The organism is Deltaproteobacteria bacterium (assembly GCA_020848745.1).
Taxonomy (GTDB): Bacteria; Desulfobacterota; Binatia; order UTPRO1; family UTPRO1; genus UTPRO1.
Genome location: JADLHM010000055.1, coordinates 1 through 57,671 on the forward strand (window position 1 = coordinate 1; position 57,671 = coordinate 57,671).

The window sequence follows — 57,671 nt, forward strand, 5'->3', positions numbered from 1 at the left end:
CCTTGGTGACGGCGCGGGTGATGAGGGCGGTGCGCTTCTCCTGGAGCAGCTCGATCAGCCGCTCCTTCTTCGCCACCAGCCCATCGATCCGCGCCGTCTCCCGGTCGAGGAACGCGGCGATGGCGCGTTGCTCGGGTTCGGGGGGAAGCGGGTGCTTCAGGTTCTCTGCGAACGCTTCCGGGACTCGCTTCTGCCCTCCTGCGCCATACATCTCGGCCTCCCCCAGCCGTCGAAAGGCGTCGGACAGAGTGACGTAGAACAGATACTGGCCGTCTACAGCGTCGAGCGCTCGCAGTACATGCAGCTCGGTAGTTCCGAAGGCGATGCCATTTGTCAGGCCGGCTGCCAATGCCCCTTTGCCGTTCTCGAAGCACGGCGTGATCTTGGCGACGACAACATCCCCGTTCGCGAAGTACGTGTATCCTGAGCCAACGTCAGCCAATGGTTTGATTCTGGAGAGATCCAGTCCGCCATACTCGCCGACAGCTTCCATTGGCACGAATGAGACCTCAGCGTCATGTGCGAGTCTGCGCGCTGCGAGCGGCGACGGATTCAGCTCAACGCCGAACTTCAGCCGCTTCACCTCCCAGTGCGCCGGAATTTCCCGCAGCCACTCGACGCCGGAGTCCTTGTAGGTCGGGTATGGCTTGAGGCGTCGCAGCGCGCTCATTGCCACGGACCTCCCGGCGGCCACGCGCCTGCGCTGGTTCCCTTGCCGCGCAGGTCGTTGAGCACCGGCGAGAGGAAGGCATGCAGCACGCGCGCGCACTCGTCGGCGAAGTCGGCCGGAACGTCGATCCGTGCGCGGCGGACGAACGCGCGCACTTGTGCCGGACGCGAGGGGTTGTCCCAGTAGTCCCGCGTGAGCGCGAGCGGCGCATCCTGCGGAATCGACGTATGGCGGCGCTCGAACGTGCGCCGCACTGCCTCAGTGAGCGTCGCGCGGTCGAACGCAAATCGCGATGCAAGGTAGTGCAGGTCGAAGAAATCCTTGATCCGGCTGTTGCGATCACCGAGCACCACCATCGCCTCGAACTTCTCTGCCACCACCGTCTCGCGGGGATAGGCGAACAGCTCGGGCGCGGGAAAGTCGAGGAGCGTCGGGAAGATGCAGGGCTGCGGCGGTGGCCAGACCTCGTCGGCCACGCCCATATCGATCTGCAGCATCAGGCGCGCTTGCCCGCAGCGCGCGCGCAGCGTGGCGCGGGTGCCGGCGTACTCGTCCTCGGCGCGAATCGCTTCGAGGCGAAGGCGTTCGCCGTCGAAGTCGATGCCGTCGGGTGGTGCCGGTGTGGCGACGATCATCTGCAGGTCGTGACGGATTGCGTCGAACGTGCCGTCGCCCCGGCGCAGCAGGTCGAGGTCGAGCGTCGCCCGGTAGGGCCGCTCCGACCAGAGTCGCAGGAGCATCGCCCTCTTGAGCACGAACCGGTCGCGTCGATCAGAGACGGCGAGCCGGTAGAGGAAGCGCTCGAGGCAGTAGCTGGTGAGCAGCGTCTGGTAGTCGTCACCCGTCTGTCTCGCCCGGTTCAGCAGGCGTGCGGCCACCGAGGCGGCAAGGTTGGCCATGCCAGCGCGCGTCATGCGATCGCGTCCAGGTAGGGCTGCATGACCCGGGCAACCCGGCAGATCCGGGCAAAGCGGGCAAGATCGTTCGCACCGCCGCGGTGCTTCCGACTGAAGTCGCGCAGTGCCTCCACGGCGACGTCGATGCCGATCTTGTTGCGGTACTTGAAGCAGTCGGCCACCGTCTTGGCGGCCGAATAGACCCGCAGGGTGACGCCCTCCGCCCGGCGTTCCTCGATGCCTTCCGTGAGCGCCTCGCCGGAGAAGCGTGCGATCCGCAGGCGCGGGTAGTCGAGCCGCGGGCGGCGCGCCTTCTCGGGAAGCGCGACCCAGACCTCGGCCGGCGATTGCGTGGTGAGACCGTGGAGTCGTAGCGCCGTGAGCAGGCAGAAGATGCCGTCGGGAACGCGGGTGGCGACTTGCGCCAGCGTGTGCTCCGCCGTGATCGAATGGCGAGCAGCGACATAAACGCCCCGAGCCTCTCGCACCACCAGTCCCTGGTCCACGAGGCGAGCAAGCTGCGCGCGGGTAATGTCGTAGGCCGCGAGATCCCTGGGGCGCGTGATTCCCTTCTGCTCGATGAGCCGCAGCGCTCGTTCCTTGATCGGTTTCGCCATGGTTCCCGGATGATACGAAACGTCGGGGGTTGTCGACAAGCCCCGACGTATCAGTACTAGGCAGTACGGCGCAAAATGTCGGCCCTTGCGAGCATTTGCCGACATTCCGCGTAGTCAGCTCACCCGCCCCCCCGTCACCTCCGCCAGCATCCGCACGATGTCGCCCTCGATGGCGCGGATGTCGGCCTCGATCGCCTCGAGCGGGCGGGGCGGGGTGTAGCGATAGAAGTAGCGGTTGAAGTTGATCTCGTAGCCGATGACGCCGACGCGGCCGTCCCGCGGGTCGCGCTTCCGGATGTCGATCCAGGCGTCCGGCACGTGCGGGCGGACCTCGCGGTCGAAGAAGGTCCGCACGCTCGCCGGCACGCCATCCGCTCCGGCGGGATCGTCGCCATCGGGGAGCGGCACGCTCTCGGTGTCGCGCAGCTCGGGATCGGGCTCGGGGTTGCCGTCTTTGTCGCGGCAGATCGCGGCGGTTTCGTCGCGCTCGGAGAGGGCCGACAGGATCGCCTTCCCGGCCGGCGCCGGGAGTTTGAGGCCAGCCTTGCGGGTCGCGGCGCCGAGTGCGCGCTCGAACTCGTCGCGGTCCTTGAAAAGCGTCTCGGGCAGGCCGCGCAGCAGGGCGCGGATGGCATCCTGGAGCTTCCGTCCTTCGGCCTGTTCCTCGGCACCGGCGGCGCCCTTCTTCTTCGACTGGGCGAGATTCTGGAATCCCTTCTCGTCGTCGAGCCGCGCGATGCGCTCGGGCGTCGCCTGGAAATTGAGCCGCAGCGGTCGCTCGACGGTGATCTTGCGGAGGCCGAAGTGCGTGGTCGGGAAGACACGGCTCACGACCAAATCTTCTTCTTCCTTCCCGTCCTTCGTGATCCGGCGCGTGTCGCCGTCCCGGAAGTCGGCGAGGATCCTCAGGATGTCCTGCGCGCGCTCCGGCGGAATCTCGCGGCGTTTGTCGCCGAGGCTCTTGCGCATCGGCACCCAGAAGCCGCTCGCGTCGATGAGCTGGACCTTGCCCTCGCGGGCCGCCGCCTTGCGGTTGGTCACGACCCAGACATAGGTCGCGATCCCGGTGTTGTAGAAGAGCTGCTCCGGCAGCGCGATCAGCGCCTCGAGCAGGTCGTGCTCCAGGATGAAGCGCCGGATTTCGCTCTCGCCGCTGCCGGCGTCGCCCGTGAACAGCGGCGAGCCGTTCATGATGACGGCGATGCGCGAGCCGCCTTCCTTCGGTTCCTTCACGTGCGCCAGCATGTGCAGCAGGAACAGGAGCTGGCCGTCGCTGATCCGCGGCAAGCCCGGGGCGAAGCGACCCGAAGCGCCGCGCTCGTGCTCGGCCCGCACGGCGTCCTCGTCGCGCTTCCAATCCTTGCCGTAGGGCGGGTTGGCGATCAGGTAGTCGAAGCCCCGGCCGGCGTGCCGGTCGTTCGACAGCACGGTGCCGTAGGCGATGTTGTCGGCGTCGCGTCCGGTCGGGTCCTTCATGAAAAAGTCCGACTTCGAGACGGCCCAGGTTTCCGGGTTCACCTCCTGCCCGAAGAGGTGCATCTCCGCGTTCGGGTTGATCGCGGGCCGCAGCAGATCGCCGTTCTTGCGCAAGCCGACGGTGACGTGCTCCTTGGTGATCATCAGCATGCCGCCTGAACCGCAGCAGGGGTCGTATACCGTGCAGACGACGCCCTTACGGCGCATTCGCGCTTCGTCGCCGGCCAGCATCAGGTCCACCATCAGGTGAACCACGTCGCGCGGCGTGAAGTGCTCGCCGGGGTTCTCGTTCAGCGCCTCGTTGAACTTGCGGATCAGCTCTTCGAAGATCGTGCCCATCGTCGGGTTGTCGATTCTGTCCGGGTGCAGGTCGACCTTCTTGAAGCGCTCGAGCACCTGGAACAGCAGCCCCGCTTCGTCGAGCTTGCTGATCGTGTTGTCGAAGTCGAACTTCTCCAGCACCTCGCGCATGTTGGGGCTGAAGCCGGCGATGTAGTTGCGCAGATTGGCGGCGAGGTGCGGCGCGTCGGCGAGGAGCTTCTCGAAGTCGTACCGGGAGGTGTTGTAGAAGGCGAACCCGGATGCACGCCGGAGCTGGGCATCGAGATCCCCGAGCCCCTGGCCCTTGAGCTGCGCTCGACGCTTGAGAACAGCGTCTTTCGTGCCAGCAAGCACGCAATCCAGGCGGCGGAGTACCGTGAGGGGTAGGATCACGTCCTGGTACTTCCCGCGCTTGAAAGTGTCGCGGATGAGGTCCGCGACCCCCCAGAGGAAGCTGACGATCTCGCTATGGTTCACGGGCACACGCTCCGGTCCAGTCTTGGTTCTCGCAACGAGCCCTCGGGCTGTCTAACGTCTGGCGAGTCAGCCGCGCGTCGTCGAGCACGTGGGTCGCGAACGCGTGCCGGACCCCCGCATCATACGGACTTCCGCGGCATCGCGCTTCGCTCGCGTTCATCGCGCGACAGGGCGTCCCACCAGTCGAATCCCGGCTCCTTGGGGCACACGCGGCTGATCTCCCGACTGATGGCGGCGAAGCGTCCGATCTCCGGATAGAGGAGGGGTTTCCCGCTGGTCATCAACGCGACCGTGATCTGCCGTTCGGGATCGGCCCAGCCCAGGACGGTGATGAAGCCGATGTGGCCGAAGGCATGGAACGTGTCCGGCCCCCAGAAGCTCATCCAGCGGCTGCCGAGCATGAATCCCATGCCGTAGCGTACCGGCATGGCGAGCGAGAAATCGAACTCGAGATACGACTGCTCGGAGACGGCACGCCGGATCGTGCGGGGCTCGAAAATACGGACACCGTCGAGCTCGCCGCCGTTCAGCAGCAGCTGGTAGAAGCGGCTGAGCTCGTTGGCGGTCGCGATCACGTTGCCCGAGGGGACGATGGCGGTCAGATACCGAGGATCGTTGCCCAGCTCGGGAACGCGCTCGAACTCGACGCCGAGGAAACGGCGGAAGATCCACGAGACGGGGGGGAGTACGGGAAGGCCGGTGAAGTGATTCGAGGCGACCCGATCGACGTCCTCGGGCGCGACGCCGTAGTTCATCCAGCGAAATCCGAGCCGCTCCAGGATCTCGCACGCGAGCACGGTGCGAATGTCGTCGCCGGTGACGCGACGGACGATCTCGCCCAGGAGAAATCCTCCACTGATGGCATGGTAGGCGAGCCGCCGTCCGGCTCGCGAGACGGGCCGGGCGGCACAGAGCATGCGCAGGATCTCGGCGGGCTCATTCAGCAGGTCGAGGCGCATCGCCTCGGGCGGAATGTTGGGGACGCCCGCGCGGTGGGTGAGGACGTGCCGGATGGTGATCCATCGCTTCCCGTGCATCGCGAACTCCGGAATGTATTCGCACACCGGGTCGTCGAGATGGAGCAGGTGCTGCTGGTCGAGCAGGTGGATCAGCATCGCGGTTACGGCCTTGCTTGCGGAGAAGACGTTGAAGGGCGTATCCGGCGTCGCGAGCGTCCGCTGACCGTCGGCCGGATCGTGCGGACCTCCACCTTTCGCATAACCGATGGCCCGGTCGATCACGACCTTGCCCCGGCGACGGATGCAGAGCTGCATGGCCGGGTGCACCCCGGCCGCGTAGAGCGACTCGACGGCCCTCCAGATCGCGTCGATGCCCGCGCCATCGAGCCCCACGGAGCGCGGATCGACCTCCCGGTCGGTCGCGATCGTCGTCACCGATTCGATGGATCCCGAGACGGGGACGCGGGTGACCAGAGAAAGCATTGCGGATTCTCGCACGAACTCGGCTACCGTGCCAGGAGCCGCACCGCTCTGATCGCCTTCGACCATCACGGCGCACACGTGCGCTTGCCGATCCTGCGTCGCGACCGACTGCTATTCGCACGACGCGAAGGTGCAGAAGCCGTCCATGAACTTGCCGTCGCAGTAGTGGCACCAGTAGAGGGTGTCGTCGTTGCAGTCCGCGTCCGGGCAGACCGACGGTCCGCCCGGACCGCCGCAGAAGGTCGGCGGCAGATTGCCCATGTTGCCGCAGCAGCTGCTCGCGGTCGCGAAGCATTCGGGGTCGGACGCGATCCGCTCGGGCGTGCAGCAGGTCTTGAGCTGGGGATGGCAGCACTCGGTCGGCCCGCAGCCCGCCGGATCGCCGGGCGCGCAACCGCAGGTGCAATCTCCCCGGCAGCCGCCGGGACACGGTGAGTCGTCGGTGAGCTCGCACTCCTCGTTGGGATCGAGCTTGCCGTCGCCGCACTGCCCGCAGCCGCCGCAGTCGGGCTCGCAGTACCCGGGACGGGGTGCGCTCAGCGCGTTGCAGATTTCGCGATCGTTGCCGTCGCAGATCTCGCCGGGCTCCTTCACGCCGTTGCCGCACATCGGGCCCTGCCGGCACGTGCAGTCCGACAGGCACGTGCCGGGGCACGCGCCGTCCGCGGCGCCGTCGCACTCCTCGTCGCCGTTCACCTTGCCGTCGCCGCAACCGCGCACCTCGACCGAGGCGCAGGCCGTGCCGAGATACGGCGCGTCGGGATCGGTGCGGATCGAGACGCTCATGGCGTCCGTGCCGACGTCCTCCTCGTCGGCCTCGTAGGTGACGGTCGGCGCGACGGTCTCGAACACGCCGCCCTCGTTGCCCATGCCGTCCTTCAAGAGGCCGGCCGACGTCGTGCTGGTCCACGCATGGCGGAGCTCGCAGTCGCCGGTGTTCTCGACGTGCGGTGTGAGCACGACGGCCTCTCCGTTCTCGAGCGACGAGGTCGGCGGAGTCACCGTCGGCTTGCCGGCGTAGGCGAGGTGCGAGTCGCCGATCATGTGGAAGGTCGCGGGCGGCAGGTCGACGCGGCGGATCCCCTTCGGGGCGAGCCGCTTGACGGGCGCCGGATCGATCTTCACCGAACGCGCGAACGCGTCGCCGGTCGTCAGCAGGTGCTCCGCAATGTCCGGCACGAGCTGCCCCGTGACGACCCTTGCGAACGTCGTGCTCGTGGAGCCGACGTAGCCGAAGAACGTTCGCGCTCCCTTCTGGCGGAAGACGGCCGCTTCAACCGGGTCCTCGGCGCTGTGGCACTGGCTCGCGTAGACGAAGCCCTTGTCGAACTGCCCGCCGATCCGCCTCAGATACTCGGGCGCAAAGGCCCAGACGTTGAGGCCGCCCCCGTGGAGCTCTTCCGGGATGCCGATCACGAACGTCTCGTAGCGCTTGGTGGGGTCGGCGAAGGTCTGGTCGAACGCCTCCATCTCGGTCGCGGTCTGATCGGTCACGATCTCGACGTGGCCGTGGTCGTCCAGGAATCCGTGGGTCGAGAAGAAGAGCGCCGACGCCGAGGTGACGTCGAGCACGGACGCCAGCGTGAGCTGCTTCACCGTCGTGGTGATCGGCAGGCACGAGTCGTCGAAAGCGGTCTTGGCTTTCGGCCAGTCGTCGGTGACCGGAAAGTATGCCGTCGTGAGGATGATTGCCTTCCGGTTGCCGATCAGGGTGCGGTCGGGCGCGGGAGGGCACGTCGCGGCACGGGCGCCGGCAGGTTGCGCGCGCCCGGCCGGTGGCGCGACGCCGCCTTCGTCGCGAGTGGCCGCGCCCTGCGTGACCGACGCGGTGTCGCTCGGCCGGGCGCTCAACAGGATGCCCCCCTGGAGGCCGGACGCGTAGCGGATCACGATGTCGAGGCCGTTGGCGCCGAGCCGCGCCTCGGCGACGCCGGGGAGCGCGGCGATCGCGCGGAGCGCGGCGAGTCGGGCGTTCAGCGAGTCGTCGAGGAGGGTCCGCTGCTCGGTCCAGATCCGGAGCGCGGCGTCCTGGGCGGCGAAGAGCGTCGTGACGTCGGCTTCGGTGAGCTCCGGCACCACCGGGATGCGGATCGGCGCGGAGGCGACGACCGTCCCGCCGACGGTTGCCTGCGCGACGAACGTCTGCTCGCCGAGCGCCGGCCCCGTCACGGTCGCGGTGCACGCGCGGAGGCCGTCGCCCGCGACGAGGTCGCCGCTCGCGGCGCCGCCGTCGTCGACGAGCAGGCAGACCGGCGGATCGACGGGCACGCCCGCGTCGAGACGGCGCACCGCCGCGCCGCCGCCGTCCGGCACGAGGCCGGCGGCGAGGCTCGCCTGGAAGACGAGGCTCGTCGGCGTGGCCACGGTGACGGCAGGCGGCATCGCGCGGAGCGTTCCCGTCAGCAGGCACGGCGATCCCGGATGCTTCTTCGGGAGGCCGTACTTCACCGCCTTCGGCTTCGTGGGCGGTTTCGTCGGCGGTTTGCCGAGGCGTTCGAGCGGCAGCAGCGCGCACGCGACGTCGTCGTCGGCGCGCAGCCGCGCCGTGAAGGTGGCGGGCAGCGGCGGCACCAGGAGACCCGAGCCCTTCGCTGCGAAGCGGCGCTTCTTGAGGTCGATCACGAGCTGCGAGACGCCGGGCGTGCGACTCGGCCCCTTGAAGGTGAGCTTCGTCTTCGTGCGCTTGAAGTCGGCGGCGCTGAGTCCGAGCGTCACGCCGTCGAGCTCGAAGACGATGCGGGATGCCGCCGCGAGGTCGAGCCCGGCGGGGTCGCGCGCGTCGAGCTCGCCCTTGATGGCGAACGCATCGCCTTTCGCGGGGTGCACGACCACGCCCACGGACTTGATGGTGAGGGCGGGGGCGGCGGCCGGAATCAGCAGGACGAGGAGCACCGCACCGAGGACGGAGGAACGCGAGTCGGGCGGGAGGGGTCGCGGCATGGAGCACCGGACGAAACGTCCTTCCGCTAGCATGGAAGTACGGCGCGAGGCGACCGGAATCTACCCAGCCGCGACCCGGACACCTCGCGAGCACCTCGTCGACGGCTCAGCGGCGCCGCCGCCGAGCCGTCCGGGGCATGAGACCGCTCAGCAGCAGTTCCTCGGCTTGTCGAATCGCATCGCTCGGCGAGAGGCCGACCGCGGCGAGAAACGCGGGATCCATCACGCGCTGGACGGCCGCGAAGAACACCTCGGCGGCCAACCGGCTGTCGAAGCGCCGAAACGCTCCTTGCCGAATGCCGTCCCGGATGAGCGCCTCGGCCTCCTTCCGGCGTACGGCCTGGTGCCGCTGCAAGAGGCGCTTGGCCGCAGGAAAGGCCGCGACGTCGGCGAAGAACGACTGGCTCGCGCCGCGCAGCTCGGTCACTCCGGGCTCGACCAACGCGACGATGCGCTCGCGGATGTCGTGACGCGCCGACGACGCCTCGATGCCCTTGCGGCGAATACGGGCCAGGCAACGGTCCAGCACCCGCAACACCAAAGCGGGCTTGGTCTCGGCCAGCTGATAGAGCGTCTGACGCGAGCAGCGAAGGCGGCGGACCAGATCGCCGATCGTGACCTTGCGGAAGCCCTCGCCGAGGAAGATCTGCTCCAGCCCTTCCAGGATCTGCTCGGCGCGCGGCGATGCTCTCGTTGACTTCACAGCTGCGGCCCGCTACCCCACAGGTAACAGGCGTACCAGAATCGTGCAATTGGTACACCGGAGGCTCGGCTGGAATGCGTGCGATGGCCAGCGAAGGTCGACCGTATTGGAACATGGACGTCGAGCCGTGGCTCGGCGGCGAGCGCATCGCGACGCTGCAGCTCGAGCGGCTCCGCGCCCGCGTCGGGGGACTTCTCGACCACGCACCGTACTTCGCGCGCCGCCTACGCGAACGTGGCGTGACCCGACCTGCCGACATCGGCTCCCTCGCGGATTGGCAGCGGGCGCTGCCGCCGTTCACCAAGGCGGATTACCGCGATCTCTTCGAGGCCTGCGGCGGCGATGTGTACCGCCTGCTCGACGACACGCTGCCGGTTCCGCTCGAAGACCTCGTCTGCATGGCCGCCACCTCGGGAACCACCGGCGATCCTCAGCCCTATCCTTTTACGCGGAGCGATCTCGATGACCTGTGGGGAGAGTTCATGCGCCGGGCGCGCTGGCGAGCCGGGGTGCGACCGGGCGATCGTCTCGTCCACGCCTTCGCGCTCTCGATGTTCGCCGCCGGCGTCCCCCCGCTGCAGTCGAGCCGTGACGACGGCACGATGACGATCCCGGTCGGCGCCGAGGGCGGAGTCGCGCGCATTCTCAAAACGGCAAAGTTCTTCCGCGGCAACGTCCTGTCCTGCACCCCGTCCCTGGCCGAGCACATGATCGAGCGTGCGCCGGAGATCCTCGGCGAAGTGATCGCGTCGCTCGGCATCAAGGTGCTGCTGTGCGGCGGCGAACCAGGAGCCGGCATCCCCGAGGTGCGCAAGCGCATCGAGTCGGCGTACGGCGCACGGCTCTTCGACGCCGGCGCCGGGTTCGGCGTCTCCTGTCGCCATCCGGAGTACCAGGGAATGCACTGGGTCGCCGATGACCTCGCGATCTACGAGCTCATGGATCCGCACAGCCACGAGTCGGTCGCGCTCGCCGACGGCGCCGAAGGCGAGGCGGTCTTCACCACCCTCGTCGGCGGCGGGCTCGGCTGGACGCGCCTCACGCTCGGCGACATTCACCGCATCGAGGTATCGCCGTGTCCCTGCGGCGCGACGGGGCTGCGGTATCGCATCATCGGCCGCGTCGACGACATGCTCAAGGTGAAGGGCGTGATCGTCTACCCGGCCGCCATCGACAGCGTGATCGCGAGCTTCATCCCGCGTGTCACCGGCGAGTTTCGCATCCTCCTCGACGAGCCGCCGCCGCGCGTCGTGCCGCCGCTCACGCTGCGCGTCGAGCGCGGCGAGCATACGGCGGACTCCGATCTCGCCGCGCTCGAGGCGGACGTGCTCCGCGCGATGAAGGAGCGACTGAAGATCACGCCGCACATCCTCTGGGCCGCGCCCTACGAGTACGAGCGAAGCTCCCACAAGACTCGCTTCATCGAGTTGACCGGCAAGGCGCCCGTGCGCCCGAGCTGAAGGAGACGGCCATGGACTACCCGAGTGACAGCCTCATCGACGACCAGCGCGAGCTCGTGGCCGCGGCGCGAAGCTTCGCGGCGCGCGTGCTCAGACCGGCCGGCATCGAGCTGGATCGGATGCCGGCTGCCGAAGTCGCGGCGCGCGACTCGCTGCTGTTTCGCACCGTGCGCGAAGCCGGCATGCTCGGCTACACGCGCATGGGGGGAACCCCCGAAATCGGCGGCATGGGACTCTCGCCGCTCGATCGCTACCTCGTGCTCGAGCAGCTCGGCTGGGGCAGCACGGGCATCACGGCAGTGGTCTTTCTCGCGTCGACCCCCGCGGAGGTCGCGCTTCTCAGCGGCGATCCCGGGGTGATCGCCGAGATCGCATTGCCGTACTATGCCTGCGAGGACGGCTCGCTCATCGGGTGCTGGGCCATCACGGAGCCGGACCATGGCTCCGACACGCTCGGCAGCCTGCGACCCGAGCTCGACGTGCGGGCGAGGGGGCAGGTCATTGCGCGTCGCAGCGGCGACGATTGGATCCTGTCGGGGCAGAAGTCGGCGTGGGTTTCGAACGGGCCGATCGCGACGCACGCGATGCTCAACGTCCAGCTCGACGCCAACGGCAACATGAGCGACAGCGGCGTTTGCCTCCTGGCGCTCGACCTGCCCGGCGTCGGCCGCGGCAAGCCGCTCGAAAAGCACGGCATCCGTTCCCTGCCGCAGGGCGAGCTCTTTTTCGACGACGTGCGAGTCCCGGCGCGAAACATGGTGATCGGACGGGAGGGGTACGCGGGGTACATGCACAGCCACCTGTCGGCATTCAACGCCGGCGTCGGCTGCGTTGCTACCGGCCTTGCGCGAGCCGCCTACGAGTGCGCGCGTGATTACTGCGGCGCGCGCACGCAAGGGGGGCGGCCGATCTTCGAGCACCAATCGGTACGGGCACGCTTGTTTCGCATGCACTCGCTCGTGCAAGCGTCCTTCTCGCTGTCACGCGACGCCTGGGTCACCAACCTCACGCGCATCGAGCGCGGCGAAACGCCCAGGCTCGAGCTGTCCATCACCTCGAAGGTGTTCTGTACGCAAGCGGCCCTCGAGGTCGCGACGCTCGCCGTGCAGCTCCACGGCGGCAACGGTATGACGAAGGAGTACCCGGTCGAAATGTTCTTGCGGGATGCCACGGCCTTGACCGTCGCCGACGGCGAGAACGCGTTCCTGACGCAGATCGCTGCGTCGCTGCTCTGAGCGATCGAGAGGCCCACGATGACCGACGACATCCTCGCACGACTGAGGCGTCTGGAGGACCGCGAGGCCATCCGGGTTCTGCAGGCCACGTACTGCTTCCTCGTCGACGACGGCCGCTTCGTCGAGCTCGTCGAGCAGCACTTCACCGAAGATGCATGCTGCGACTTCCGCGACGTCACCGGCGCCATGGTGCCGATGGTATCGCGGGGACGAGGGGAGATCCTCGAGTTCTTCACGAACGTCGTCGGCGCACTGCTCGACGACATGTCTCACACGGTGCACAACGAGCGGATCCGCATCGACGGCCGCACCGCCGACGCCGAGTGCTACTTCGAGCTGACCGCCGTGGAGCGACTCAGCGGAAAGGCCCTGGTCGGAGCGGGGCGCTATCTCGACCGTTACCGGCGCGACGGCGAGGCGTGGCGCTTCGCTGAGCGCAAGGCGCGCATGTTCCACCTGACCACGCTCGAAGATGGCTGGGCGCGCCGGCGCCTGCTGCCGGCGCTGACCGGTGCAAAGGAGTGACGTGATGGAGTTCACCGAGGTGATCGGCATTCGCCGCTCGATTCGCTTCTTCGACCCGGATCGAGCGGTGGAGCGCGAGAAGATCCAGAAGATCCTGGAGGCGATGCGGCTCGGCTCCTGCGCGATGAACGCCCATTGGCTGCGCGCCGTCGTCGTTCAGCGAGACGAGCTCGACCCGGAGACGTTCGAAAAGCTCAAGATTCCGGTCGCCGGAGTGATCATGGAGCTCGCGCCGGTCCACATCTATTGCTACGGGGACCCGACCGTGATCGCGCGCGACCGCGGCGCCAGCCCGAAGCAGCTGATCGACGTCGGCGCGCTCGCGCCGAGTCACGGCTGGACCTACCGGTTCGTCGACGAGCTCGTGTGGCCGCAAATCCTCGAGCCGATGACCCACAATCCGGCCTATCCGGTCGCCATGGCGTTCGACAACGGCGGCTGCGCCACGCAGGGGCTGCTCATGGCGTACGAGGAAGGGCTCGGCGCCTGTTGGACGGCGTTCAACGTCGACGCGGCAAAGGAGGCGTTCGCGATACCCGACGAGTGGATCCCGCACTACCTGCTCAACGTCGGCTATCCCCTGGAATCGCGCGAGGCGGGTGGGCAGCGCCCGCGCCCCCCGTTCGAGCAGCTCTATTTCGAGGGCCGCGTCGGTCGTCCGTTTCGGCGGGACGAAAAGGTCGTGGCGGAACTCGAGCGGCGAAGGATGATCCAAGCGCCCGCGCCGTTTCCCGATCGCCCGCAGGAGCTGCGCCGACTCGCGCAAAAGCTGGGGCTTCCCGAGTGACGGCGGCTCTCGAGCGGCCCCTCGAGAGCTGCGAGAGCGTCATCGCGTGGGCCGAGGGCTTGCGCGGACAGTGGGGCGGAGACCCTCTCGGCGAGGATCCGCAGAAGCTCGCCACGCTGGCCGCGTTCTGCGAGCTCGTCGGCATGGACGCCGACGCGTTGGTCGCGTTCTGTTTCCTCCGCAAGCGCGCGACCGGTGAGCGGTTCGCGAGCGCGCGCCGCCGCGACGAGATTCTCGCGCGTCTGAAGGAATTCGAGTCTGCCGCCGGCCGCGGTGTGGAGGCGAGGCGACGCCGCAGTCACGTCGTCTCCTTCCTTTCGCACAACGGAGTGCTGATCTATTGAAGCAGGCTGAACCCGGCCTTCAGCGAGACGTCCCCGGCATCCCCGTGCGAGGAGGTCGAGCGTTGGACCGAGCGCGACCCGGCACGTAGGTTGTCGCCATGACAGAGTCCGCGAACCCCTTTGCATTCGACGCGACGCTCGAGGCCGTCGAGGCCATGGTGCGCGACTTCTGCGCGCGCGAGGTGGAGCCCGCGATCGCCGACCTCGAAGCCGGGCGGCAGTCTCCGTACGCGCTGGCGCGGCGCATGGCGGAGGTGTTCCAGATCGAGGCCATGATCGCGGAGCCGCTACGGAGCCGGTCGGCGCGGCGAGCGCGCGGCGAGTCGCCCGCGTCCGGCGGCAGCGCCCCGTTCAACCCGATGGGCGATCCCGGCACGGCCGCCGTCTTCGCCAAGGAACTGGCGCGGGTTTCGCCTGGTTTCGCGCTGTGCGTCGTGGCGAACTTCGGCTGTGGCGCCACCATCGCGGCGCGCGGGGACGCCGAGTTGATCGAGCGCTGCGCGCTGCCGGTGCTGTCGTTTGCCAAGATCGGCTGCTGGGGCCTCACCGAGCCCGGCACGGGCTCTGACGCCTTCGCCATGCGCACGACCGTGCGCATGGATGGCGACCACGTGGTCGTGAACGGGGCGAAGACCTTCGTGTCCAACGCGCCTTGTGCGGACGTGCTGCTGATCTACGCGCGCTTCGACGACGGGCGCCCGCGCGATCCGCACGACAAGGCCGCCGTCTTTCCCGTCGTCGTCGAGCGGGGCGCGGCGGGGCTCACGCAGGGGCCGCCGATGGCCAAGATGGGCATGCACGCGTCGCCCACCGGCGAGATCGCACTCGACGAGGTGCGCGTGCCGCGCGGCTGCCTGCTCGGCGATCCCGAGCGGCCGCAGCGCGCCGCCGCCGAGCAGACGCTGGCCAGCGAACGCCTGACCGTGGTCGCCATGGCGCTCGGGGTCATCGAACGCTGTCTCGACGATGCCCTGCGCTACGCCGTGGAGCGCGAGCAGTTCGGCCGGCCCATCGCGGCCTTTCAGCTGACGCAGCAGAAGCTCGCGCGCATGTACGTCCAACGCGAGAACGTCACGAATCTGCTCCTGAAGTGCATCGCCCTCGATCGGACCGGGGCGGCGCGTCCGCGCGACGTCAGCGCCGCCAAGTGGTACGCCACCGAGTCGGCGCTCGCGGCGGCCGACGACGCCATCCAGATCATGGGGGGCGCCGGCTACGTGCAGGGGCACGCGCCCGAGCGGCTGTACCGTGACATGCGCCTGTGGACCATCGGCGGCGGCACCAGCGAGATCCAGGTGCTCACCATCGCCAAGGACTTGCTGCGCGACCACGGTCTGCGGGCCGAGCTGAACGGCGACTGGCGGCGCGAGTCGTGATCGGCGTCGCGGGGAGCGCCCGCTACGACCGTTTCTGGTGAACCGAGAAGGTGAGGAGCGGGATCTCCCCGTACGCGGCGAGGATGCGGTTGTCGGAGGGATAGCAGTCGTGCCGCAGCACGAGGGAGCACTGCGAAGCGAGCGTCGCGTCGATGTAGTCTTGCGTTACGTCGTAGTTGACGTTCGAGGCTCCCTTCCAGAAGGCGTGATTGACCGGATGCTGCACGTTCGAAAGCGCGATGACGATGCTCCCGCCGATCCGGGTGACGGCGACCATCTCGCGCATGGCCCGCCCCGGATCGCGTGCGACGTGCAGCGTCGCGAAGGAAAACGCCACGTCGTAGGCGTTCTGCCCGAGCGCCCCGAGGTCGTGGATGTCGCGCTCGACGGGCGTCACCGCGGGCGTCGCGAGCGCCGTCGCCTGCAGGACCTCGAGACACCGGGCTTGCGTATCAATCGCCGCGACCGCCAATCCCCTCTGCGCGAGGAAGGAGGACCAGTAGCCGTAGCCGGCGCCGCAATCGACGACCGAGCGGACCGGTCCGGGAAGCCGCGTGAAGATCTCGGCGACGACGCGGTCATAGTAGACCGCGTAGATCATCCTCCAGAAGAACTCGTGGTAGCGGACCTCGTCCGCGGGCACGACGTTCTTCATCCGCGCCAGGAGCGCGTCGCAGTCGGTCATCGCAGGCGATCCGAATCGCGCACGGCCCTCTAGCTACCCCCGCCTCGGCGGAGCCGCAACGGCGCGCGGATCAGCCGCGCGCTTTCGGACGGGCGCTGGGTGCGCGCACGGCCGTGCGCGTCGGCTGCATCCGCTTGTCGGTCCGCATGTCCATCGTCCGCCCGAAGGTCGCGAGCGGCGCGGTCGCCGTGTCGGTGGGGAGACATAGTACCAGTAGCGTAGCCTCGATGTCTCCTGCGCCAATGTGGTGACAGATTCACGACGGGTGACTTCGAGCAACGGCCCTCGCCCGCTGCATCAGCGACGGACATTTCGATCGCCACCTGCACCGCACGCGCGCCCGCAACGGCGAGCGCCGTGGCCTCGGCTACGCCTCGCTCGCGATCGCCCAGATCCGGGGTGTCGTCGAAGCCTTCGCCGATGAGCGACAAGGGGCGCCGGCCCGCGTCCCGCCACGGCCGCGCGGACGATTCGTCCAGAGTACCTTCCGAGCCGCGTGCGCGTACGTCATAAGAGTGGGCGCGCATGTGGATCGTCCGACTCGCGCTCCGCCGGCCGTTTTCCGTGGCGGTCATGGCGCTGCTGATGACGGTGCTGGGCACGCTGTCGTTCGGACTGATGAACGTCGACATCTTCCCCGCGATCGATCTCCCGGTCGTGCTCGTGGTGTGGAACTACCCGGGTCTCTCCGCGACCGACATGGAGCGGCGGGTCGTCCTGCTGAGCGAGCGGGCGTTCTCCACCACCGTGAACGGCATCGAGCACATGGAGTCCTCGTCGTTCGCCGGCATCGGGATGATCAAGGTCTATTTCCATCCCGGCGCCGCGGTGGGCGGCGCGATCGCGCAGATGAGCTCCGTCGCGCAGACGGTGCTGCGGATCATGCCGCCGGGCATCCAGGCGCCGAACGTCATCGACTACAACGCGGCGAACGTCCCCGTCGCGCAGCTGAACGTGAGCAGCGACACGCTCCCGGAATCGGCGCTCTTCGACTACGGTCTGAACTTCATCCGGGTGAAGCTCTTCACGATCGAGGGGCTGTCGTCGCCCGCACCGCTCGGCGGCGTGAGCCGCGCCGTGATGGTGAACCTCGATCCCGAGGCGCTCTACGCGAACAACCTGTCGCCCCAGCAGGTCTCGAACGCGCTCGCCGCCGGCAACGTGATCATTCCCTCGGGGACCGTGAAGATCGGTGATCGCGAGTACAGCGTCCAGCTGAACGGCAGCCCGTCCGACGTCGCGCAATTCAACCGCATGCCGCTGCGCGTCGTCGACGGGACGCCGGTGCTGCTCGGCGACGTGGCGCCGGTCGCCAACGCGCACCAGGTGCAGACGAACGTGGTGCGCGTCGACGGGGCGCGCGCCACGTACCTCATGATCATCAAACACGCCGCCGCCTCGACGCTCGCCGTCGTCGACCGCGTGAAGACGGCGCTGCCCGACATTCTCGCGACGGCGCCGAAAGGCCTCGAGGCCGCGCTCACCTTCGATCAGTCGAAGTTCGTGCGGCAGGCCCTCGCGGATGTCGTGCGTGAGGCGGTCGTGGCGGCGGTGCTGGTGGCGCTCATGGTGCTCGTGTTCCTCGGCTCGGTGCGCAGCATGCTGATCGTGATCGTGTCGATCCCGCTCTCGATCCTGACCTCGATCGTCGCGCTCAAGCTCTCCGGACAGACCATCAACATCATGTCGCTCGGCGGGCTCGCGCTCGCGGTGGGCATGCTGGTCGACGACGCGACCGTCGAGATCGAGAACATCCATCGCAACCACGTGATGGGAAAGCCGCTCCTGATCGCGATTCTCGACGGCGCGGCGCAGATCGCGATGCCGACCTTCGTCGGCACGCTCGCCATCTGCATCGTCTTCTTTCCCGTCGTGCTGCTGTACGGGGTGGCGCGCTTCCTCTTCACGCCGCTCGCGCTCGCGGTCGTGTACGCGATGCTGACGTCGTACCTCTTGTCGCGTACGCTCGTCCCGTCGATGGCGCGCTACCTGCTGCCGGAGTCGCGCGCGGAGCCCGCTGGCCGTTCGGCCTGGCGCGGCTTTCTCGCCGGGTTCGAGGTCCGCTTCGAGCGCTTTCGCGAGGCCTATCGAGGCTGGCTCGGCGTCTTCGTGGCGCGCCGGCGCTTCACGCTCGCGTGCGTCGCGGTCGCGATCGCGGCGTCATGTGCGCTCGCGACGGTCGTCGGACAGGATTTCTTTCCCGCCGTGGACGCGGGGATGATGAGGCTGCACGTTCGCGCCCCGACCGGCACGCGCATCGAGCGCACGGAGCAGATCGTCGACGACGTCGAGCGCATCATCCGGTCGATCGTGCCCGCCGACGAGCTCGTGGCCATCAGCGACAACATCGGGACGCCGGTCTCGTACACCCTCGCGTTCTACCAAACCGACAGCATCGGCCCGATGGACGCCGACATCCTCGTCCAGCTCCACGAGCGGCACGGGCCGACCGCCGAGTATCAGGACCGGATCCGGCGCGCGCTCGCCGAGGCCATCCCGGACGGTGAGTTCTACTTCCAGGCGGCCGACATCGTGAATCAGGTGCTGAACTTCGGCCTCCCGGCCCCGATCGACGCGCAGATCCAGGGCTACGATCTCGACGCGTCGTACGCGCTCGCGACGAGGTTGAAGGAGAAGATGGCGCGCATCCCGGGGCTCACCGACCTCCGGATCGCGGAACCGCTCGACTATCCGACGATCAAGGTGGACGTCGATCGGCAGAAGGCGCTCGAGCTCGGTGTGACCGAAGCGGACGTCGCGTCGAGCCTCCTGACGTCGCTCAGCACGAGCTTCCTCCTGCAGCCGAACCAGTGGCTCGATCCGTCGAACGGCGTCAATTACAGCGTGCTCCTGCAGACGCCGCAGCACAGGGTCGACTCGATCCCGGCGCTCGCGCGGACGCCGCTCGCCGCGTCGACGCGACCCGACGCCGAGCCCCAGCTGCTCGGCAATCTCGCCCGCATCGGTCGGACCGTCTCCCCGGCGGTGATCCAGCACTACTCGGTGCAGCGGGTCATCGACGTGAACGCCGGCGTGCACGGCCGCGACCTCGGGAGCGCCGCCGCCGACGTGCAGCGCGCGATCGACGAGCTCGGCACGCTCGCGCCCGGGACCAAGATCACGGTGCGAGGCCAGAGCCAGGCGATGCGCGAGTCGTTCACGACGCTCGGCGCGGCGCTCGTCCTCGCCGTCGTTCTCGTCTACCTTCTGATGGTGGCGAATTTTCAGTCGTGGCTCGAGCCCTTCATCATCCTCCTTGCGGTGCCGGGCGCGCTCGCGGGCGTGCTCTGGATGCTCGTGCTGACCGGTACGACCATCAACGTCGAGTCGGCGATGGGCGCGATCATGGCGGTCGGGGTCGCCGTGGCGAACGGCAACTTGCTCGTGACCTTCGCCAACGAGCTGCGCGAGGAGGGCTTCGGGCCGGTGGAGGCGGCGATCGAGGCGGGGCGCATCCGCCTGCGGCCGATCGTGATGACGGCGCTCGCGATGATCCTCGGGATGCTGCCCATGGCGATCGGCTTCGGCGGGGCGGATCAGAACGCGCCGCTCGGGCGGGCGGTCATCGGCGGGCTCCTCGCCGCGACGCTGATGACGCTGTTCGTCGTGCCCGCGGCGTACGCGATCTTCGGACGGACCGTGATCGGCAAGCACGAGCGCGACGCCGAGGTCGCCGCCGTGACGGGGGCGGGAGCGCTCGAGACGTGAGCGACGACCCGCGCCGCTACGTGAGTCGGAAGCCGGGACGATGGTTCACCGCGTCCTGGATCGCCGCGGTCCTGGTCGTGTGTGCGGCGACTGCGGCGATCGTGCTCGCGCGCGATCTGAGACTGCGCCGGCAGGGCGAGATCAAACGGGACGAAGCGGCGAAGGGGCGGCGCGTGCTCGTGACGCGCCCGTCGACGGCGCCGGCGACGCGGGCGCTCGAAGTGCCGGCGAGCGTGCGCGGCTTCGAGGAGTCGCTGGTGTACGCGAAGATCGCCGGGTACCTGAAGCGCATCGCCGTCGACAAGGGCGATCACGTCACCGCCGGACAAGTGATCGCCGAGCTCGAGTCGCCCGAGGTCGATCAGCAGGTCGCGAACGCCGAGGCCGCCGTCACGCTGCAGCGGGCGACCGACGCGCGCACGCAGGCGCTCGTCCGCGAGGGCGTGGTCGCGAAGCAGACCGGGGACGAGACGCGCGGCGCGCTCGCGCAGGCCGAGGCGACGCTCGCGCAGCTGCGTGCGACGCAGGCATACGAGCAGATCCGGGCGCCGTTCACCGGCGTCGTGACGGCGCGCGCGGTGGATCCCGGCGCGCTGGTGTCGCAGGCGACCGCGGGGGCCGGCACGCCGATCGTGACCGTCGCCTCGCTCGCCAGGATGCGCGTCTCCGCCAACCTGCCGCAGAGCGCCGCCGTGCGGGTCCAGGTCGGCGACCCCGCCGGCATCACGGTGAAGGAGTACCCGGGGCGCGTCTTCGCCGGCACCGTCAGCCGGCGCGCCGAGGCGCTGCGGACGGCGACCCGTACCATGCTCGTCGAGGTCGACGTGCCGAACGAGGACGGGGCGCTCTACCCGGGCATGTATGCCACGGCGCGGTTCGACGTGACGCAACCGGAGGGTCCGCCCACGGTTCCCGACGACGCGCTCGTGTTCCGCGGGGGTCGGGTCTATGTCCCGCTCGTGCGGGACGGCCACCTGGTCCTCGCCGCGGTCGAGCTCGGCTATGACGACGGCCGGACCGTCGAGATCACGTCCGGCATCAGCGCGGACGACACGATCGCGATGAACGTCGGGCAGGCCGCGCGTGACGGCGAGCCGGTTCATGCGGTGCCGCTGCCGCAGCGCTGAACCGGACGCTCACCCCGCCTGCGGCACGTGATCGAAGTCCGCTTGCGTTGTCGCGTTCGAGGCGCCGGCGGCGGAGCATCTATCGCATGTGCGGCTTTGACCTGCCGTCGAGGTCGGTCGGCGAGGCCGGCGCCGGGAGGCCCGCCGCCTGACAACCGGCGGCCGCCGGGTCGCAGACGCCTTGAAGCCCGCCGTCGGCGGGAGCGCCCTTGGCCCACTTCCATTGGAGCTGGTTCTGTACCGCGTCGCCGCAGCGCTTCATCTCGACCTGACGCTTCGCGGGAAGCTCGGTCCGAGCCTAGGCGGCCGGCATTCCGGGCGGGTCGGGTGGCGCAACGATCCGGGGTCTGCCCGGCTCGGCCAAGCGCGCGAAATCGTCGACGTTGAAAGTGAGGAACAGCTCGGCTGCTTCTCTTTCCGCCGTGACGAGATGAAGCGCGTCGTAGACCGCACCGGAGCGGAGGGCGCGCGCGGTGCAGCGGCTGACGGCGGCCGGGTAGGCTCCGCTTCGCGCCGACACGAAGCCCACCGATCGACGAACCCGCTCCAGCACCGCGGCGGCGACTTCTCCCGAGACGCGCGGCTCGATCGGGAGGGCCGTGAGGACGGCCCATGCTTCGGCGTAGGCGTGCCAGCTCGCGATCAGCTCGACCTTCTTCCGTGGATGCAACCACCAGCTCGCACGCGCATGGTGCGGATGGTCCTCGATCACCGCCGCGACGATCACGGACGTATCGACGGCGACCTTCACTCGCTCATCCGACCGAGGCCGCGGATCCGCTGCGCGCGCTGCTCGCGGTGATCCGGAATCTCGCCCACCAGGCGTCCGCGGATGACGAGGAGCCCGTTGACCTCGACGGGGGCGCTCTCCTCGGCGACGCGTTCGAGCACGAGGCGGTGCCCCGCTTCGGCACGGAGGCGCAGCCGCGTCCCCTCGCGGAGCTGGAGCTTGGTCCGGACGGCCTTCGGAACCACCAGGCGCCCGGCTCGGTCGATGGTGACGATGTCTTCCATGGGGAAACGGTATCTTCCAATGCCATGTGGCGCAAGAGAATACCCATGAGTGGCCTGTGGCAGGACGGGGATCGAGGGAAGCCAACGGCGGGCTACGCGCGCCGTTCGCGGTCGAGCGCGCGGTACTGAATCGCTTCGGCGACGTGCGCGGCGCCGACCCGCTCGCTGCCCGCGAGATCGGCGATCGTGCGTGCCACCTTGAGGATCCGCGTGTAGGCGCGGGCCGAGAGGCCGAGCTGCGCCATCGCGCGCTCGATGAGCGCGGCGCCTGCGGAATCGGGGCGGGCGTAGGCATGGAGTTCACGCGCGTTCATTTCGGCGTTAGCGCGCGCGGCGCCGAGGCGCGCATCCTGGCGCTCGCGTACGGCGGCGATGCGCGCCGCCACGGCCTCGGACGACTCGCCGCTCGGCGTCGCGCCGAGCTCGCGATACTTGACCGGCGCGACCTCGACGTGGAGATCGATGCGGTCGAGCAGCGGTCCGGAGAGGCGGGCGTGGTATTGCGCGAGCTGATGCGGCGTGCAGCGGCAGCCGCGGAGCGGATCGCCGCGGAAGCCGCAGGGGCACGGGTTCATCGCGGCAACCAGCACCAGGCGCGCGGGATAGGTGACGCGCCAGGCGCCGCGCGCGATCGTCACGCGGCGATCCTCGAGGGGCTGGCGCAGACCCTCGAGCACGTCGCGGCGGAACTCGGGCAGCTCGTCGAGGAAGAGCACGCCGTGGTGCGCGAGCGCGAGCTCGCCCGGACGCGGGGCGGCGCCTCCGCCGCCGAAGAGTCCGGCGGTCGACACGGTGTGGTGCGGGGCGCGAAAGGGCCGCTCGGTGACCAGCGCGCGGTCGCCGAGGAGGCCTGCGGCGCTGTGGATGCGCGTCACCTCGAGCGCTTCGGCGAAGGCGAGCGGCGTGAGAAGCGTGGCGAGCCGGCGCGCGAGCATCGTCTTGCCCGCGCCGGGCGGCCCCACCAGGAGGAGGTTGTGGCCGCCCGCGGCGGCGACCTCGAGCGCGCGCTTCGCGTAGACCTGTCCGCGGACGTCGGCGAGATCGAGCGGCGACGTCCGGGCTCCCGGCGCGGCCGGCACGGTCGGCGGTTGGACCTCCGGCTCGCGGCTGCCGATCAGGATCTCGACGGTGGTGCGGAGGTCGTCGCTCGGGAGGACCGCGAGAGCCTCCACGAGCGCCGCTTCGGGCGCGTTGGCGCGCGGCACGACCAGGCGCGCGCAGCCGGCGGTCCGGGCCGCCGCCGCGATCGCGAGCGCGCCGCGGATCGGCCGGACGCTGCCGTCGAGCGCGAGTTCGCCGGCGACCGCCACGCCGGCGAGCCGCTCGCGGAGCGGGTGTCCCGTGGCGGCGAGGATCGCGAGTGCGATCGGGAGATCGTAGGCGGCGCCTTCCTTCCGCAGGTGCGCCGGCGCGAGGTTCACGGTGATCCGCCTGGGCGGGATCTCGAAGCCCGCGTTGCGGAGGGCGGAGCGGACGCGATCCTTGCTCTCGCGGACGCTCGAGTCGGGGAGGCCGACGGTCTGCGTGTGCGGGATGCCGGTCGCGAGGTCGACCTCGACCTGGACGGGGTGCGCCTCGATGCCGACGAGCGCGCACGTCGTGACGGTGGCGAGCACGGGCGCGAGCGTCGCCGCCCGGCGGGGCGGGCGCAACGCTGCGAGTAGCGGGTACGCTCGCGGCGGAGGACGCGGTGCGCGTGGCCGGTCAGGTCGTCGACTTGCCGCCGGCGTCCGCGTCGTCGGGGGTGTCTTCGACGACGACGACGGTCATGCGGTCAGCCGAGCAGGTCGCGTTGCTCGCTCCAGGCGCCCTGGATTCGGTCGGCGAGCGCGTGCTCGTCCTCGGCGCCGAGGCCGAGGAGCGTGGTGCCGACGCTCGGGGGCGCCTCGCTTCCGGTGCCGCAGCCGATCCGGTACGCGAACGCGTCGGCGGCGTTCAGGAGCGTGGCGAGCTCGCGTGCCGCGCCCGCCTCGGTCGGCTCATGGTGCCAGCGGATCGCGTCGCAGAGTTCGAGCGCGAGGCCCCAGTCCTCGGCGAGGATCGCGCCCGCCTCCGCGTGGTCGAAGCCGTACCACTCGCGCTCGAGGTACGACCTCTCGCCCGTACCGTTCACGGCGAGGCTTTCGATCACCTCGGCTGCCGTCCCGTCGGCGAGGAGGAACGCGGCGCGCCCGACGTCGTGGAAGAGCCCCGGCAGGAACGCGCATCCGACCTCCACCCGCCGCGTCGTGCGCGCGAGCTCCTCGCACGCGACGGCGACCGCCAGCGAGTGGTTCCAGAGTTCCTCGGCTCCGGCCGTGGCGCCCTCGTACAGGCGCTTCGCGCACGCGGCGACCAGGATGTCGCAGGTCTTGCGGAGCCCGAGCGTGATCACCGCTTCCTGGAGCTTGCGCGCCGGGTTGCGGCGTCCGAGCGCGGCGGAGTTCGCGATCCGCAGCACACGGGCCGAGAGGCCGACGTCGGTCTGGATCACGCGGCAGAGATCGTCGATGTCGGCTTCGGGGTCGCGCGCCATACCGAGCGCGGCGCTCGCGGCGGCGGGCAGCGTCGGGAGCGCGCCGGTCTGCGACAGGCGGGCGAGGGTACTCCGGACCCGCGCCTGCAGATCCTCGTGCTGCAGCGGCGTCCAGGTACGCTGCTCGAATGCCTGCATGGATTCCATCGGCTCGACTCCTCCGTTCATCGTGGCGCCGATCGCCGTCCCGCGGCCGCCGCGCTCCGTCATGCGAGATCGTCACGCATTTCTCCAAGCGGTCGCGAGCGCCGCGTCGTTGCTGGCGATGGAGGACCGCAAAGCAACGAATGTGCCTGGGCGCACAGGACGAAAACGCCGGAGAATGCACGGGATATGGCCGGGCACGAGCGCCGCCGCTCGGCGGATCGTCAGTTTTCTGCCGACGCGCGCGGCGCGCAGGCGTCAGTCGGGTGTGGGGGCGCGGCGCGCGTGCTTGAGGCGCGCGCGCCGCTGCTTCCCCTCGAGCCGTCGTTCGACGGCGGCGGCCGAGGGCTTCGTCGGACGGCGCGCCCGCGGTCGGGCGACGGCGCCCGCGAGGAGCGCCGCGAGGCGCGCCAGCGCCGCCTCGCGGTTCCGGCCCTGATCGCGTGTCGTGCCGTTGGTCACGATCAGCTCGCCGGCCTGTGTGAGCTTCGATCGCAGGCGCGCGAGCGCGCGCGTCCGCAGGTCGGTCGGGAAGGCGGTCGAGTGGGCGAGATCGAAGCGCACGACGGCCTTCGAGGCGACCTTGTTGACGTTCTGGCCCCCCGGTCCGCCGGCGCGAACGAAGGTGAGATCGAGCTCGACCGCCGGAATCGCGAGGCGGTCGTTCACGCGTAGATCGCCGCGCGCCATCGCGTTTCCCGCGGAATCAGACCCGCGCGCCGACGAGCGCCTGCACGGCGCTCGCCAGGCCGTCGACGCTCAGATGGAACATCGGGAAGAGGCGCCGCACGAGGCGCGTCGTGTAGGTGTGGTCCCAGAGCTTCTGCTCGTCGGGATTGATCCACACCGCGCGCTCGAAGTGGCCCGCGAGACGCTGCAGCCAGGTCATGCCGGGGGTCGGCGACGTGTTGTGCGGATTGATGCCGCCGTGGCCTTCGAGGAGCTCCGACGGGTGCATCGCCGCGTCGCCCACGATGAGGAGCTTCCAGCGCTCGTCGAGGCTGCGCAGGATGTCGCCGGTCGGAACGGCGTCGGCGCGGGTCAGGCGCGCCCGCGAGTACACGTAGTCGTAGACGCAGTTGTGGAAGTAGAACGGGCGGAACTCGCGGAGCCCGCGCTCGTCGTGCAACGCCGTCAGGAGCTGGCTCATCGGCTCGTAGTACGGGTCCATCGTGCCGCCGACGTCCATGAGCAGGAGCAGCCGCACGTCGTTCTTCTTCGGTGCCCGGAAGACCATCTCGATTTCGCCGGCGTTCTTGCAGGTCTCGTCGATGGTTTCGTCGAGGTCGAGCTCGGTCGCGAGGCCAGTGCGGGTGAGCTGGCGGAGGCGCTTGAGCGCGACCCGCATCTGGCGGATGTCGAGCGCGACGTCGGTCCGGTAGTCGCGGAACTTCCGGTCCTCGGCGACCTTCATCGCGGAGCGGCTGCGGCCGGGGCCGCCGACGCGGATGCCCGTCGGATGCTGCCCGCCGTGCCCATAGGGCGACTTGCCGCCGGTGCCGACCCATTTGCCGCCGCCGTCGTGGCGTTCGGTCTGCTCAGCGAGCGTCTCGAGGAAGCGCCGCATGAGCTCGTCCGAGGAAAGCCGCTCGAGCGCGGCGAGCTCCTCGGGCGAGAGATTCGGGAAGTTCTTCGGATCGGCGAGCCAGTTCAGGAGCTCGTCGGTGACGCCGTCGAACCGGCCCTCGACGCCCTGGAAGACGCGTGCGAACACGCGGTCGTAGGCGTCGTAGAACGTCTCGCTCTTCACCAGGCAGGCCCGCGCCAGATGATAGAAGCGGAGCAGGCTCGACCCGTGCATGCCGCGCTTCATGGCTTCGAGGAGCGTCATCCATTCCTGGAGCGCGACCGGGATGCCTTCGTCGCGGAGGCCGTAGAAGAGGTCGAGGAACATGGCGGGCGGCGCGCGTCCTTCTATTGATTGTAGCGCGGCCCGAGCTCCTTCCAGCTGGTCGGATAGCGCCCGCTCTTCTGGTCGAATCGGGTCAGGGCCTCGGCGTCCTGCTCCTTCTTGAGGAGGGCGCCGACGAACGGGATGTGCGCTTCCAGCTGGTCGGGCGTGATGCCGGCGCGGAGCAGCGCGGAGATCCAGTCGATCAGCTCCGACGTCGACGGCTTCTTGCGGAGCTCGCTCTGCTCGCGCAGCCAGTAGAACTTGATCAGGACCTGATCGAGGAGCGTCGCGTCGAGGTTCGGATGGTGGACCGCGACGATCTGCTTCATGAGCGCCGCGTCGGGGAACTCGATGTAGTGGAAGATGCAGCGGCGCAGGAACGCGTCCGGCAGCTCCTTTTCGTTGTTCGAGGTGATGATGACGACCGGGCGCTCCTTGGCGGCGATCTCGTCGCCGGTCTCGATCACCGTGAAGCGCATCTCGTCGAGCTCGCGGAGAAGGTCGTTCGGGAACTCGAGATCGGCCTTGTCGACCTCGTCGATGAGGAGCACGTGGCGCTTCGGCGCCGCGAACGCCTGGCCGAGCGGCCCGAGCTTGATGTAGCGCCGGATGTCGGAGACGTCGCCGCCTCCGAAGCGGCTGTCGTTCAAGCGCTGAACCGTGTCGTACACGTAGAGGCCGTCGGCCGCCTTGGAGGTCGACTTGATGTGCCAGGAGAGCATCGGCATCCCGAGCCCCTCCGACACGTGGCGCGCGAGGAGGGTCTTGCCGGTGCCGGGCTCGCCCTTGATGAGGAGCGGGCGCTCGAGGGCGACGGCGCAGTTGACGGCGTCGACGAGAGGGGCGGAGGCGATGTAGCCCGCGGTTCCGGAGAAGCGGTGAAAGTCGTCCTGCAGCGCTGCCATGGGCAAAAATCCTCCGTCAGAGCGTCGAGTTGCGTGAGCGCGTTCGCTTAGCGGGTGCGCGCGGCGTCCGCAACCGAGGAGCTCAGGAAGGGGCGCGATCGCTTCGGAAGAGACCCGCCACCATCCGCAGGAGCCGGTAGGGGTCGGGCATCTCGCCGTCGGGCGTGAGCCGATCGACGATGGTCGGCATCAATCCCGCCAGCGCCTCCGGCAGCCGGCTCATGGCGATGCCCGCCCGCCGGGAGAGCTCGACGAGCTGCTCCGGGTCGAGGATCTTCGCGAGGTCCTCGGGCGTGATCCGACGGTTCGGGCCGGTCGAGACCCAGGACGCGATGACGTCGCCGAGACCCTGTTCCTGGAAGCGGCGTACCAGGGCGTCGAGGCCGCCGCGCTGCTGCAGCATCTCGAGGATGCCCGATGCGAGCTCCGGGTTGGTGTTCTCGGCGAAAGCCTGAGCCGCTTTCGCGACCTGCTTCGCGAACTCGTCGAAGAGACCCATCGTGCGCTCGTCGCCGTTCCATCGCTACCACGCGGGCGCCCGCTCGGCGAGGTCAACTTGACAGCCTCGGGAATGCCCGGCACACGCCGGGCGTGGAAGGCAGCACCACAGCATAGGAAGGGGGGGAGCAGCTCATGTTGAAGGAGTTCAAGGAATTCGCTCTCAAGGGCAACGCCGTCGACCTCGCGATCGGCGTCATCATCGGTGGCGCGTTCGGCGGCATCGTGACCTCGCTCGTGAACGACGTGATGATGCCGCCGATCGGGAAGCTGCTCGGCGGCGTCGACTTCACGAACTTCTTCGTGGTCCTCGGCGGCGGGGAGTTCCCGAGCCTGAAGGCGGCCAAGGACGCCGGTGCCGCGACGCTCAACTACGGGATTTTCCTGAACACGGTCATCAATTTCCTGATCGTCGCGATGGTGCTCTTCTTCGTCGTGCGCGGCATGAACGCGCTCAAGCGCGAGCAGCCCGCGCCGGCGGCTCAGCCGACCGAGAAGCCGTGCCCCCAGTGCGCCATGAACATCCCGCTCGCCGCCAAGCGATGCCCGCATTGTACGAGCCCGCTCTGATTCCCGCGGCGCCGGATCTCCCCCCGTGCTGACGGTCGGCCTGACGCGCGAGGCGACCATGGTGACGGCGCCGGCGGACTCGGCGACCGTGGTGTCGCCGCTCGTGCCCGACGTGTTCGCGAGCGCGCGCATGATCGCGTTCGCCGAAGCCATCTGCGCCGCCCTCATGGCGGAGCATGCGGGGCCGGGCGAGACGAGCGTCGGCGTCGGGTTCCAGTTCACGCACGAGGCCGCCACCCCGATCGGCATGAGGGTGCGTGTGCGGGTCCGGCTCGCGGAGCTGGACCGCCGCCGTTGCGTCTTCGAGGTCGAGGGCCACGACCAGGCCGATCGCATCACGGTCGGCCGCCACGAGCGCGTCGTCGTCGATCGCGAGAAGTTCATGGCGCGCGTGCGGGCGAAGGCCGCGGCGCACGGCGACGCGGGGACGGGAGGCTGAGCGCGAGCTTCGCATGGAGGAGCGCGACGACTGGAAGCTCGGCGACGACGGCGAGCCCGTGGCGTGCCCGCGCTGCGGCAAGCCGAATCGTGGCGGGCTGAGCTACTGCACGATCTGCGGGAGTCCGCTCGCCGGTGAGGATCTCGCGGCGGACCCGGAGACGTTCCGTACGCTCGGCGAGGCGATGGGTGGCCGCCGTCCGCGCCAGGCACGGCGCGCGCGCTCGCTCCGAGCCTGGACCATCGCGGCGGCAACGCTGCTCGTGACGGTCGTGGTGTTGACGTGGCTGCAGACGCGCGAGCAGCCGTTTCGTCTCGAAGACTGGACGGCTCCGGCCGCCATTCCGACCCCGGTCGCGACGCTGCCGCCCGCGCCGCCGACGATGGTCGCGACGCGCGTCGTTCGGCCGACGGCGGTTCCCGTACCGACGGGCACCGCCACCGCGGCCGCTCCCGAGCCGACCGCCGTTGCGACGCCGGTGCCGACGCCGCGCCGGACGGCGGTGAAGGGGCGTCGCGCCGTCGCGCCGCCCGCGCCGACGCGACGCGCGCCGGCGCGCGCCGAGCCGCCGCCCGTGCGCGAGGATCCCGGCGACGCGCGGCCGCGGCTCCAATCCGACACCGCGCCCGAGGATCTCCGGCCGCGAGTCGAGGCCACCGAGAAGCCGAGCCTCGGATCGGATCTGCAGGAGGCGACCCGCGTCTATCGGCAGGCCGTCGAGGTGCACAACGCGCGCGTCGACGAGTACAACGCGCTCGTCGACGAGATCCAGCGTCGGAACGCCTGGGACGACAGCGAGGGGTCGGTCGAGCTGCGTCGCCGTCTCGATCGCGCCCGCGCCGCCGTCGAGAGCGCACGGGTGCAGGCGGAGATGCTGCGCGCCCGCATGGAGTCCGTGCGCGCCAAGTACCGCTGACCCGCTACTCGGCGCCTTTCGGCCGCCGATCCGCTCTGCGACGGTGGCGGCCGCGATGGGGCGCGGGAGCGACGAAGCCGGAGCCTGGATCGTGCTGCGATCGACGCCCGGGATCGGCGACGTGCGCGGCCGGGCGCTCGCGGCACGCTTCGCCGGCGCGCTCGGGGTGCTTGCCGCGACGGAGGCCGCGCTGGTCGCCGCGGGGTGCCCGGCCGAGGCGGCGCGCCGGATCCTCGGCTCCGCGGCGCGGCGGGACGCGCGCGCCGAGCTCGACCGCGTCGTCGCGGCCGGGGCCCGCCTCGTCGCGTTCGACGATCCCGAGTATCCCGCGCCGCTCCGCCAGGTCCACGATGCGCCCCTGCATCTCGTCGCCAAGGGCAGCCCGCTCGACGCGAGCCCGGCGGTGGCGATCGTCGGCGCCCGGCGGGCGACGAGCTACGGACGCGAGACGGCCCACCGGCTGGCGTCCGGCCTCGCCGATGCCGGCGTGACCGTCGTGAGCGGGCTCGCGCGGGGGATCGACGGGGCCGCGCACGAGGGCGCGCTCGCGGCGCGTGGGCGGACGGTCGCGGTGCTCGGCTCGGGGATCGACGTCGTGTATCCGCGCGAGCACGCCGAGCTCGCGACGCGCATCGTGGCGACCGGGACCCTGCTGAGCGAGCGACCCGTCGGCAGCATGCCCCTTCCGGCCCACTTCCCGGCGCGGAACCGCATCCTCGCCGGCATGACCCAGGGCACGATCGTGATCGAAGCGGCGGAGCGCAGCGGCTCGCTCATCACGGCGCGGCTCGCCAACGAGCAGGGCCGGGAGGTCTTCGCCGTACCGGGGCGCGTCGACTCGCCGCTCTCATCCGGCGCCCATCTATTGATCCGCGAGGGGGCGACGCTCGCCCGCGACCTCGACGACGTCCTCGCGGAGATCGCGCCGGCGCTCCGTGGTCGCGCCGGCGGTGTCGCGTCCGGGCCCGGCGGCTCCGGTGGTGATGAGCACGGGCTGGTCGAGCACCTCGCAAGCGGTCCCCTCTCGGCCGACGATCTGGCGCGCGCGAGCGGTCGGAGCCCGCAAGAAATCATTGCAATACTGCTCGATCTCGAGCTTCGGAGGGTCGTCCGGAGGGCTTCCGGAGGACAATTCCATCTGACGGGCAGATTTGCCGGGGGGGGTGGTTTACAGTAATGGGGTCGATCCCAGGAGCCATGGCCAAGAACCTCGTCATCGTCGAGTCGCCTGCGAAGGCGAAAACATTGGGGAAATACCTCGGTCGGAACTACACCGTGAAGGCCTCGGTCGGTCACGTGGTCGACCTCCCGAAGTCCAAGCTCGGGGTCGACATCGCCAACGACTTCAAGCCCGACTATGCCGTCATCCACGGCAAATCGAAGGTCATAGACGAGCTGAAGAAGGCTGCAAAAGACAAAGAAAACATCTATTTGGCGCCTGACCCCGATCGAGAGGGCGAGGCGATCGCGTGGCACATCGCCGATCGCCTCGGCAACAAGAAGAACATCCACCGGGTGCTCTTCAACGAGATCACCAAGAAGGCGGTACAGGAGGCGATCAAGCATCCGCTGAAGCTCGATCGCCACAAGTTCGACGCCCAGCAGGCGCGTCGCATCCTCGACCGGCTCGTCGGCTACCAGCTGAGCCCGCTCCTCTGGGACAAGGTGCGCCGCGGCTTGTCGGCGGGTCGGGTGCAATCGGTCGCCGTCCGTCTCATCACCGAGCGCGAGCGCGCCATCCGGGCCTTCGTGAAGGAGGAGTACTGGACGATTGGCGCGACGCTCGAAGGCGAGCATCCCCCGCCCATCAACGCCAACCTCTTCGAGCTCGCCGGCAGGCGCCTCGATCACAAGACCTTCCGGCTCGAGAACGAGGCCGCGGCGACCGGCGTCGTCGAGCACCTGAAAGGCGCCGATTGGGTGGTCGCCAAGGTCGAGAAGAGCGACCGGAAGCGCAATCCGTCGCCGCCGTTCATCACCTCGCGGTTGCAGCAGGAGGCTTCGCGCAAGCTCGGCTACCAGCCGCGCCGCACGATGGGCATCGCGCAGAAGCTCTACGAGGGCGTCGAGGTCGGGGAGGAGGGCGCGGTCGGTCTCATCACCTACATGCGCACGGACTCGACCCGGCTCTCGCCCGAGGCGGTCGAGGCCGTCCGCGGCTACATCGGCGAGCGCTACGGCGCCGACTACGTCCCGGAGAAGCCGCCGGTCTTCAAGTCCAAGAAGAACACCCAGGACGCGCACGAGGCGATCCGCCCGACCAGCATCGACTTCCCGCCGGAGCGCGTCGCGCCGTACCTCGAAAAAGACGAGCTCAACCTCTACACGCTCATCTGGAACCGTTTCGTCGCCTGCCAGATGGAGCCGGCGCGCCTGAAGGCCACCACCATCGACATCGCCGCTCGGGACGCGATCTTCCGCGCCACGGGCCAGGTCGTGGTCTTCGACGGCTTCATGCGCGTCTACACGGAGGGCGTCGACGACGCCGCGGGCGACGACGAAGACGGCAAGACGCTCCCCGATCTGAAGGAAGGCGACCGCCTCATCCTCCAGGGCGACTTGAAGCCCGAGCAGCACTTCACCCAGCCGCCGCCGCGCTTCTCCCAGGCGACCCTCATCAAGGAGCTCGAGGAGAACGGCATCGGCCGCCCGTCGACGTACGCCTCGATCATGCAGACGATCCTCGGCAAGGAGTACGTGCAGGAGGATCCCCAGAAGCGCCTCTACCCGACCGAGCTCGGCATGCTCGTGACCGATCTCCTGGTCGAGTCCTTTCCCGACATCCTGAACGTCGAGTTCACCGCCGGCATGGAGGAGACGCTCGACGGCATCGAGGAGGGCACGCAGAACTGGGTCGAGGCGATGCGCCGCTTCTATGAGCCGTTCTCGAAGGACCTCGACAAGGCCGGGGTCGAGATGCGGAACGTGAAGTCGGAGGAGCGGCCGACCGACGTCAAGTGCGATCAGTGCGGTGACACGATGGTCATCAAGTGGGGCCGTCGCGGCGAGTTCCTCGCGTGCCGGCGCTATCCCGAGTGCAAGAGCACCAAGAACTTTACGCGTGACGAGCACGGCGAGATCGTGATCGCCAAGCAGGAGACGACCGACGAGGTCTGCGACAAGTGCGGGAAGCCGATGCTCGTGCGCTTCGGCCGCTTCGGGAAGTTTCTCGGGTGTTCGGGCTATCCCGAGTGCAAGACGATCATGCCGATGATCAAGCCGACGAAGCTCGGCATCGCGTGTCCCGACTGTGGCGGCGCCGCGGCCGCTGGAAAAGGCGTCGAAGGCGGCGGCGAGATCCTCGAGAAGCGCTCGCGCCGCGGCAAGATCTTCTACAGCTGCAACCGCTATCCGGACTGCACGTTCGCGAGCTGGGATCGGCCGATCGCGATGTCGTGCCCGCTCTGCCAGGCGCCGTTCGTGGTCGAGAAGACCACCAAGCGCGCCGGGACGGTGCGGCGCTGCCTCAAGGAGGGATGCGACTTCCAAGAAGCCGTCGGCGACGTCTCCGAGACGGGCACGTAGCCTCGTCGCGCGCCGGTCGGTTCCGGAGGGCATGGGGAGCTCGTCTCGTCGCTCGGCGGGAACTCCCAGCGCGTAGAGCCCGCCGTGCCACGCGCGTGTTGCGCACGACGCGAGCTGAGCTCGCTCCTCAACGACTCCCCACGCCCCGCGGCGCCGCCGCCGCGCGAAGAGCTCCTGCGCGAAGCCGACGCGCCGACCTCACCGCGGTCGTCTCTGTGTCGTCTTCGGGCGTTTTCTCGCGGCGCTGCGCGCCGCGTGGGTGGGGAGTCGGTGACGAGCGAGACAGCTCGCTTGACCGAAGGACAGATGAGGCAGCGGCGGGTCGTAGGCGCCGGAGGGTAGGAGCCCGAGCGAGGAGGCGAGCTCCCCACCCACGCGGCCCTCCGGCCTCGCACAGGACTGCGCCCGACTGGCGCTCCGGGGCGATGCCCAGTACAGAGGACGGCTCATGTCGGATCGCGTCACGGTCGTCGGCGGTGGGCTCGCGGGATCGGAGGCCGCGTGGCAGCTCGCGGAGCTCGGCATCGGCGTCGACCTCTACGAGATGCGTCCGGTGCGCGGCACGGAGGCGCACACCACGGAGCACCTCGCCGAGCTCGTCTGTTCGAACTCGTTCCGGAACGCCTCGCTCGAGACGGCGGTCGGCTGCTTGAAGGAGGAGATGCGGCGGCTCGGCTCGCTCGTCCTCGCGGTCGCCGACCGTACGAGCGTGCCGGCGGGAGCGTGCCTGGCGGTCGATCGCGCGCTCTTCGCCGAGGGGGTCACGCGCGCCGTCACCGAGCATCCGAACGTCCGACTGCACCGCTGCGAGCTCCAGGCGATCCCGGACGGCGTCACGATTCTGGCGACCGGCCCGCTGACCTCGCCCGGGCTGTCGTCGGCGCTCGAGCGCCTCTTCGGGGAAGCGCACCTCTACTTCTACGACGCCATCGCGCCGATCGTGACGAGCGACTCGATCGACATGGGGATCGCCTACAAAGCCTCGCGCTACGGGAAGGGCGGAGACGACTACGTCAACTGTCCGATGACGCGCGACGAGTACTATGCCTTCGTCGATGCCGTGCTCGCCGCCGAGAAGGTGCCGGCGAAGCAATTCGAGCGCACGGTGTATTTCGAGGGCTGTATGCCGATCGAAGAGATGGCGCGCCGCGGCCGCGACACGCTCGCCTTCGGTCCGATGCGTCCGGTCGGCCTGATCGATCCGCAGACGGGGACACGGCCTTTCGCCGTCGTGCAGCTCCGGCAGGACGACGCCGCGGCGCGGCTCTTCAACATGGTGGGCTTCCAGACCAAGATGACCTATCCCGAACAGCGGCGCGTCTTCCGCATGATCCCCGGGCTCGCGGCGGCCGAGTTCGTCCGGCTCGGCAGTCTCCACCGCAACACCTTCGTCGACTCGCCGAACGTGCTGATGCCGACGCTGCGGCTTCGCGCGGCGCGCACGACCTTTCTCGCGGGCCAGATCATCGGCGTCGAGGGCTACGTCGAGTCGGCGGCCGCGGGGTTGCTGGCCGGCATCAACGCGGCGCGGCTCCTCGCCGGGGCGCCGCTCGTGTCGCCGCCCGCGACCACCGCCCTCGGCTCACTCCTCGCGTACGTCACGCAGCGGGGTCGCCGCGACTTCCAGCCGATGAACGCGAACTACGGGCTCTTCCCACCGCTCGCGGGCCGCGTACGTGGACGCGAGAAGAAGCTCAAGCTCGCGGCGCGCGCGCTCGCCGACTTCGATCGGTGGTCGATCGCCGAAGGGCTCGCGCCGGCGGCGCGCGTGCGGCCGGCGCCTGAGCCGGTGGACGCGCTCCCCGCGTCGTCCTGAGCCCGCGCGCCTCGCGCCGATCGACGCGGTGGGCGCTCTCGCGACGTGGACCCGGTAGGCAATGCGAGCTAGGGTCGCCGCGCTCGCATGGGTCCACCGCTCGAGAGGCTCCGCGCCGCCGGCGTAGCCGATCCGGACGCGCTCGTCGCGCGCCTCGGCGCGACCTGGCCCGCCGCCGACGTGCCGGACGCCGTGCTCGACGCGCTCGCCGATGCGGCCGACCCCACGCTCGCCGTCGCGAGCCTCGGCCGGCTGCGCGAAGGCGCGTCGGAGGCGCTCGCGAGCACCGCCGCCGATCCCGACGCGGCCGCCGCCCTGGTCACGCTCCTCGGCGCCAGCGGCTCGGTCGCGCGCTGGCTCCTCGCCGAGCCGGCGTCCTGGTCGGAGGTTCTCGCGACGAGCCAGACGCCGCCGCCGCTGGCGACGCTCGTGCCGCGTCCGGCGCCGCCCGAGGACCAGAGCGTCGAAGCGCTGGCGCAAGCGCTCCGGGCCTTCAAGCGGCGACGCGTGCTCTTGATCGCGGCGCGCGATCTCCTGCGCCGGAGCACGCTCGCCGAGACCACGGCGGAGCTTTCGCGGCTCGCCGAGGACGCCCTCGAAGTCGCGGTCGCGGGCGTCCGTGCGCGGCTCGTCGCCGCGCACGGCGACGTACTCGATGCCGGCGGCGGCCCGCTCGGGTTCTGCGTCCTCGGCATGGGGAAGCTCGGCGGCGGCGAGCTCAATTTCAGCTCCGACATCGATCTCGTGTACGTCTATGCCGACGGCGGACGCGACAGCGCCGGCGGTCCGCGCGGTCCGCTCTCGGTACGCGAGTTCATGAGCCGCCTCGCGGAGGGCGTGACCAAGGCGGTGCACCAGGCGACCGGGGACGGCTTCGTCTTTCGCGTCGACCTGCGCTTGCGGCCCGAGGGGACCAATGGACCGATCGTCAACTCGATCGTGAATGCGCTCCTCTACTACGAGTCGTGGGGCCAGACATGGGAGCGCGCGGCGTATCTGAAGGCGCGGCCCGTCGCCGGCGACCACGCGCTCGGGGCCGCCTTGCTGCGCGAGCTCGAGCCCTTCGTCTTCCGCCGCTACCTCGACTTCGCCACGCTCGAAGATCTGAAGCAGATGAAGGCGAAGGTCGCGCACGCGCTGGCGAGCGGTCCCGACAAGGGCATCAACGTGAAGCTCGGACGGGGCGGCATCCGCGAGGTCGAGTTCGTGATCCAGAACCTGCAGCTCATCCACGCCGGCAAGGACGAGCGCATCCGCGAGCGCAATTCGCTGCTCGCGCTCGAGCGTCTGGTCGAGGCGCGCTACCTAGCGGCGGACGAGAGCGCGCGTCTCGCCGAGGCGTATCGGTTCCTCCGCGACGTCGAGCACAAGATCCAGCTCGTGGACGAGCGCCAGACGCAGGTGATTCCCGCGGGGCAGGGCGAGCTGCAGTTGGCGCGCCGGCTCGGCTATCGGGGCGACGGCGCCGACGGAGTGCTGGCGGCGTTTCGCGCCGATCGCGTCCGGCACATGGACGCGGTCGCGGCCTCGTTCGCGTCGCTCTTCTACGGCGCGGAGACGACCCGCGCGGAGAACGCCGACGAACGCTACGCGGCGCTCCTCGCCGGTCTCGACGACGACCCCGCGAAGACCGACGCGGAGCTCGCGGCGGTCGGGTTCGCCGATCCGCGCTCTGCGCGCGAGCACCTCGTGCTGTTGCGCGACGGCGCGCCGACGTCGCGAGCGAACCCGCGTCGCAAGCAGCTCCTGTTGACGGTCGCGCCGGCGCTTCTCGGCGAGGTGACGCGTGCGCCCGATCCGGACCTGGCGCTCCGGCACCTGGCCGGGTTCATCGCGGCGATCGGCGCCCGCTCGAGCTTCCTTTCCCTTCTCGCGGAGAACCGTGCCACCCTGCGCGTGCTGGTGCGCCTCTTCGGGTCGAGCGAGTTCCTGTCGCAGATCCTGATCCGCCATCCCGAGATGCTCGACAACCTCGTGCGCGCGGACCTCGTCCGACTCGACATGCCGAAGCCGGCGCTCGTGGCCGAGGTCGCGGGGATCGTGCAATCCGCCGACGGCTACGAGGCGCGGCTCGACGCGCTCCGCCGCTTCCGGCACGAGCAATTCCTCCGCATCGGCATCAACGACCTCGACAACCTGCTGCCCTTCCATGTCGCGAGCAGCCAGCTGAGCGATCTAGCGGACGTCTGTCTCGACGCGGCATGGCGCGTGGCGGAGGAGGAGACGTGCCGACGCTACGGTATCGCAGCGTCCCCGGGCCGCTTTGCGGTAATCGGGCTCGGTAAGCTCGGCGCCCGCGAGCTCACGTACAACTCGGACCTCGATCTCATCTTCGTATACATCCCCGGGGCGAGCACGGCGGGTCCGGTGTCGGTGCACGAGTTCTTCACCAAGCTCGCGCAGACGCTGATGACGACGCTGCAGGTTCGGACCCGCGAGGGGCGGATGTACAGCATCGACACGCGGCTCCGGCCGTCGGGCAACCAGGGGCCGCTCGTGTCGTCGCTCGAATCGTTCGCGCGCTACCATGCCGAGCGCGCGCAGCTCTGGGAGCGCCAGGCGATGATCAAGGCGCGCGGCGTCGTCGGCGAACCGGCTCTCCTGCGCGAGGTGGAGGCGATCATCACGCGGTTCGTGTACGCGCAGCCCCTCGCCGACGACGAGGTGGCCGAGATCCACCGGCTGCGCATGCGGCTCGAGCGTGAGCTCGGCGGCGACGAGCGCGCGGAGCTCAACATCAAGACGGGCCGCGGCGGACTCCTCGACATCGAGTTCATGGTGCAGATGAAACAGCTCCGCCACGGTTCCGACGTGCCGGAGGTTCGCCGGCGGGCGACGCGCCACGCGCTCGCGGCGCTCGCGGCGGCCGGGGTCGTGCCCGACGACGAGGCGGCGAGCCTCGAGGAGAGCTACGCGTTCCTGCGATCGCTCACCAACCGGTTGCGCATCGAGCGCGACCAACCGGTCGAGTCGATCGAGCGCGAGAGCGAGCGCCTGCCGGCGCTCGCGCGCCGGCTCGGCTACACGGGTAGCAACGACGCCGTCGCGGATCAGCTGCTCGCCGACTACGGCCGCCATCGCGAACGTGTACGGGCGCTCTATGTGCGCTGGTTCGGCGTCTGATCCGACCCGCCATCCCTCCCGCGCGCCGCGACGGGGACGAGGTGCGTGCGGCGAACGAAATTGACAACCCGGGACCCCTCCGATAGCTCTCGCCGTTCGGAGGCGCGGTGCAAAAGAGCGAACTGATCTGGCTCGACGGAGAGTTCGTCCCCTGGGACGAAGCGAAGGTCCATGTCCTCACGCACACGCTGCACTACGGGCTCGGCGCGTTCGAAGGCATTCGCTGCTACCAGACGAAGGACGGCCGCTCGGCCGTGTTCCGTCTGCACGAGCACACCCGGCGCCTCTTCGCCTCGGCGCACATCCTCGAGATGCCGATCTCGTTCTCACCCGCCGCGATCGACGAGGCGTGTCTCGACACGATCCGCCGCAACAAGCTGCGTGAATGCTACATCCGGCCGCTCGTTTTTCTCGGTGATGGCGAGATGGGGCTCGCCGCGGTGAATCCCGTGCGCGTCGCCGTGATCGTGTGGCCGTGGGGTTCGTACCTCGGCGACGACGGCATCAAGAACGGCATCCGGGTGAAGACGTCGTCGTACCAGCGTTTCCACGTGAACACGTTGATGACGAAGGCGAAAGCGGTCGGTCACTACGTGAACTCGATCCTCGCGGCGCGCGAGGCGCGGCGCGGCGGGTACGACGAGGCGCTCATGCTCGACACCGACGGGTTCGTGTCGGAGGCGAGCGGCGAGAATCTTTTCATCGTGCGTGACGACGTCGTGAAGACGCCGCCGCTCACGTCGGTGCTGCCCGGGATCACCCGGGCGACGATCATCACGCTGCTCCGCGAGCAGGGGTACACGCTCGTCGAGGACCGCTTCACGCGCGACGAGGCCTACATCGCCGACGAGGCCTTCTTCACCGGGACGGCGGCCGAGGTCACGCCGATCCGCGAGATCGACGACCGCGCGATCGGAACGGGCAAGCCTGGTCCGGTCACGCAAGCGATGCAGCAGGCGTATTTCGCGTTGATTCGGGGGGAGGCCCCGAAGCATCGCGAGTGGTTGTCGTTCGTCTGAGCGGGCCTGTGTCTTGCGGCTCCGCAAGACGTTCGGAGTCCAACCCGAGGTGCCGCGTGCGAGGGTGCGCGACGCGAGGTCGCAAGGTCTGGCGCTCGTGCAAGTCAGGAGACCGCGGGTGCCGCGTGGATCACGCCCGCATGGCATACGCTAAGCTCACGACTTCAAGGGCTTACGGGGGAGAATCGGGCCTGGAGGACGGCAGGCTGCTGGTCCTGCTCTTGCTCACCCGGAGGCGAGTGCTGCGCGCGTTCCTTTCGACCCTTGTCGCCGTCGCCGCGCTGCTGATCGGCGGCGGCCCACGCTCCGCCACGGCGGCGGAGCGGACCTTCGTCCTCGCGCCCGCCGACCTGGTCGCGGCGCCGGACGCCTTCGGGGCGAAGGCTCTGGCGCGCTCGGGGGTGCTCGGCAAGGTCGTTGGCCTCAAGCGGGGCGCGGTGCGATTCGGCCGCGGGCTCTGCCCCTCGCTGCTGATGGATCCGACCCGCAGGCTCACGCGTGTGCGCGTGCTCGGCGGTCCGGCCGCTGCACCGCTCGTCGTCGGGAAGAGCCTGGCGAAAGATCTCGGCGCTGCGCTGGCCGCGATGAACGCGGCGAGTTGGCTGCCGCCGGCCGCCGGCAGGACCCGGCAGGCGTCGTGGGTGTCCGAGCCGCCGGCCGTGGACGTCGTCGGGTTCACGACCGCGGGCTTCGCGACCGGCGATCAGACCGGCGCGCTCGGGAAGGCCGACGCCGAGAACGGCGTGCCGGGGTTCCGCTTCGCCGTCGACCTCGCATTCGACCCGAACACTGGGCCTGTCGACCTCGCGGTCGCCGTGACGAGCGAGTTGCCGTCGAAGCGGGTCGGCAAGCCCGGCAAGCGGACCGAGTGCATCATGGTGGTGTCGATGCTGCCGGTCGACCTGCAAGCGCTTCGCGACCTGGTCGACGCGACGCCGCTCGACTCCGTGACGCGCAACCGCCTGACGTACATTCTGGATCGCGCGCAGGGTTTCCTCGATGGCGGCCGGCCCGAGGGTCCGTCGCGTGCCGCCCGCAACGTCCGCACGTTCGCGCTCGAGGTCGCGCAGCGGTCCGAGACCGAGATTCCGCCCGCGTTCGCGGAGGCGATGATCACGCGCGCCAACGCGGCCGCCGAGGCGCTGAGCTTCTGATCATGCGACGCCTCGCTCCCTTCACCGGTGCGCTCGTCCTGGCGCTCGTGGCGCTCGCGCCGCGTGTCGCGCGCGCCGAGGTCACGACCTTCCATCTATCCGTCGGCGACGTGCTCGCCAGCGTCGGCCGGACGAATGCCTTTCTCGCATCGCTCGGCAAGAACGCGCGTGGCCTGAAGCTCGTGCCGGGCGGAACCAAGTTCGCCGGCCTCACGTGCGCCGGCTTCGGCGACGTCTACAAGCTCGGCGCGGTCACCGTGCTCGACGGGCCGCAGGCCTTCGCCGACCTCGTCACGACCAAGAAGGGGAAGGACGCACGCAGCCTCGCGACCGCCTTCGGGGCGGCCGGGCTCACGGCCTGGGTGCCGCCCGCCAGCGACGCGGAGACCGATCGCCAGCTCTGGAGCGCCGTGACGGTTCCGCACGGCCTCCGCTTCGTCGCCGACGCGCTCATCAGCGGCGGCGACGGTGGCCTGCTCGACGCGGCCGCTTCGGCCGGCATCTTCCGGTTCCGCGCCGACGTGTCGCCGACGGCGGAGGCGGGAGCGCCGCACCGCTTCCTGCTCGAGGTCGTCGGGCGCACCGCTTCGACCGACACCGGGCTCGTGGCCTTCGGCGAGCAGCGCTGCTTCACGCTGGTCGACCTCGTGCCGGTCGACGTCGGCGTGCTCGAGCGGCTCGTGAACGAGCGGCTCGACGACCCCTACGTGCGCAACGGCCTCGCGACCCGTGTGGCGACGTTGAAGACGGCGCTTGGACGCCGCGATCTCGTCACCGCCCTCGACGTCATGGCGTACATCATCGGCCACCTCGTGGCGCGGACTCCCGAGCACGCGCAGCCCGCCGACGCGCGTCGGATCGTGACCGGCGTCTTCGACGTGCGGCGTGGCCTCGAGTTCCGCGCGGCCGGCGCCCAGTGCGGAAACGGAGTGCGGGAGACGGGCGAGGGGTGCGACGGCGCCGACTTCGGCGGCTTCACCTGCGAGACCGTCGGATACGCGAGCGGCACGCTCGGTTGCCAGCCGTCGTGTCTGTTCGACGTCGCGCAATGCGTCGCCAACCCGGTCTGCGGCAACGGCATCCTCGAGCTCAACGAGGAATGCGACGCCGGGGCGCAGAACTCCGACACGGCACCCGACGCCTGCCGCACCACCTGCAAGCGTGCTCACTGCGGCGACAAGGTGGTCGACCTCTTCGAGGATTGCGAAGGGAACGATCTCGGAGGCGAGACCTGCAAGACGCTCGGCTACGACGGCGGTACGCTCAAGTGCGACGCCAGTTGGTGCGAGTTCGACGAGGACCGCTGCACGCTCGAGGACGAGTGACGGTCTCCGGCGCCCTTGCGGGGCACCGACCGCCGGCGCGGTCGGTCGCGGCGCTCGCGTGCCTCGCGGTCTGGCTCGCCGCAGGCGTCGTGTTCGCGGCGCCGTTCGCCTACGTCGTGAACCACGGCGACGGGACGGTGTCGGTGCTCGATACGGAAACCAATGTCGTCACCGCGACCGTCACGGTCGGCAGCCAGCCGCTCGGCGCGGCCGTGCATCCCGCGGCCACCCGCGCGTACGTCACGAATCAGATCGCTCCGAACGGGACGGTGTCGGTGCTCGACACCGCAACCAACGCCGTGGTGGCGACCGTGCCCGTCGGTGCCGGGCCTTCGGGCGTGGCGGTGAAGCTCCCCGGCGACCGCGTCTACGTCACCAACCGCGACGACAAGACCGTGTCGGTCATCGACACCGCGAACAACGCGACCATCGCGACGATCCCCGTCGACAACAACCCCCTCGGCATCGCGATCGACCCCTCGGGCACGCCGGCCTACGTCGTGAACAAGGGCAGCAACAGCGTCTCGGTGATCGACACCGCCGCGAACGTGGTGACCGGAACGATCGCGGTCGGCAACGACCCGAGCCAGGTGGCGATCGCGCCCGGTGGTCGCTGGGTGTACGTCGGCAACGCCGGCAACGCGAGCGTCTCGGTCATCGATTCTGCGGCGAAGGCGGTCGTGGCGACGGTGGCGGTCGGCAGCATTCCCGAAGGGCTCGCCCTCGATCCCACGGGCGCGCGGCTCTACGTCGCGAACAGCGGGCCCAACAGCGTATCGGTGGTCGACACGGCGACGCGGACCGTCGTGTCGACCGTCGAGGTCGGGTTCACGCCGTTCGCGATCGGCATGCGGCCGGACGGCGCGCGGGCGTTCGTGTTGAATCGGCAGAGCGCCGACGTTTCGGTGCTCGATACCGCGACCGACCCCGTCACCGTGAGGGCGACCGTCGAGGTCGGGTCGAGCCCTGCGGGCATGGGCGAGCTCGTCGTGCCGGCGCTGCGGGTGCCGAGCTTCGTCGCGGACGCGCGAAAGTGCCAGGCGACGCTCTTCCGCCAGGCGGTGAAGCTCGTGAAGCTGCATCACGGCCTCGAGGCCACCTGTCGTCTCGGGATCCGCAAGGCGGAGGCGGATGGCAGGAGCACGGCGGCGGCCGAGGCCGCGTGTCAGGCCGCGCTCGATCCCGGCGACCCCCTGTCGAAGATCGCCCGGGCGAGGATGAGGCTCGGCGCCGCCGTCCAACGGCGCTGCACGGCGGTCGCGCCGTCGCTGATGAACGGTCCCTGCGATCGCGGCGCGACGACCGTCTCGGCGACTCTCGATTGCCTGATGCCGCAGCACGAAGCCCGGGTGGCGGCGCTCGCCGACGACGAGCTCGCGCCGACGCATCCGGCGCCGTCCAAGCCGGCCCTCGCGTGCCAGAGCGCGATGGCAAAGCACGGCCGGCGCTTCGCCGACCGCTTGCACGAGGACTTCGCGGCGTGTCTCGAGAAGGTGCTGACCGCGGCGGCGACGGGCAAGGGCGAAGCGAAGGCCGCCGCGCGCTGCCGGGGTACGCTCGATCTCGCGAACCCGGCATCGAAGGCCGCGCGCGCGCGCGCGGCCGCACTCGCGGGGATGGGGAAGAAGTGCGCCGCGGTGGTCCCGGCCGACCTCGGCCATCCGTGTGACGCCGATGCGGCGACGACGGCCGAGACCGCGGGCTGCGTCGTGGCGGAGCACGCCGCCGACGTGGCGAAACTCGTGGCGGCGGAGGCGAACGACGCCTGCGCGATGGCGACGCGGCTCGGGATCGGCGAGCGTTACCCGGCGATCTGCGGCGGACCGTAGTCGCTGGCGGGCCGCTCAGCCGGCCGGCGCGAACGCGTCCGGCGGTCCTCGACGGGCGGTACGCTCGAAATCGGTGACCTCCCCGGCCGGCCCGGCGAGGACCAGCGTGTCGCCCGCGGCGAGAGCGTGATCCGGATCCGGAACCTCGAACGTATGGCCGGGATCGTCGCGACGCTCGACCGCGAGCACGCTCACGCCGAAGCGCGCGCGGCAGTCGAGCTCGCGCAGCGTGCGCCCGTCCCACCCGCGCGGCACCTCGAAGCGCACGACCCTATACCCCTTCGACCACCGTGGGAGCGCGTCGACGCCGGCCGCACCCGGAATCGTCCGCATCGCCACCAGCGCGCGATTGTAGGCGCGGATCACGTCGGCGCGCGACAGCAGCCCGAGCACGCGTGTCTGATCGTCGCTTGCGACGACGGGGAGCGCGTCGCGATCGTCCTCCTCCATCCGGCCGAGCGCCTGGCCGAGGCTCGTCTCCAGCGTGACGGTCGGAACGTGGCGGTCGCAGAGGTCGCCGGCCGTGCGCTCGCTTCCGGCCTCGGGATCGAGGAGTACGGCGCGGACGCCGTGCAGCGACAACGTCCCGAGCAGGCGGCCGCCGCCCTCGACGACGGGAAAGTGGCTCCCGGTGCTTTCGCCCATCACCTTCAAGACCTCGGCGAGCGGCGCGTCGGCGCGGATCGGCTCGAAGACTTCGTGGAAGGCGGAGGCGACCGGGATCAGGTCCATGATCTGCTCGCGCGGCGGCTCGAGGCTGGTTCCGGCGCGCGCGAGCCCGAGCGTGTCGATCGACTCCGATTCGATCGCGCTGGCGACGATGACTGCGAGGATCACGGTGACGAGCGCCGGCAACGCGATCTCGTGGCTGCCCGTCGTTTCGAACAGCAGGAAGATCGCGGTGAGCGGCGCGTGCGTACAGGCACCGAGAAACGCGGCGAGGCCGACGAGGGCGTACGAGCCGCGCGGTCCGGTGAGGCTCGGCATCCACCAGGCGGACAGGGAGCGGAACGCGCCGCCGCTCATCGCCCCGATGAAGAAGATGGGACCGAAGACGCCGCCTGGAGCGCCGCAGCCGAGCGAGACGCTGCTCGTGAGGATCTTGGCGAGCGCGAGTGCGACCATCAGCGTCGCGGGGAGCTTTCCGGCGAGCGCCTCTTCGATGACGGGATAGCCGTCGGAGAGGTTCTTCGGCAGGAATGCCCCGACGACGCCGACCGCGGCGAGTCCGCCGACGAGCTTCGTCGCCGTGCCGACGCGCAGCCGTGCGAGGCGTTCGAGGGTGGCGTGGAAGAAGCGGACGTAGCTCGCCGCGAGCAAGCCGAGGAAGAGGCCCATGAGGGCGTACGTCACCAGTTCTTGGTACGCGCCGAGATCGAACGCCCGCACCTGGAAGACCGTGTCGACGCCGCCGAGCGCGCGCGCCGTGATCACCGCCGTCGCGGTCGAGATGACGATCAGGCTGAAATGTGCGAGCTCGACCTTGCCCTGGAGCACGATCTCCTGCGCGAACATCACGCTGCCGATCGGCGCGTTGAAGGTGGTCGCGATGCCGGCGGCCGCGCCGCACGCGGCGAGGAGCTTCGAGCGTGGTTCGAGGCGGAGGAGCCGCGCGACGAACGAGCCGATCGATCCGCCGATCTGCGCGATCGGTCCTTCGCGACCGACCGAAGCGCCCGCGCCGAGCGAGATCGCGGCGCCGAGGGTCTTGACGATCATCCAGCGCCGCTTCACCCGTCCGCTCTCGAGGTGCACCATCTCGAGGAAACGCGGGAAGCCGTAGCCGAGCGCGTGCCCGGGGAAGATCCGTTCCAGCAGGAGCAGCGCGATTCCGCCTGCGGCGAGCACGATGGGCGGCGCGAGCGGCTGCGCCGCCCCCCACGCGCCGAGCGCGGCGCCGAGCGCCCCGAAGGCGCGTGCCGCGGTCCTGATCGCGGCCTGGAAGACGACGCTGCCGGCCGCGCCGAGGAAGCCGATCAGCGCCGCGACGAGAACGAGGCCGGTGTATTGGGTGTGCGTCGCCGACGCGCTTCGCGACCCGGACACCGGCTCACCATGCCAAAACGGTCATGCGCTTGCGAGCCGCGTGCGGCGTAGTATAGCTCAGCGCTCAATGCATCCGGACGAGATCCAGCGCAGCCTGGCCGAAACGTTCCCCGACGCGCACATCCGCGCGGAGGACTACACCGGCGGCGGCGATCATTTCTCGGTCCACATCACGAGCGCCACGTTCGCGGGACGGTCGTTGGTGGAGCGTCACCAGATGGTCTATCGAGCGCTCGGCGCGTTGATGCCCCGCATCCACGCGTTGCAGCTCAAGGCCGACGCGCCGGGCGAGTGAAGGAGAACCGACCATGGCAGACCCCGTCATCACCGAGATCGAGAACGAGATCCGCGACAACAAGGTCATGATCTACATGAAGGGCACGCCGAGCTTTCCACAGTGCGGCTTCTCCGCGGCGACCATCGAGGTCTTCGAGGAGCTCGGCCGGCCCTTCGGCAGCGTCGATGTGCTGAGCCAGCCAGCCAAGCGCGAGGCGATCAAGCGCTATTCGAACTGGCCGACGATCCCGCAGGTGTACGTCGATGGAAAGTTCCTCGGCGGCTGCGATATCGTGCGCGAGATGCACGCGACCGGCGAGCTGAAGCGCCTCCTCGACGCGTCGTTCGCGGGTTAGGGACGCGTTCTTTCCCCCGCCCGGACGCGCCACGCTGGGAGCCGGTCCGCGGAAGGGTGCCGTCGGCGCGTGGCTCTCAGCGGGCGAGGGCCTGCGCCAGGTCCGCGATGAGGTCCGCGCCGTCTTCGATGCCGACCGAGTACCGGATCAGGTTGTCCTTGATGCCGACCTGGAGACGCTCCTCGGTCGTGAGCTCGTAGAAGCTCATGAGCGCCGGCTGCTCGATCAGGCTCTCGACGCCGCCGAGCGACGGCGCGATGCGGGGGATGCCGCAGGCGTCGACGACCCGCGTCGCTGCATCCAGGTGGCCGTCGACCTCGAAGGAGACGACCCCGCCGAAGCCACGCATCTGCCTCCGCGCGACGGCGTGCTCCGGGTGGCTCGGCAGGCCCGCGTAGTGCACCCGCCGCACCTTCGGATGCGCTTCGAGGAACTCGGCGATCGCCTGCGCGTTGGCGTTCTGCCGTTCGATGCGGAGCGCCAGCGTCTTCAGACCGCGGATCAGGAGATAGGCCGCGAAGGGATCGATCACGGCGCCGATCACCCCTTGCAACGCACGGATCCCGTCGACGAGGTCCGCCGATCCCAGCACCGCGCCGGCCATGAGGTCGTTGTGGCCGCCGAGGAACTTGGTGGCGGAGTGCAGGACGAGGTCGATGCCCCAGGCGAGCGGCCGCTGGTTGTAGGGCGTCGCGAAGGTGGCGTCGACGATGGTCTTCACCCGGTGGCGCCGCCCGATCTCGGCGAACCGTTCGAGGTCGAGGATGCGGTTGTAGGGATTCGTCGGGGACTCGCTGAGGAGGATGCGCGTGTTCGGGCGGATCGCCTCGGCAATGGCGTCGTAGTCGCCGGCGGGGACGGTCGAGCACTCGATGCCGTAGCGGTGCAGCGTCTGGTTCAGGAACTGGCGCGTACGCCGGTAGGAGTCGTCGGTGACGACGACGTGCGCGCCGCGCGACAGCATCGCGAAGAGCGTCGTCGTGACCGCCGCCATGCCGCTCGAAACGAGCAGGCAGTCCTCCGCGCCCTCGAGCGCGGCGAGCTTGTGCTCGGCGATGCGCTGCGTGGGGTTGCCGTAGCGACCGTACTCCTCGCGCTCGATGCGGTGCTCGAAATGGTCGCGCAGCTCCTGCGTGTCGGCGAAGGTGTAGGTCGCTGTCTGGATGATCGGCGTGGTGAGCGCGTTGCCGGCCTTCCGGCGCGGCTCGCCGGCGTGCACGGCGGCGGTCCCGAACCCCGGCGCTCCGGCGTCTCGGCGCGACGGGTCGTCGACCGGCGGCACGCCGGTTCCCTGCGGATCGCGCGCGGTCATCAGCCTTCGAGGAGGCGGGCGCGATCGACGTGGCGCGCGATCGTGTCCGCGACGTGCTTGGCGTCGGCCGGGAGCTCGACGGGTAGGTTCTGATAGCGCGATTCGACGCCTGCGAGCGTGCCGAGGTGGTACGCCGTCTTCTGGTCGGCGAACTTCAAGCCGTGGGCGGTCGAGACCACCACGACGCGGTCGCACGCCTTGATGATCTTGCGCTCGACGAGCTTGCGGAGCGCGGCCAGCGCGACGCCCGTGTGCGGACAGTTGAACATGCCGGTGCGGTCGGCGCGCGCGGACTCGTCCGCCAGTTCCTGCTCGCTCGCCTGCTCGACGACGCCGTTGAAGCGCTGCAACGTTCGGATGGCCCGCTTTGCGCTCACCGGGTTGCCGATCTGGATGGCGCTCGCGAGCGTCTTCTTCGCCGTGACCGGCGCGAACTCCTCGAAGTGCTTCAAGTACGAGCGATAGAGCGGGTTCGCGTGCTCGGCCTGGGCGACGCAGATGCGCGGCAGCTTCTGGATCAGGCCGAGGTCTTGCAGCAGCAGGAAGCCCTTGCCGAGCGCCGTCACGTTGCCGAGGTTGCCCCCGGGGATGATCACCCAGTCGGGCACCTCCCAGTCGAACTGCTGCACGATCTCGATCGCGACGGTCTTCTGGCCCTCGATGCGCAGGCTGTTCATCGAGTTGGCGAGGTAGATGCGCTTCTGCTTGGTGATCTCCTGGACGACCGCCATGCAGCCGTCGAAGTCGGTGTCGAGCGAGAGCACGAGCGCGCCGTTCGCGAGCGGTTGCACGAGCTGCGCCGGTGAGACCTTGTTGCGCGGCAGCAGCACGATCGACGCGATGCCGGCCGCCGCGCAGTACGACGCGAGCGCGGCCGAGGTGTCACCGGTCGAGGCGCACGCGACGGCGTCGATCGGCTGGCCATCGGCGATCATCTGCTTCACTACGGAGACGAGCACCGTCATGCCGAGATCCTTGAACGAGCCCGTGTGCGAGTTGCCGCACTGCTTGACCCAGAGATCCTCGACGTGGAGCTGCCGGCCGTAACGCTCGGCCCACAAGAGATTGCTGTTGCCCTCGAACGTGGAGACGATGTTCTCGTTGTCGATGAAGGGGACGACCCACTCCTTCTTGCCCCATACGCCGGAGCCGTAGGGGTAGGCGCCCTTGCGGTTGCGCTCCTCGAAGAGCTGCATCCAGGCGGCCGGGGCGCGTGTGCGGAGCGCGTCGACGTCGTGCTGCACCTCCAGCAGGTCGCCGCAGGACGGGCAGCGGTAGATGATCTCGAGTAGCGAGAACTGCCCGTGGCACCCGTTGATGCACTGAAACCACGCATTGTAGCCCATGGCGGGCGAGCTTCCGTCAGGCGATGCGAAAAATCAACTCGCGAACGTCGCGCGCGCCATCACCACCAACCGTGCGCGCGCAGCACGACGACCCACGCGTAGCCCGTGCCCCAGGGGGTCGGATCGAGCCAGGGATCGAGCGCGCCGATCATCGCGAGGGGCACCGACGCCGCGAGCGCGAGCCAGAACGCGATCCGCCCGGCGCGTGAGCGGAACGTGGCATAGGCATCGGCGAGGAACACGAGCAGGAGCGGAATGAAGAGGCAGAACCAGCGCACGCCATAGCTGTTGCCGCCCGGGCTGTCGGAGGTGAGCAGATAGTAGGCGACGAGCGCCACGGTCGGCGCGAGCACGAGCACGAGCTCGGCGCGCCAGCGATAGGTGCGGTCGGCTGCGAGACGGAGCATGCCGAGCACGACGAAGAGGAGCACCGGGGTGAGCGCGAAGAGACCGCGCTCGCCGAAGGTGCAGAGCCACACGTAGGCAAGGAAGGCGCGGAGCGATGCGTGCGGCAGGGAGGAGCCGGCGAGGTGGCCCTTGTCCGCCGAGAAGTACGACCCGGGATACTCGAAGAGCCGGGGCTGCAACGAGAGCGGCAGCGGGCTGCCCGAGAGCGCGTACGCGTACGCCAGGTAGCCGAGGAGCGGCACGGCGGTCGCGGCGGCGAGCGTGAGGACCGCGGCGATCGGTCGCGGGGCGCCGGGCCAGCCGACGTACAGCAAGAGGAACGGCAGGTAGAACGCCGCGCCGTGGTCCGCGGTCGCGGCGACGCCGACGAGCAGGCCGCCGAGCGCGAGCCCCGCGAGCCCGCTACCGCAACGGCGCCATGACCAGACGAGGAGCGTCCCGACGAGCAGCGCCGTCGCCGACGGCGGATGGTTCGAGAAGGTGACGCTGTACGTCGCGTTCAACGAGCCGAGCCCGAGCGCGACGATCGTGAGCGCGCGCCAGCGGGAATCGGGCACGAGGCGCGCGAGGAAGCGCGTCAGGAAGAGCAGGCCGAGCCATGTCGTGAGCCCGATGGTGAGGAGCGTCGTCCAGTAGTACGCACGGGGGAGGTCGGTGCGAAACGTGATGCCGCACGCGACCTCCGCGGCGTAGGCGGGGACCGCCATGAGCGCGACGGCGGGCGGCTTGTCCGAGTAGTAGCGTCCCTCGATCATGCACACGTCGCCGCTCTTGCGGCCCATCTCCGTGCCGTCCACCCAGAGCCGACCGTGCTCGACGATCGCCTCGACCATTCCGAGCCGCGAGGTATCGTTCCATCCGCCCCAGTGGGTGCGAGTGGCGAGGACGAGGAACGCCGCGACGGCCGCGAGCGCCAGCCACTCGGGGGCGCAGAGCGGCGACACCGCGGAGGCGCGCGGCAGCTCGCTCACCGCGCGGCCCTCGTGCCGTCGGCGGGCGGCGTGGCGTCGTCCGGGGTCCGGCGCGTCGCTGCGACGCCGCCCGCGACGGCGGCGGCGGCCAGGAGGTTCGCGAGCGTGAGCGCCCATTCGCGAGGCGCGTCGCGTCGGCGGAGCTCCAGGCGGCGGGCGCGTACCGCCGGGGGAAAGATCGTCTCGTCCGGCTGCACGTGCATGGCAAGGAGGTTGCCCCACTGCCACGAGAGAATCTGGAGGCTCATGGTGACGAGGCATGTCGCAACGCCGGGCGTCGTGCGCGGGAGGAGGAATGCCGTACCGATCAAGAAGGGCGTCGTGAACGCGCCGTACGTGCTGTGGATCCGGGTCGGCAGCAGGACCGCCGCGAGCATCACCAGCGCCGCGAGTGGCAGGATGGCGAAGCGTGCGCGGGCGGGATCGCGCCGCTCCCAGGCGCGCGTGAGCGTGTATGCGCCGGCGAGCCCGCCGGTGAGGAGCAGCGTGCCCCAGGTGTCGCGGGCGAGGCCGAGGAGCGGCGTTCGCGGGTCGAGGATCCCCGTCGTCAGCAAGTCCGCGTACCAGACGTTGAAGCTCATCGCCGTCGTCCACTGCAGGCGATAGACGAAATTCTCGAGGTACGTGGCGCGGAGCCAGGCGTCGCCGGAGTCGATCCAGAAGGGGAGAGCCGCGAGGTTCAGCACCAGAACGGCGACGAGTCCGGCACCGACGATCCGCGCGCGCGGCACGCGGAAGAGAAACGCGTAGAGCCAGAGCGGCGCGAAGATCAGCCCCGAGGGCTTGGCCGCGAGCGCGACGCCCCAGAGCGCTCCGGCCGAGAGCCAGCGTCCGCGCGTCATCGCGGCGACCATCCACACGCCGGGGGCCAGGACCCAGGATTCGGTCTGACCCCAGAACGCGCCGTCGAGGAGGAGCGGCGGCGCGAGCCATGCGGCGGCGAAGGCTCCCGCGGCGGCAGGCACGCTGGCGAAGCCGCGGACGACGCTGAACAGCCCGAGCGCGATCGCGAGCTCGGCGAGCGTGGTGCTCGCGGCATAGACGGCGCGCGACGCCTTGGTGTTCGCGACCGGATCGGGGTCGAGCCGTTCGAGCAGGGCGCCCTGCAGCGCGAAGGCGTACGCGGCGAGCGGCGGATAGTTCAAACGCTCGCCGGTGCCCGTCTCGAGACGCTGCATCCGCCCGTCGATCGGAGCGTCGGTGAGGCAGGTGCCCGGTCCGTGGCGGTAGAGGTCGAGCACGCCGGCCCGGATGGCCTGTCGGCCCCAGCACACGTAGTCGACGTGGTCGCCGAGGAATCCGTAGCGGGGCGCGAGGTCGAGCAGCCAGGCGCGCACCAGGACTCCCGCGAGCAGCGCCGCGGCGAACGTGACGACGACGAAACGCCGCGGAGCGGAGACGGCGGGAGGCGAGCCGGCCACGCCGGCTTGCTAGGCGCCCGTCCGCCGAAACTCAAGCGGAGACGTGTCGCGGGGCCACGCGGCGGCGTTCTCCGCGTGGCCCCGATGCGGGGGCCGGGGCGCTACCGTGTGATCGCGATGCGACGGGGTTTCGTCCGCTCCGCCTTCGGGATCTCGAGCGAGAGGACGCCGTGCTGCATGCGAGCGACGATGCGGTCGCTGTCGACGTCGCTCGAGAGGGTGAAGCGGCGGACGTAGTTGCCGACGTTGTACTCCGTGTAGAGCGGGTTCATTTCCTCGTACTGCTTCACGTCGACCTGGCCCTCGATGGAAAGCACGCCGTCGTCGAGGTGGACGTTCAGAGACTCCTCGTCGACGCCGGGCATGTCCGCCCACAGCCAGAGGCCGTCCTTGGTTTCGAAGATGTCGACTTGCGGCACGTACGTCCGACCCGCTCGCGTCACCTCGTCGCGGGCCTCCTGCTTCTCCGGAACGTTGAGTTCTTGCTGGGTCATCGTCGTCACCTCCTGTTCAAGCCGCCTTTACCGCGATCTGCCGCGGCTTGGCGTCTTCTTTCTTGGGCACGCGCACCGTGAGGATGCCGTGCTTGTACGAGGCCTCGGCGCGCCCGAGGTCGAGATCGGCCGGCACCTGGAACGAACGGGAGAACTGCCCCGCACTGCGCTCGCGACGGTGGAAACTACCGTCCGCCGGCTGCCGGACCTCGCGCTTGCCGCTCACGGTCAGCGTGCGGCCCTCGGCCTCGATGGCGACGTCCTCGGGCGCGACGCCCGGCACCTCCAACTTCACGACGTAGCCGTCCTTGTCGGCGAAGACGTTGACTGGCGGGAAGACGCCGCGACCGGACGGGCCGAGATCGATCCCGAACGGCTTGTCGAACACGCGCTCCAGCTCGCGCTGGAGGTTCAGCAAGCCGGCGACGGGATCGAAGCCAGACGAAATACGAAATCGAGCCATGGTGGAACCTCCTCGTGGGATGATGAAATTGGCGGCAGTCTCGCTCCGCCGCCTCGTCCGCAAACCTAAGACCACATCGTTCCGCGTCAAGGCGTGCGGTCGAGCGCGTCGCCTCCGACCGTCTCCACCCCCGATGTGCAGGGGCTTGCACCAGTGTCTACACATCTGTAGGTAGGCGTCTCGATGCCGTCGCGCCTCCGCCCCGCACCCGCCGCGGACGACACCCGCGAGCACATCATCGACGCCGCCCAGGCGATCTTCGCGCGCGACGGATTCGCCGGGGCGAAGATGCAGGAGATCGCCGATCGCGTCGGCATCCAGCGGCCGAGCCTCTTCTACCACTTCAAGAACAAGGAGGCGCTGTTCGTGGCCGCGCACGAGCAGGTCTTCGCGAAGATCGAGCCGGTCTTTCGGGAGAGTCTCGCGCCCAACGGCGATCCGTTCGTGCAGCTCGACCGGGTGAGCCGCGCCGTACTCGCGGTCATGGCGGAGGAGCCCGACTTCGCGCGTATGATCGCGCGCACGTCGGTCGACCGCCATCCCGCGGCCGTGAAGATCGTCCGCACGTACCTCCAGCCGCTGATCGACCTCTCGGTCGATTTCGTCCGTGATGGCCAACGGCGCGGCGTGTTCGCCGACATCGACCCGTTCTTCTTCACCCTCAACAGCTGGGGCGCGTCGCTGATGTATTTCATCGCCCGCGATCTGCTCGCCCCGGTCGCCAAGCCCACCGATCCGAAGGACGTCGCCCGGTTCACCACGACACTGTTGCAGATGGGCAATCGTGCCCTCGCACCCAACGAGCGACGCGCGGCCGCCTCGCAGCGCGCGTCCTAGCGCCAGGAGAGCGATTCCATGGAACGCCGAGTCTTCACCCGAGAGCACGAGCTCTTTCGCGAGCAGTTCAAGAAGTTCTGCGAGCGCGAGATCGCGCCGAACGTCGAGCGCTGGGAAGAGCAGCGCATCGTCGATCGCGAGACCTGGAAGAAGGCGGGAGAGCAGGGCTACCTCTGTCCGACCCTGGAGCCGAAATACGGCGGCTCGGGCGTCGATTTCGGCTACGCCGCGATCATCAACGAGGAGATCGTGAAGGCCGGGTCGTCCGGGTTCACCGCCGGACTCCACAGCGACATCGTCGTTCCGTACATCGAGAGCTTCGGCAACGAGGCGCAGAAGGCGCGTTGGCTGCCCGGTTGCGCGAGCGGCGACATCATCACCGCCATCGCCATGACCGAGCCGAACACGGGCTCCGACCTGGCCGGGATCAAGACGACTGCCGTTCGCGACGGCGACTCGTACATGATCAACGGGCAGAAGACCTTCATCTCGAACGGTATCCTCTGCGACCTCGTGATCGTGGCGGCCAAGACCGATCCCGAATCGCGGCACGGCGGCGTGAGTCTGATCGTCGTCGAGAACGGCACGCCCGGCTTCGAGAAGGGCCGCAAGCTCAACAAGATGGGCATGCACTCGCAGGACACCGCGGAGCTGCATTTCTCCGATTGTCGGGTGCCCGCCGACAACCTGCTCGGCCAGGAAGGCCAGGGCTTCTACTACTTGATGGAGAAACTCCAGCAGGAGCGGCTCGTGTGCGCGATCGGCGCGCAGGCGGGTGTCGAGACCGTGCTCGGGGAAACCATCAAGTACACGCAGGAGCGCCAGGCGTTCGGGAAGCCGATCGCCAAGTTCCAGAACACGCAGTTCAAGCTGGCGGAGATCGCGACCGAGGTCGAGCTCGGCCGCGTCTTCGTCGACCGTCTCATCGACGAGCACATCAAAGGCACCCCCATCATCAAAGAGACGAGCATGGCCAAGTGGTGGGTCACCGAGATGTGCAAGCGCAACATCGATCTCTGCCTGCAATTCTACGGCGGCTACGGCTTCATGGAGGAGTATCCCATCTGTCGCGCCTACCGTGACGCCCGCATCCAGACGATCTTCGCGGGTACGACCGAGATCATGAAGATCATCATCGCCAAATCCATGGGACTCTAGTCCCGAGCCCGCAAGGAGCCATTCGAATGATCAAGAATCCGCGCAAAGTGTCCGTGATCGGCGTCGGCATGACGCAGTTCTTCAAGCCCGGCGAGAAAGACTATCCCGAGCTCAGCAAGCAGGCCGGGGAACAGGCGCTCAAGGACGCCGGCATCTCGTACGACCTGATCGAGCAGGCCTTCGTCGGCTACGTGTACGGCGAGTCGACCTGCGGACAGCGCGCCGTCTATCAGCTCGGCCTGACCGGCATCCCCGTCTACAACCTCAACAACAACTGCTCGACGGGCTCGACCGCGCTCTACCTCGCATACCAGGCGATCGCGAGCGGCATGAACGAGTGCGTGCTCGCACTCGGCTTCGAGAAGATGGAGCGCGGCTCCCTCGGCGCGAAGTTCACCGACCGCACGCATCCCATGGACCAGCACATGCAGGTCATGATGTCGATGCAGGGCTTCGAGTCGGCGCCGGCGGCGGCGCAGATGTTCGGGGGCGCCGGCCGCGAGCACATGAAGAAGTACGGCACCACCAAGGAGCAGCTCGCCAAGGTCGCCGTCAAGAACCGCCGCCACGCGGTCGCCAACCCGCGCTCGCAATTCCGCCAGGCGTCGAGCCTGGAGGAGATCCTGGCCGCGCCGATGGTCTTCGAGCCGCTCACCAAGTTCCAGTGCTGTCCGACGTCCGACGGCTCGGCGGCGGCGATTCTCTGCTCCGAGGAGTTCGCCAAGAAGCACGGTGCCGACAAGGGGATCTCCATCCCCGCCATGACGATGACCACCGACTACCCGACGAGCTTCGAGCAGTCGATGATCAAGATGGTCGGTCAGGACCTCACCCGGGCCGCCGCCAAGCAGGTGTACGAGCGGAGCGGCCTCGGTCCCGAGGACGTGCAGGTGATCGAGCTGCACGACTGCTTCACGCCGAACGAGCTCATCACCTACGAGGGCCTCGGTCTCTGCGGCGAGGGCCAGGCCGGCAAGCTCATCGAGGAGGACCGGACCACGTACGGCGGCACGTGGGTCGTGAACCCGTCGGGTGGCCTGCTCTCGAAGGGCCATCCGCTCGGGGCGACCGGACTTGCCCAGTGCTTCGAGCTGAACTCGCAGCTCCGTGGGCTCGTCGAGCCCGAGCGCCAGGTGCAAGGCGCGAAGGTCGCGTTGCAGCACAATCTCGGCCTCGGCGGCGCCTGCGTCATCGCGATGTACAAGAAGGACTAGGGGAGCCGGCGATCCTCGGTTGCGACGGCGGCGCGCCGGGCTCGGTGCCCGGCGCGCCGCCGTCGTTTCGGCGTCGCTTGTGGCCGGTGGACGTTCGCTGCATATAGGTGCGTCCATGGCCGAGGCGCACGCGGTGTCGTTGGGGGCGACGCTCCCGTTCTGGTCGGTCGCACCCTTCGCGTTGATGCTGCTCGGCATCGCGCTCATCCCGCTGCGGTGGCCGCACTTCTGGGAGCGCAACGGCAACAAGGGGATCGTGAGCGCGGTCCTCGGGGTTCCGGTCGCGCTCTATGTCGCGACACACGATCCGCACCTCCTCTGGCACACGGCGCTCGAGTACGTATCGTTCATCGCGCTCCTCGGCGCGCTCTTCACGATCTCGGGCGGCATCGTCCTGCGCGGAGACCTGCGCGCGACGCCCGGCATCAACACGACATTCCTCGCGGTCGGCGCGCTCCTCGCGAACGTGATCGGAACGACGGGCGCCAGCATGCTGCTGATCCGGCCGCTCCTCCAGACCAACTCCGAGCGCAAGCACGTCGGCCACATCCCGATCCTCTTCATCTTCGTCGTCTCGAACTGCGCGGGGTTGCTGACCCCGCTCGGCGACCCGCCGCTCTTCCTCGGCTATCTGCGCGGGGTGCCGTTCTTCTGGACGCTGCGCCTGCTCCCCGAATGGCTCTTCGTCGTCTCGATCCTGCTCGTCGTGTTCTATGTGATGGATGCGCGGGCGGTCGCGAAGGAGTCTGCCGCGGATCTGCGCCGGGACGTCGCGCGGCAGGTGCCCCTGCAACTCGCCGGCACCATCAACGGCCTCTATCTCCTCGGCGTCGTGCTGGCGGTGCTGGTGAGCCCGTCGCTCCCGGAGGGACCGGTGCGCGAGGGCGTGCGGCTCGGCGTGATGGCCGCCATGACGGCGCTGTCGCTCGCGACCACGCCGCAGGCGCTGCGCAAGGAGAACGGCTTCACCTTCGGCCCGATCACGGAGGTGGCCGTGCTCTTCGCGGGCATCTTCGCAACGATGGTTCCGGCGCTCGAGATCTTGCGCGTGCGCGGCGCCGAGTTCGGCATCCAGGCGCCGTGGCAATTTTTCTGGCTCTCGGGCTCGCTCTCCTCCTTCCTGGACAACGCGCCCACGTACCTGACGTTCGCCTCGCTCGCGCAGAGCCTCGGTCCGGGCGCCGACGCCGCCGTGCACCTCGCGGGGGGGCCGGTTTCCGCGACCCTGCTCACCGCCATCTCCGCCGGCTCGGTGCTCATGGGCGCCAACAGCTACATCGGCAACGGTCCGAACTTCATGGTGAAGGCGATCGCCGAGGAGCAGGGCGTCGCGATGCCGAGCTTCGGCGGCTACATGGTCTGGTCGGGCGCGATCCTGATCCCGATCTTCGTCGTGATGACATTCCTGTTCTTCGCGTGAGGCCGCGATGAGCTACGAGCGCGGCGCCATCGTCCTGCTACGCCTGAGCGGCTTCGCCGTGCTGGTGCTCTCGGTCGTCATGCTGGCGGCCTTCCCGACCGCGCCGCTCGAGCGGAACGTGCCGGGCTTCGTGAGCCCGGTCGTCGGCTTCGAGCTCGCTTCGAGCCCCGAGCACGTCTTCGGAATCCTCGGAGCGCCGGACGACCCCGCGCGTCCGGCGGCGGTCGCGGGGATGGATCGCGGCAATCGCATCGACCTCCTCTTCATGATCGCGTACCCGGCCCTGTACCTCGGCATCGTGCTGCTGCTCCGCGCGCGCGGTCGTCTCGCGGGCGGCATCGGACAGGTCGCGATGCTGCTGCCGAGCGTGATGTGGCTCGGCGACCTCTTCGAGAACCGCGAGCTGTTCGTGCTCGCCGGGCTCACCGACCCGGCCGCCATGACGGACGCGCTCGCACGCTTGCGCGTATTCAC

At 69.5% G+C, this 57,671-nt stretch carries 49 protein-coding genes; 25 read left to right on the forward strand and 24 right to left on the reverse strand.

The features are described 5' to 3' along the window. The 7 genes from IT293_07195 to IT293_07225 form a co-directional block, all read right to left on the reverse strand. Nucleotides 1-670: restriction endonuclease subunit S (locus IT293_07195; GenBank protein MCC6764434.1), on the reverse strand; the 670-nt coding region annotated here is incomplete at its 3' end. After that, the gene (locus IT293_07200; protein MCC6764435.1) at nt 667-1,584 is read right to left on the reverse strand and encodes a nucleotidyl transferase AbiEii/AbiGii toxin family protein; all 918 of its coding nucleotides are present in this window, start codon (nt 1,582-1,584) and stop codon (nt 667-669) included. The genes IT293_07195 and IT293_07200, both read right to left, overlap by 4 nt. Continuing rightward, nucleotides 1,581-2,183 (reverse strand): type IV toxin-antitoxin system AbiEi family antitoxin domain-containing protein, encoded by a 603-nt coding sequence (locus tag IT293_07205; protein MCC6764436.1) that lies wholly within the window; start codon nt 2,181-2,183, stop codon nt 1,581-1,583. The genes IT293_07200 and IT293_07205 overlap by 4 nt, the downstream gene beginning before the upstream one ends. Before the next feature lie 114 nt (nt 2,184-2,297). Beyond that, entirely contained in the window at nt 2,298-4,457 is a 2,160-nt protein-coding gene (locus IT293_07210; protein ID MCC6764437.1) for an SAM-dependent DNA methyltransferase, read from the reverse strand. A gap of 119 nt (nt 4,458-4,576) precedes the next feature. Continuing rightward, nucleotides 4,577-5,899, reverse strand: a complete 1,323-nt coding sequence (locus IT293_07215) for a beta-lactamase family protein (GenBank protein MCC6764438.1) — start codon at nt 5,897-5,899, stop codon at nt 4,577-4,579. Between the two features lie 111 nt (nt 5,900-6,010). Then, complete coding sequence (locus IT293_07220; GenBank protein ID MCC6764439.1) at nt 6,011-8,839, reverse strand: hypothetical protein; 2,829 nt, start codon at nt 8,837-8,839, stop codon at nt 6,011-6,013. A gap of 106 nt (nt 8,840-8,945) precedes the next feature. Next, nucleotides 8,946-9,542 carry a TetR/AcrR family transcriptional regulator gene (locus tag IT293_07225; protein MCC6764440.1) on the reverse strand — a complete coding sequence of 199 codons (597 nt, stop codon included), beginning with the start codon at nt 9,540-9,542 and terminating at the stop codon, nt 8,946-8,948. An 83-nt stretch (nt 9,543-9,625) separates the two neighbouring features. Between IT293_07225 and IT293_07230 the strand changes: the two genes are divergently transcribed. The 6 genes from IT293_07230 to IT293_07255 all read left to right on the forward strand — a co-directional run bounded on the left by IT293_07230 (nt 9,626) and on the right by IT293_07255 (nt 15,269). After that, nucleotides 9,626-11,002, forward strand: a complete 1,377-nt coding sequence (locus tag IT293_07230; GenBank protein ID MCC6764441.1) for a phenylacetate--CoA ligase family protein — start codon at nt 9,626-9,628, stop codon at nt 11,000-11,002. 11 nt (nt 11,003-11,013) lie between these two features. Beyond that, on the forward strand, nt 11,014-12,237 hold the full coding sequence (locus IT293_07235) for an acyl-CoA/acyl-ACP dehydrogenase (GenBank protein ID MCC6764442.1): 1,224 nt from the start codon (nt 11,014-11,016) through the stop codon (nt 12,235-12,237). An 18-nt stretch (nt 12,238-12,255) separates the two neighbouring features. After that, a complete protein-coding gene (locus tag IT293_07240; protein ID MCC6764443.1) occupies nt 12,256-12,762 on the forward strand; it encodes a nuclear transport factor 2 family protein in 507 nt (168 codons plus the stop codon). A gap of 4 nt (nt 12,763-12,766) precedes the next feature. Further along, nucleotides 12,767-13,549, forward strand: a complete 783-nt coding sequence (locus IT293_07245; GenBank protein ID MCC6764444.1) for a nitroreductase family protein — start codon at nt 12,767-12,769, stop codon at nt 13,547-13,549. Continuing rightward, entirely contained in the window at nt 13,546-13,893 is a 348-nt protein-coding gene (locus IT293_07250; protein ID MCC6764445.1) for a hypothetical protein, read from the forward strand. The genes IT293_07245 and IT293_07250 overlap by 4 nt, the downstream gene beginning before the upstream one ends. A 98-nt stretch (nt 13,894-13,991) precedes the next feature. Continuing rightward, entirely contained in the window at nt 13,992-15,269 is a 1,278-nt protein-coding gene (locus IT293_07255) for an acyl-CoA dehydrogenase family protein (protein ID MCC6764446.1), read from the forward strand. 22 nt (nt 15,270-15,291) lie between these two features. On the opposite strand, the gene IT293_07260 is transcribed toward IT293_07255, so the two are convergent. Beyond that, on the reverse strand, nt 15,292-15,954 hold the full coding sequence (locus IT293_07260; protein MCC6764447.1) for a class I SAM-dependent methyltransferase: 663 nt from the start codon (nt 15,952-15,954) through the stop codon (nt 15,292-15,294). A gap of 525 nt (nt 15,955-16,479) precedes the next feature. Between IT293_07260 and IT293_07265 the strand changes: the two genes are divergently transcribed. Both IT293_07265 and IT293_07270 read left to right on the forward strand, forming a co-directional pair. Beyond that, nucleotides 16,480-19,662: an efflux RND transporter permease subunit gene (locus IT293_07265; protein ID MCC6764448.1), complete on the forward strand. Its 3,183-nt coding sequence runs from the start codon at nt 16,480-16,482 to the stop codon at nt 19,660-19,662. Continuing rightward, entirely contained in the window at nt 19,659-20,789 is a 1,131-nt protein-coding gene (locus tag IT293_07270; GenBank protein MCC6764449.1) for an efflux RND transporter periplasmic adaptor subunit, read from the forward strand. The genes IT293_07265 and IT293_07270 overlap by 4 nt, the downstream gene beginning before the upstream one ends. 79 nt (nt 20,790-20,868) lie before the next feature. On the opposite strand, the gene IT293_07275 is transcribed toward IT293_07270, so the two are convergent. From IT293_07275 to IT293_07315, 9 genes are all read right to left on the reverse strand, one after another. Then, complete coding sequence (locus IT293_07275; GenBank protein ID MCC6764450.1) at nt 20,869-21,051, reverse strand: hypothetical protein; 183 nt, start codon at nt 21,049-21,051, stop codon at nt 20,869-20,871. Between the two features lie 36 nt (nt 21,052-21,087). Further along, complete coding sequence (locus IT293_07280; GenBank protein ID MCC6764451.1) at nt 21,088-21,540, reverse strand: PIN domain-containing protein; 453 nt, start codon at nt 21,538-21,540, stop codon at nt 21,088-21,090. Continuing rightward, a complete protein-coding gene (locus IT293_07285; protein MCC6764452.1) occupies nt 21,537-21,803 on the reverse strand; it encodes an AbrB/MazE/SpoVT family DNA-binding domain-containing protein in 267 nt (88 codons plus the stop codon). Before IT293_07285 ends, IT293_07280 begins: the two co-directional genes overlap by 4 nt. A gap of 92 nt (nt 21,804-21,895) precedes the next feature. Continuing rightward, complete coding sequence (locus IT293_07290; protein ID MCC6764453.1) at nt 21,896-23,419, reverse strand: YifB family Mg chelatase-like AAA ATPase; 1,524 nt, start codon at nt 23,417-23,419, stop codon at nt 21,896-21,898. Between the two features lie 158 nt (nt 23,420-23,577). Continuing rightward, nucleotides 23,578-24,528, reverse strand: a complete 951-nt coding sequence (locus tag IT293_07295) for an HDOD domain-containing protein (protein MCC6764454.1) — start codon at nt 24,526-24,528, stop codon at nt 23,578-23,580. 192 nt (nt 24,529-24,720) lie between these two features. Further along, nucleotides 24,721-25,152, reverse strand: coding sequence for an aminoacyl-tRNA hydrolase (gene arfB, locus IT293_07300; GenBank protein ID MCC6764455.1), 432 nt, complete (start codon nt 25,150-25,152; stop codon nt 24,721-24,723). Nucleotides 25,153-25,168: 16 nt separating this feature from the next. Continuing rightward, a complete protein-coding gene (locus tag IT293_07305; GenBank protein MCC6764456.1) occupies nt 25,169-26,356 on the reverse strand; it encodes a VWA domain-containing protein in 1,188 nt (395 codons plus the stop codon). 20 nt (nt 26,357-26,376) lie between these two features. Beyond that, complete coding sequence (locus tag IT293_07310; protein MCC6764457.1) at nt 26,377-27,261, reverse strand: MoxR family ATPase; 885 nt, start codon at nt 27,259-27,261, stop codon at nt 26,377-26,379. An 82-nt stretch (nt 27,262-27,343) separates the two neighbouring features. Continuing rightward, nucleotides 27,344-27,760: a DUF937 domain-containing protein gene (locus IT293_07315; GenBank protein ID MCC6764458.1), complete on the reverse strand. Its 417-nt coding sequence runs from the start codon at nt 27,758-27,760 to the stop codon at nt 27,344-27,346. Between the two features lie 134 nt (nt 27,761-27,894). On the opposite strand from IT293_07315, the gene mscL reads away from it, so the two are divergent. The 11 genes from mscL (at nt 27,895) to IT293_07370 (ending at nt 43,475) form a co-directional block, all read left to right on the forward strand. Next, nucleotides 27,895-28,329, forward strand: a complete 435-nt coding sequence (mscL, locus tag IT293_07320) for a large conductance mechanosensitive channel protein MscL (GenBank protein MCC6764459.1) — start codon at nt 27,895-27,897, stop codon at nt 28,327-28,329. A gap of 25 nt (nt 28,330-28,354) precedes the next feature. After that, nucleotides 28,355-28,768, forward strand: coding sequence for a thioesterase (locus IT293_07325; protein MCC6764460.1), 414 nt, complete (start codon nt 28,355-28,357; stop codon nt 28,766-28,768). A gap of 13 nt (nt 28,769-28,781) precedes the next feature. Then, nucleotides 28,782-29,684, forward strand: a complete 903-nt coding sequence (locus IT293_07330) for a hypothetical protein (protein MCC6764461.1) — start codon at nt 28,782-28,784, stop codon at nt 29,682-29,684. Between the two features lie 91 nt (nt 29,685-29,775). After that, nucleotides 29,776-30,861 carry a DNA-protecting protein DprA gene (dprA, locus tag IT293_07335; GenBank protein MCC6764462.1) on the forward strand — a complete coding sequence of 362 codons (1,086 nt, stop codon included), beginning with the start codon at nt 29,776-29,778 and terminating at the stop codon, nt 30,859-30,861. A 20-nt stretch (nt 30,862-30,881) separates the two neighbouring features. Next, nucleotides 30,882-33,209, forward strand: a complete 2,328-nt coding sequence (topA, locus tag IT293_07340) for a type I DNA topoisomerase (protein ID MCC6764463.1) — start codon at nt 30,882-30,884, stop codon at nt 33,207-33,209. A 448-nt stretch (nt 33,210-33,657) separates the two neighbouring features. Then, nucleotides 33,658-35,025: a methylenetetrahydrofolate--tRNA-(uracil(54)-C(5))-methyltransferase (FADH(2)-oxidizing) TrmFO gene (trmFO, locus tag IT293_07345; protein ID MCC6764464.1), complete on the forward strand. Its 1,368-nt coding sequence runs from the start codon at nt 33,658-33,660 to the stop codon at nt 35,023-35,025. 87 nt (nt 35,026-35,112) lie between these two features. Beyond that, the gene (gene glnE / locus IT293_07350; GenBank protein MCC6764465.1) at nt 35,113-38,148 is read left to right on the forward strand and encodes a bifunctional [glutamate--ammonia ligase]-adenylyl-L-tyrosine phosphorylase/[glutamate--ammonia-ligase] adenylyltransferase; all 3,036 of its coding nucleotides are present in this window, start codon (nt 35,113-35,115) and stop codon (nt 38,146-38,148) included. A 107-nt stretch (nt 38,149-38,255) separates the two neighbouring features. Then, nucleotides 38,256-39,167, forward strand: coding sequence for a branched-chain amino acid transaminase (locus tag IT293_07355; protein MCC6764466.1), 912 nt, complete (start codon nt 38,256-38,258; stop codon nt 39,165-39,167). Between the two features lie 140 nt (nt 39,168-39,307). Continuing rightward, on the forward strand, nt 39,308-40,321 hold the full coding sequence (locus IT293_07360) for a hypothetical protein (protein MCC6764467.1): 1,014 nt from the start codon (nt 39,308-39,310) through the stop codon (nt 40,319-40,321). Between the two features lie 2 nt (nt 40,322-40,323). Next, nucleotides 40,324-41,646 (forward strand): hypothetical protein, encoded by a 1,323-nt coding sequence (locus IT293_07365; protein ID MCC6764468.1) that lies wholly within the window; start codon nt 40,324-40,326, stop codon nt 41,644-41,646. Beyond that, on the forward strand, nt 41,643-43,475 hold the full coding sequence (locus IT293_07370) for a YncE family protein (protein ID MCC6764469.1): 1,833 nt from the start codon (nt 41,643-41,645) through the stop codon (nt 43,473-43,475). Before IT293_07365 ends, IT293_07370 begins: the two co-directional genes overlap by 4 nt. A 15-nt stretch (nt 43,476-43,490) precedes the next feature. Here the strand turns inward: IT293_07370 and IT293_07375 are convergent, their stop codons facing one another. Then, nucleotides 43,491-45,521, reverse strand: a complete 2,031-nt coding sequence (locus IT293_07375) for a chloride channel protein (GenBank protein ID MCC6764470.1) — start codon at nt 45,519-45,521, stop codon at nt 43,491-43,493. 67 nt (nt 45,522-45,588) lie between these two features. On the opposite strand from IT293_07375, the gene IT293_07380 reads away from it, so the two are divergent. Beyond that, on the forward strand, nt 45,589-45,816 hold the full coding sequence (locus IT293_07380) for a BolA family transcriptional regulator (protein MCC6764471.1): 228 nt from the start codon (nt 45,589-45,591) through the stop codon (nt 45,814-45,816). A 13-nt stretch (nt 45,817-45,829) separates the two neighbouring features. After that, nucleotides 45,830-46,153 (forward strand): Grx4 family monothiol glutaredoxin, encoded by a 324-nt coding sequence (gene grxD, locus IT293_07385; GenBank protein MCC6764472.1) that lies wholly within the window; start codon nt 45,830-45,832, stop codon nt 46,151-46,153. A 76-nt stretch (nt 46,154-46,229) separates the two neighbouring features. Here grxD and IT293_07390 read toward each other — a convergent pair whose 3' ends face one another. The 6 genes from IT293_07390 to IT293_07415 form a co-directional block, all read right to left on the reverse strand. Then, nucleotides 46,230-47,465 (reverse strand): aminotransferase class I/II-fold pyridoxal phosphate-dependent enzyme, encoded by a 1,236-nt coding sequence (locus IT293_07390; GenBank protein MCC6764473.1) that lies wholly within the window; start codon nt 47,463-47,465, stop codon nt 46,230-46,232. After that, on the reverse strand, nt 47,465-48,811 hold the full coding sequence (thrC, locus tag IT293_07395) for a threonine synthase (GenBank protein ID MCC6764474.1): 1,347 nt from the start codon (nt 48,809-48,811) through the stop codon (nt 47,465-47,467). The genes IT293_07390 and thrC overlap by 1 nt, the downstream gene beginning before the upstream one ends. 59 nt (nt 48,812-48,870) lie before the next feature. Beyond that, nucleotides 48,871-50,190 (reverse strand): hypothetical protein, encoded by a 1,320-nt coding sequence (locus tag IT293_07400; GenBank protein ID MCC6764475.1) that lies wholly within the window; start codon nt 50,188-50,190, stop codon nt 48,871-48,873. Beyond that, a complete protein-coding gene (locus IT293_07405) occupies nt 50,187-51,611 on the reverse strand; it encodes a DUF2029 domain-containing protein (protein MCC6764476.1) in 1,425 nt (474 codons plus the stop codon). Before IT293_07405 ends, IT293_07400 begins: the two co-directional genes overlap by 4 nt. Nucleotides 51,612-51,712: 101 nt before the next feature. Next, complete coding sequence (locus IT293_07410; protein MCC6764477.1) at nt 51,713-52,105, reverse strand: Hsp20/alpha crystallin family protein; 393 nt, start codon at nt 52,103-52,105, stop codon at nt 51,713-51,715. Nucleotides 52,106-52,121: 16 nt separating this feature from the next. After that, complete coding sequence (locus tag IT293_07415; GenBank protein MCC6764478.1) at nt 52,122-52,658, reverse strand: Hsp20/alpha crystallin family protein; 537 nt, start codon at nt 52,656-52,658, stop codon at nt 52,122-52,124. Between the two features lie 93 nt (nt 52,659-52,751). On the opposite strand from IT293_07415, the gene IT293_07420 reads away from it, so the two are divergent. From IT293_07420 to IT293_07435, 4 genes are all read left to right on the forward strand, one after another. Continuing rightward, nucleotides 52,752-53,405, forward strand: a complete 654-nt coding sequence (locus IT293_07420) for a TetR/AcrR family transcriptional regulator (protein ID MCC6764479.1) — start codon at nt 52,752-52,754, stop codon at nt 53,403-53,405. 18 nt (nt 53,406-53,423) lie between these two features. Further along, the gene (locus tag IT293_07425) at nt 53,424-54,563 is read left to right on the forward strand and encodes an acyl-CoA dehydrogenase family protein (GenBank protein ID MCC6764480.1); all 1,140 of its coding nucleotides are present in this window, start codon (nt 53,424-53,426) and stop codon (nt 54,561-54,563) included. 26 nt (nt 54,564-54,589) lie between these two features. Continuing rightward, on the forward strand, nt 54,590-55,777 hold the full coding sequence (locus IT293_07430; GenBank protein ID MCC6764481.1) for a lipid-transfer protein: 1,188 nt from the start codon (nt 54,590-54,592) through the stop codon (nt 55,775-55,777). A gap of 115 nt (nt 55,778-55,892) precedes the next feature. Beyond that, nucleotides 55,893-57,197 carry a sodium:proton antiporter gene (locus IT293_07435; GenBank protein ID MCC6764482.1) on the forward strand — a complete coding sequence of 435 codons (1,305 nt, stop codon included), beginning with the start codon at nt 55,893-55,895 and terminating at the stop codon, nt 57,195-57,197. Nucleotides 57,198-57,671: the final 474 nt, after the last annotated feature.

Bases quoted from the DNA above. Each gene is read 5' to 3' on its own strand.
- IT293_07200 (MCC6764435.1), bottom strand. From the start codon at position 1,584: ATGACGCGCGCTGGCATGGCCAACCTTGCCGCCTCGGTGGCCGCACGC.
- IT293_07205 (MCC6764436.1), bottom strand. From the start codon at position 2,183: ATGGCGAAACCGATCAAGGAACGAGCGCTGCGGCTCATCGAGCAGAAG.
- IT293_07215 (MCC6764438.1), bottom strand. From the start codon at position 5,899: ATGCTTTCTCTGGTCACCCGCGTCCCCGTCTCGGGATCCATCGAATCG.
- IT293_07220 (MCC6764439.1), bottom strand. From the start codon at position 8,839: ATGCCGCGACCCCTCCCGCCCGACTCGCGTTCCTCCGTCCTCGGTGCG.
- IT293_07230 (MCC6764441.1), top strand. From the start codon at position 9,626: ATGGCCAGCGAAGGTCGACCGTATTGGAACATGGACGTCGAGCCGTGG.
- IT293_07235 (MCC6764442.1), top strand. From the start codon at position 11,014: ATGGACTACCCGAGTGACAGCCTCATCGACGACCAGCGCGAGCTCGTG.
- IT293_07240 (MCC6764443.1), top strand. From the start codon at position 12,256: ATGACCGACGACATCCTCGCACGACTGAGGCGTCTGGAGGACCGCGAG.
- IT293_07245 (MCC6764444.1), top strand. From the start codon at position 12,767: ATGGAGTTCACCGAGGTGATCGGCATTCGCCGCTCGATTCGCTTCTTC.
- IT293_07255 (MCC6764446.1), top strand. From the start codon at position 13,992: ATGACAGAGTCCGCGAACCCCTTTGCATTCGACGCGACGCTCGAGGCC.
- IT293_07260 (MCC6764447.1), bottom strand. From the start codon at position 15,954: ATGACCGACTGCGACGCGCTCCTGGCGCGGATGAAGAACGTCGTGCCC.
- IT293_07265 (MCC6764448.1), top strand. From the start codon at position 16,480: ATGTGGATCGTCCGACTCGCGCTCCGCCGGCCGTTTTCCGTGGCGGTC.
- IT293_07275 (MCC6764450.1), bottom strand. From the start codon at position 21,051: ATGAAGCGCTGCGGCGACGCGGTACAGAACCAGCTCCAATGGAAGTGG.
- IT293_07285 (MCC6764452.1), bottom strand. From the start codon at position 21,803: ATGGAAGACATCGTCACCATCGACCGAGCCGGGCGCCTGGTGGTTCCG.
- IT293_07295 (MCC6764454.1), bottom strand. From the start codon at position 24,528: ATGACGGAGCGCGGCGGCCGCGGGACGGCGATCGGCGCCACGATGAAC.
- arfB (MCC6764455.1), bottom strand. From the start codon at position 25,152: ATGGCGCGCGGCGATCTACGCGTGAACGACCGCCTCGCGATTCCGGCG.
- IT293_07305 (MCC6764456.1), bottom strand. From the start codon at position 26,356: ATGTTCCTCGACCTCTTCTACGGCCTCCGCGACGAAGGCATCCCGGTC.
- IT293_07310 (MCC6764457.1), bottom strand. From the start codon at position 27,261: ATGGCAGCGCTGCAGGACGACTTTCACCGCTTCTCCGGAACCGCGGGC.
- IT293_07315 (MCC6764458.1), bottom strand. From the start codon at position 27,760: ATGGGTCTCTTCGACGAGTTCGCGAAGCAGGTCGCGAAAGCGGCTCAG.
- mscL (MCC6764459.1), top strand. From the start codon at position 27,895: ATGTTGAAGGAGTTCAAGGAATTCGCTCTCAAGGGCAACGCCGTCGAC.
- IT293_07330 (MCC6764461.1), top strand. From the start codon at position 28,782: ATGGAGGAGCGCGACGACTGGAAGCTCGGCGACGACGGCGAGCCCGTG.
- topA (MCC6764463.1), top strand. From the start codon at position 30,882: ATGGCCAAGAACCTCGTCATCGTCGAGTCGCCTGCGAAGGCGAAAACA.
- trmFO (MCC6764464.1), top strand. From the start codon at position 33,658: ATGTCGGATCGCGTCACGGTCGTCGGCGGTGGGCTCGCGGGATCGGAG.
- glnE (MCC6764465.1), top strand. From the start codon at position 35,113: ATGGGTCCACCGCTCGAGAGGCTCCGCGCCGCCGGCGTAGCCGATCCG.
- IT293_07360 (MCC6764467.1), top strand. From the start codon at position 39,308: ATGGCATACGCTAAGCTCACGACTTCAAGGGCTTACGGGGGAGAATCG.
- IT293_07365 (MCC6764468.1), top strand. From the start codon at position 40,324: ATGCGACGCCTCGCTCCCTTCACCGGTGCGCTCGTCCTGGCGCTCGTG.
- IT293_07380 (MCC6764471.1), top strand. From the start codon at position 45,589: ATGCATCCGGACGAGATCCAGCGCAGCCTGGCCGAAACGTTCCCCGAC.
- grxD (MCC6764472.1), top strand. From the start codon at position 45,830: ATGGCAGACCCCGTCATCACCGAGATCGAGAACGAGATCCGCGACAAC.
- IT293_07390 (MCC6764473.1), bottom strand. From the start codon at position 47,465: ATGACCGCGCGCGATCCGCAGGGAACCGGCGTGCCGCCGGTCGACGAC.
- thrC (MCC6764474.1), bottom strand. From the start codon at position 48,811: ATGGGCTACAATGCGTGGTTTCAGTGCATCAACGGGTGCCACGGGCAG.
- IT293_07410 (MCC6764477.1), bottom strand. From the start codon at position 52,105: ATGACCCAGCAAGAACTCAACGTTCCGGAGAAGCAGGAGGCCCGCGAC.
- IT293_07420 (MCC6764479.1), top strand. From the start codon at position 52,752: ATGCCGTCGCGCCTCCGCCCCGCACCCGCCGCGGACGACACCCGCGAG.
- IT293_07425 (MCC6764480.1), top strand. From the start codon at position 53,424: ATGGAACGCCGAGTCTTCACCCGAGAGCACGAGCTCTTTCGCGAGCAG.
- IT293_07430 (MCC6764481.1), top strand. From the start codon at position 54,590: ATGATCAAGAATCCGCGCAAAGTGTCCGTGATCGGCGTCGGCATGACG.
- IT293_07435 (MCC6764482.1), top strand. From the start codon at position 55,893: ATGGCCGAGGCGCACGCGGTGTCGTTGGGGGCGACGCTCCCGTTCTGG.